This window comes from Pelotomaculum schinkii (assembly GCF_004369205.1).
GTDB classification, from domain to species: domain Bacteria; phylum Bacillota; class Desulfotomaculia; order Desulfotomaculales; family Pelotomaculaceae; genus Pelotomaculum_C; species Pelotomaculum_C schinkii.
On record NZ_QFGA01000001.1, the window covers coordinates 2,133,845 to 2,191,515 of the forward strand.

The window sequence follows — 57,671 nt, forward strand, 5'->3', positions numbered from 1 at the left end:
TGGCACGGCAGTAGAAATTTCAGCCGGGACAGTCCAATCAAAGACCGAGAGCCTAACGGGCGCCGCGCAGGGAGGACAGCGCAAGCATATTGTGCAGGCCGGGGAAAGCCTGTGGGAGATTGCGCAGAAATATGGCAAAAGCCTGGAATCACTCATTACTGTGAACCTGATCGCCAACCCGGATGTGATTTACCCGGGCCAGGTCCTGATTATACCGGCTTAAGAGACGTGTGAGTATGCGGCTTTTCGAGAACCAGTTAACTATGACCTTTACCATTGCGATACACTCGGATTTATAATGGGCTGCAAAACTGATTAGTACGTATGTTTTTGGTCTACTGTCCTGCACCGCCTAATATGATCGAACAGTACACTATTTGCAAAGGCTGGTGCAGTTTTGGGAGAGATTGTGTTACTGGGGCTAATTGCCGGGTTGGGAACCTGCCTGGGAGCCCTCCTTGTTGTTGCCTTCGGCCGCCTGGGACCCGCTTCTATTTCTCTAATGCTGGGATTTGCCTCCGGCATTATGACTGCCGTTATTATTTTTGACCTGCTGCCCTCGTCCTTACATTATGGCAGCCTTGCCGCCACCCTAACGGGTTTTGCCGGCGGCATCCTTCTCATGGCTTTCCTGGACCTGGGGCTCAATATTTTGGCCCCTTCTCTTTTTAGAGGCAGGGGCTATTTAAAAATGGGTTACCTCATTGCCGCAGGAATTGCCCTGCATGATCTCCCGGAGGGATTTGCTATTGCCGCAGGATTTGCCGCGGCGGAAAGATTGGGACCAATCCTGGTGTTGGCCATCGGACTCCACAACATCCCGGAGGGGATGGCCACGGCTGCTCCTTTGAGGTACGGGGGTATGGGGGCCGGCCGGGTACTGGCGCTCAACGCCATAATCAGCCTGGTGACACCGCTCGGCACCTTTGTTGGACTGGAGCTGGTAGCAGCCTCCTACACCTTTATCGGACTGCTCCTGGCCTTTGCCGCAGGGGCCATGACCTATATCGTCCTTGGAGAATTGGCTCCTGAGTCCCGCCGCAGCAATAAGCCATTGGCCTATACAGGCATGTTGGCGGGTTTAATCTTAATCATGGCCCTTAGCTTTATTGCCTAAGGATCAGCCAGGCGCCTCCGGCCATCATCAGAGTTCCGATCAGGTTATAAAGACTAAACGGTATTTTGTTCATGCCAAAAAGTCCGAAGTGGTCCACCAAACTCGCTGTCAGGACCTGCGCCAGGACGATGGCAGTGGTGGCTGGAGCCACCCCTATCTTGGGAATAGCCCTGACGACACAATATATAATTATGACGCCCAGAATACCACCAAGGTAGGTATACCAGGGAGCCTGGGGTATCTGGGCCAGGCAGCCGTCTCCCATACGGCAGACAAACAAGAGGACTGCAACCAGCAGGAGTCCGATGAGGTGAACAATAAAGGTGGTTTCCCATAAACCAACTACTTTACCGAGCGCAGAATTTAATGTGCCCTGGATAGCCATAGCCACCCCGGAAAGAGCAGCAATGATCAGAGGTAAGAACTTAGGCGCCATAATTGACTCCTCTACAACCTTTTTAACGTATTTTCTCCTTAAGTCCCTCCTTTATTCCCGGATAGTACCACACGCCGCTATCGCGGCGCCAGGTATCATGAAAACACCGTGCGATTTTAATCGCACACGGCGCGCCAGCGCCGGACCTGGGCATCTAACATAACTATTGTGCGAATGAATTCACACCTCGTATTCAGAGTAGGTCGCCATGCCGTTGGCACATGCACAGACATGTGGTGTAACAGAAATGATTTCGGCAACATAAAATAAACCAAACAGCATACCGCATCAAGAGATGAAAGGAGTTGTGTACATCTTGTACCGTTTATTGCCTATACTCATGATGCTGGCAGTAAGCCCCGACTCTGAGAAAAAGTTGGAAAACCTCAGTTCCTTCCTGACGGCAGCTAAAGATTCCGTAATGACCATTAGAAACGGCCTTGAGACATTTCAAGCCAATATGGCGCCGCTCATGATGAATCTGGCAGATAATAAATCAAACGCAGCAAGCCAATCCCAAACGGCCGAGGACAATGTGGCCCACCCCCCGGAATAATCGACCTGTACTTTTAACCGCAACGAGCAGTCCTGCGAGAGGGCTTACCGGCCGGGCTGCCGTTCTTGTCCGGCTTTTTATTTTTTTGTGGAGGTGTCAAAATGAAACAGGCAGTAAACCCGATCCTCTTTTTACTGGCAAACAACCCTGAGACCGAGCAGAATTTGGAAGTCATGATGTCCATACTCCAAGTCACAAACGAAGCGGTAAAAAGCATTAAAAACGGCCTTGATAATTTTCACGAAACCATACTTAAAATAAAAGACCAAACCCCTCACAACAGCAACCAGTAAAACGCTTAAAAGTACACCGTTATTAGATGTGCAAGTTGTTTATCATAATGACGTTCTTTGCCTCCGGCTGATCCAATATGGCGCTAACGCGCCGTAGCTCTATTGAATCAAATCAACACAACCTTAAAAATCATAAACTCTACCGGCTCGGCTCCCTGCATGGTAAACCATACTGAGGCAAAAACGTGGACTGGCTTTTAAAATGTAGTTGCGAATTTATTCGTAGATGACCTTACGACCTGCGATCAAAAAAGACGCCTGCTAAGGGCCTGTTGAAAAAGGGCTGAGCGTTCTTCACGCTCAGCCCTTTTGTCAACAGGCCCTTAGGCGCCCCCTTTTTTATTTAAGCTGGTCCCATTTCATGATCTTAGGTACTTCTCTCTTTTCACCTCCGTCTTCCCTGCTTTTATCAATTTCCTTGAAACCCGGCTTGGCAGGACCTAGTTCACTGCCGCAGGATGGACCTGCGGTATCTTGCTGCTGGCTTGCCGCCGTTTTACCGGGAGGGCACATCAAACCTGACAGCATTCCCATCATCTTGCCCAGGTCAACGTTTTGACTAAGGGCCGCCAGCATATTGAGCAATGTGGCCGGGTTTATTCCCTGCCCCGTGGAATCCCCATTACTTTGGGAACCCAGCATTTTTAGCAGCGCACCCAGCATGTTTTCCAGCGGCGGGCCTCCTGCCTGCGGCGTCCCGGCCATCAACGGAGGTAAAGGAAGCGTTGCCGGGGCAATGCCGGCGCTGCCGCCGTAACGCCGGTTAAGCAGATTCAATATACTCATTAAGTTTACAGAACTCAAATAAATCAGCATGGTATCCTGATCAATGCCGTATTTGGTCTGATGTTCAAGTATCCTGACCACAGAATCCTCAAGAGCGCCAGGACCGGCGCCGCCTTCCGTCATATCAATCCCTCCTAAGCGACAATCAAAACATTCCCGGAATATTGGGGAAATTCATTCCTCCGGTCATTTTGCTTACCTCGCTTTTAATAATATTTTTTGACTCCACAATAGCTTTGTTTACGGTTTTTAGGATTAAAGACTCCAATACGCCGGCCTGCTCCGGACGCAGCAGGGATGGTGCAATTTTAATGTCCTGCACTTCCTGATGCCCGTTGATAACAATCTTACAGGCTCCTCCCTCTTCGCTTATTTCTATGGTCATGTTTCTTAGTTCCTGCTGCATCTTTTGCACTTTTTCAATCAGTGCGCCCATGTTATTAATCAAACACGAAAGCCCCCTTTCAAAAACTAATTGCTGCAAAAAAAAAGCTGCTTTCCAACAGCTTCAACAGCTTGGAGACTGCTGATTTAGTGACAATTTAAAATTGCATGTCAAATAAGATGTGGAGTGTGGCTGCAATAGCTGGTGCGCCAGCCATTGCAGCGTACCTTGAAATCCCCGGCGTATACAGCCAAACCCCGGCGGCAGTATTAACACCGGGGGTCAGCCAGTTGTCCCAAAAGATTCTTATATCCTAACATAAGTCTTTTCGCAAGTTCCGTCCTTATATCTGGGCCTCGCCAAGTGTTAGCGGAACGCACTCCAGCATCACGTCGTCGATTTTGACCGTATTGGTATTGGTAGAACCCGGCGTAAAGGCAAAACGGATCATAGCGGAGGCCACGTTTGTACCGGTAACCGGGGTGACAAACTGGACCTGGCTGTAAGATGTTTCAGGAATTCCTGTACTGGCCACGGTCTGGGTTCCAATACCAACCTGGATACCATTGTGATCAAAGAACACAACCTCGGCAGTCAAGGAGAAATCGCTGACCCCCGCGCCGAAAACATCTTCTCTTACCCAGAAGGTGAGCCGGTACTGGCGCCCGCCCACGATGCCCCTGGTCACCATCTGGAACAGAGACCCCGGTAATAGTGGATTCAGACGACCAATCTCAGCTGCAAAGGCGCCGGCATGGGAAACGGTAGTCTGGGCTACATTGCTGGCGCCCCAGAAGACCGGGTGAGCAGCGTCCGCCCAGATTTCCAGGCCGGGATCCCTGGCCAGGTTCCCCCGCGGACACTCTCTCGGTCTGGGGCAGATCTGTACAAAGATTTGGCGGTCCTCCACTACCTTGGCGGTAAGCTGGACAACAGCAGTCTGGTGAAGCCGGCTGGCTCTCTGGAGTTCCCAGTTGATATCCACATCGATATTGTGGAACTGTATAAAGACATCGTTCCTGTTGGAAATTTTCCTGGGAGTCCGCAGTTCAACAAGCTTGGTGAAAGGAAGGTCTTCGGCTGTGTGTCTGACCTCATTATTCTTGTTGACAAAGAAAATCTGCTTGTGGATGGTGCCGCTGACAATCACCTTTTTGACCGTATATTCTCTCAAAACGCCGGGTATGCCTCCAAGTGGCACTAGAACGATATCACCAGATACGTTTTCATCAACGAATACCGCTGTTCCCCTAAGGTCACGTATAGAAGCAAGAATTTTGTCTACCTTAATTGCAAGTTCGGGAAGGGTCATTGTACTTTCTACAACTTGCTCAACGTCAACTGCCTCAATGACAACCGGAACTTTGATTTCGATGCACGTCGCCGGTTGGGTCTCGGTGAAAAGATACTGAAATGGCACAGACATTCTCGTTAAACCTCCTTATATTTGATTATTTTAAAAAACCAACTGACCTTCGCTATTTCAGCCCATGGCCGGGCAAGGGATCTTGATAACCTGACCCACCTCGATGACATCCGGGTTGGTTATTTGTGGATTTAGCTCCAGGATCATTGGAACAGTTACTCTATGAGCAGCCGCAATCTTTCCAAGGGTATCACCGGCCCTAACGACATAATCAATGGGCGGACAGGGGGTCTCGGTTGGAGTAACTGTTGGTACCACTTCCTCAGGCACATAGACATCTTGCTGGATCATTTCGGTAACGGTTGCCGATACGCTCAGCACGACCTCGGTATGGACATCCACGCCAACCTGGTCAGCGCTTACGAACTCCGGCTCAACTGTTACGTCGACATCCATGTCCGGCTTGGCGTCCTCAACGATGACAAAGGTACGGAAATTAAGTTGCTGGTGCAAGGCGTGCACAGCCTGGTCAGGCTCGGTGCTCACGTAAACAATCTCCACATTTACGTAGCCACGGATGATAACTTTGCCCTTAAGTATTTTGGTATCGGTTATTTCAGCATGGTCGACAATTGCATCAAGGACTTTCATTATGTCGGGCTTCGACTCAGGAACTGCAATACTTTCTCTCAACACCACCTGGGTGTCCCCGGCTCCGATTTCGCGGTCTACTTTCAGCTTTCTCTTGGTATAACCTTCCTCATTCTTTAATAGGGTTGGGACATCATGCAAAGTCCTTGTTTCAGAAACAAACACGGTTAGCTTGATGATAACGTCCGCCCTCAGCGCAGGGTCGATTACCGGTTCTACATCCGCTGCTTCAACCTCTGCCAGCACGTGGACATTCATACCTGGCTGCGCATCCGGGACCTCCACGAAAGCACTGAATCTGATGGTATGGTGCAGGTCGTGAACCGACTGCCGGGGTTCGAATGCGACATAAAGGATCTGGAGTCTGACCTCGCCGTCTACAATGACCTTGTTGGCCACCAGTCTCTTATCGGTTATTACAGCCTCCGCCTTGACCTTGAGGATTTTTTCAACTTCCGGCTTTTCTTCAGGTACTTCAAATACGTCACTGACAATAATCTGCTTGGTTTCTTTGTCCCCAATCAGGTGCTCAACCGTAAGATCCGCAGTCTCCAGGGCCACATTTCCTGCAGGCGTTTCGGTAAGTATCTCCATCTCATCGACTTGGGTTATTTTTGCAAATGTACTCAATACTGCTGCAACGTCAAATTTACGCGGGTTCCTTCTGCTGGTAGTCAGGCTCACATCCTCGACTGTAAATTGAACAAAGTAGTCATCTCCAGGTTCGGCGCCCGGCACATCCACATAGGTCGTGAAATTCAAGTCGTCATCGAATGAGTGGACAGACTGATCCGGCTTAAAAGCAACGTAGGTCACTTGTATAGAGAGTGTTCCTTCTACAATAACTTTGTTGGGGACAACACTAACGTTTCTAACTTTGGCGTCTGCTGTTTTTGACAGAATTTTTTCTACATCCGGCTTCGCTTCAGGAACTTCAATCTGTCCCTTGACTACGGTCTGGACTCTATTTTCACCCTGGACCAGATTGACTTTAAGCCGTTCGGTTCCAGCCATATTTACTCCTCCTTTCAAAACTTTTCTATACTAATATATGAGGGTGATTCAAAAAAGTGCTAAAAACGTAGCGTAAACGAAAAAACGAAAGAAAGAGGAACCAGGTCCTCTTTCTTTCGCTGCTAATTATTACTCTTTTTTGTAAAAAAAGGGTACGTTCATCTGAGCCCTAAGAAGGGGCGGCCGGATCTAGCCATTAAACATCTGCACAAACATCTTGCCGTAAGGGCCTCCGCTGACTACACCTATCCCTACTTTGGTGTAGTTGCTGTTTAAGATATTGGCCCGGTGCCCCGACGAGTTCATTAAATTTGCGTGAGCGCTGCTAACCGTGGAAGCTCCGGCCAGGTTCTCTCCGGCATAGCTGTACTGCACGCCATACTTCTTCATCATATCGAACGGCGAACCGTAGGTGGGCGAAGTGTGGCTGAAATATCCATTGTCAATCATATCCTGGGCCTTCATCCGGGCCAGTTTGACCAGGGTCGGGTCGCTTTGCAGGGGCTTCAGTCCCGCTTTTGCCCGCTCCTGGTTGACCAGATTAAGCATCTGCTGCTCGTCGGCGGTCAGACCGCTGTCCGTGGTAGGTGTTGTGGGTGTTGTGGGTGTTGTAGGTGTTGTGGGTGTTGTGGGTGTTGTGGGTGTTGTGGGTGTAGTTGGCGTAGTTGGGGTTGACTGAGAACCTGACACCGGCTTGATAAACATCTGTACAAACATCTTGCCGTAGGGCCCCCCGCTGACCACCCCAATACCCACTTTGGTGTAGTTGCTGTTTAAGATATTGGCCCGGTGCCCCGACGAGTTCATTAAATTTGCGTGAGCGCTGCTAACCGTGGAAGCTCCGGCCAGGTTCTCTCCGGCGTAGCTGTACTGCACCCCATACTTCTTCATCATATCAAACGGCGAACCGTAGGTGGGCGAAGTGTGGCTGAAATATCCATTGTCAATCATATCCTGGGCTTTCATCCGGGCCAGTTTGACCAGGGTCGGGTCGCTTTGCAGGGGCTTAAGTCCCGCTTTTGCCCGCTCCTGGTTGACCAGATTAAGCATCTGCTGCTCGTCGGCGGTCAGACCGCTGTCCGTTGGCGCCGGGGATTCTACCGGCGGCTGTGACGGAGTGGTAACTACCTTCTTCCCTCCGGCAAACATCTGCACGATAATCTTGTAATTACCGCTGGTGATCACCCCAACTCCAACCTGGTCAAAATTGCTGCTCAGCATTTTGGCCCGCGTTGTACTTGAATTCTGCAGCGCGCTAAAGGCTGAACCGATAGTTGGAGCTTTGGCAATGTTTTCTTCCGCGTAAACAAACTCGATCTGAGCGGCCTTCATCATATCCTGCTGAGACCCGTAGGTAGGCGAAGTGTGGCTGAAGTAACCGTTGGAGGCCATGTCCTGGGCTTTTATCCGGGCCAGGCCCGAAAGCGCCGGATTTACCGTGAGTTTCGCCAGACCGGCGTTCGTCCGGACCTGGTTGATCAGGTCAACCATCTGCGATTCATCGGTAGTCAGGGGGACATAGACGTCTGCCGCCAGGGCTGTTCCCGTTAAGCCCAGGGTCAGCAGCAAGGCAAAAAGGAACATAAACACTAAGGATCTCGGCCTTAGGCCTTTTGACTGGAAGCTCATGAGTTGATTTTCCCCTTTCTTTGTGCCTCCGGAGTTAGCTGACGGGTTCGGTAAAAAGAATAAACCTACCCTTTGAGAGGTGGGACGTGAGATCTGGGAAGCCGGGTGGTAATGCAGCCGTTGGGACATTTGCCGCAGACAGCGGAGCGCCTGTCATTTTCCCTCCAACACCCGCTTAATTGGCTGTTTGAATTTCCGCTTTCCGCAACTTTCGTCTAATGTCTCATTTCCTTTTTCTCATGTCTTGGCGCACGACTCAATGGGATTCACCCCTGAAATTGGTTCCTCCGTACCCAAATTTATTGAGATTCGGCCTTTATTCAGTCATCAAGCGCCAGTTAGCTGGTTATTTGGAAAGCTGCGCTATGCGCCCTTGCCAATTACAGCTGCCGGGCCTGCGACTAACATGGTAAAAAAAAATAGGCATGAACAAGATAATGCTTGTACAGCCTACTATACCTGCTAAAGGAACGCGATGGCAAAGCCGGTAATATTAGTTCAAGACCTAAAATATTAGCAACTAAGGTACTTAACTACTGACCTTTCAAATTAACACCTAATTAGAAATAGATGTTAAAATGTAGCAACCTGGCTTATAAAAGCTAAACAAATCTGATCTATACAGGATAATTCAGATTTTCAATGGTTTTTTTATTCTTCTCTCAACATATTCAGGTATTTTCATAGCAGTTCCAAACCTGCTTTTACTGGAAGCGGTTGACAACCGCAGCTTCAATATTCAGGATCTTTAATAAAGTTTCGGCATCTCTCGCAGAAGGACCTGTCAGGAACACTCTGGCCTGTCCGCCGGTGATCAGTTTCCGTATGGTTTCAAGGACCTGTATCTCAGGTGTCCTGTCGGTCTGGAGAGCGTCCTCCCCGTCTCCTCGCAGCGCCGCGACGAACCCATTGTTATAGCCAAGGTTGCTGCCTTCAGCATAACCCTTATCATAACCGGACTCAAAACCCTGGTTGTATCCAAGGTTATAGCCAAGGTTCTTGCCGGCCAGATATGCTTCTTCAGTTAATTTCTTTTTACCAAGCCGGTGGTTTTCCTGACAGCCACGAGCAAAGCTCTTTTCGAAACCACCGGATATGTTATTGCTCATGGTCACCGCCCTTTACCGATGCGCTTAATTCCTGTTCAAACCATAGCATCGGGATAACGCCTTTACGGGCGCCAGTTTTTGATTGCATTGGGGGTGTAAAAAACCGCTCCTAAACCCTCTGTGAGTACCAGACACTCCTGTCCATCCGCCCCATCGACAAAACAGGTCAGAATAAACAATTTTTTCTTCAGCCCTTTTCGAAACCTCTTTAATAACAGTTCATCGAGGTTGTTTAGTTTACCAATCACCTGCCTGGAACCCATAACCACCAGGGAATACCGGCCGTCAGCCTGCCTGTTGAGGGAAATCTGTACAGGTGTTTCACGGCCTTTACCAGACATCTGATGTATCCCTTCAAGATACTGCCGTGCTACCGCTATGGCCTCTTCTCTGTTATTAAATTTGGGACCAATCGCTGGAATGTTTTCTCCCAAAAAAGTCAAGGCAGCGTCGCCTGAGAAAACTGACCGGTAAACCATATGGTAAGCCTCCTCGGTTATTAATATATGGCCGGGATGGCCTAAAGGTGAGGCGGCTTAAATCAAAACTTTAATACTTGCCTGACCTTCACAAACACTAAAATTCAAATCCCAGGCGATCCATCACATTGCTAATCCGGTTAAAAATGGTCAACTTATCCGACCCTGCGAACAACAAGCCCACCGCTTTCCGTTCCTGGTCCAGGATCAAAGCTCCGCTGTCACCCGGTTGGGATATCAACTCGGTAACAACCTGATCGGAAAACCATACCTTCTCATCTTTGTCCATCTCGACCTGCAGCACTGTGCCGACCGATTTTATAGCTCCGTTGGTAAGGCCGGTAGTCCTGCCGCTTTTTTGCACCTTTTTGCCCGGCTTAGCCTCCGCCACTCCCGTGATATCGCCTATTTCAAGAATAGAAGGCGCTACCAGGTCTATTGAATCAATTTTAGCCAGCGCGCAGTCCACCGTGTTCTCAGTACTAAAGCGTTTATAAAACCGGATTTCATAGTCCCTTTTGACTATATTGAGCAGGAAGTTGCCCCCCCGCGCCACAGACGAGGCCACCGGACAATCCGACCTGGCAACACTTTTCTCCAGGGGAACGTAACGCAAAAGTGTACCTATGCGGTCTTTGAGCGTTCCTCCATCGTATGGACCTGGTTGCAGGATGGGGTCTCCGGGTTTGGCCCGGGCCTCCTGAATGCTGGAGCCATTGGCAAGGACATGGTTGTTGGACAACAACATCAGTTCCTTGGTTTGCTTGTCTTTAACCACCGCTCCAAAAGTACCGGCCGTTGACTTGTAGTGTCCTATGCTCACTCCCGGCTGAGCCGGTCTTTCCCTTGAAGTCCTGACTCCAAGCGCGCGGACAACTCCTATTTCAACCACATCGGTATTAAGCCCGCCTATTTTTTCAGGCACCACATGACCACGCATGAGGTTTTCAACAGGCAGCTTTTTTTCCACATAAACAATAAAGGCCGGTTCTCCGGTGTTTTCCGATCCAATCTCCTTATGCCCTATGCCAAGGCCGACAACATTCTGAAGGCGCAACAATTTATCGCGCGTTTTGTTTAGCGCCCTAAAATACCGTTCCATGCGCAAACCCCCTTTAATTGATAAAGGTTGTTCGAAAAGCCTTTCGAACTAGAATTTTTGCCCCTGCACCATCATATGCATGAGTCTTAAAAGGGGTACGCGGCCTAATATGGTGAAACAGGTATACCCAACCGAAATTTTCCTCGTGATTCCATCCCGCCGATGCCGTCAAACCCGGTAATGGTCCCCGCAATGATATCCTTAATAGAAATTGGATCATATATGGAGGTGTAGGCGATTTTCTCCATTACAAAAACCGGGTCGTAGGCGTGAATCATCACACGCTGCGGGGAACTGGCAAAGTTGGCGCCTGCTTTTAGCAGAGATTCATAATGAGATTGGCAGGCGCCGGCAAAAATAACCAGGTCATCCCTGCTTTTCTCATAGTTTCGAGCCACTTTGACCGCTTCCATAAAATATTTGGAGGAGTAGTAATTATCTATATCTTTAAAATTCTCACGTCCCTTTATAAAACCGTCATGCCCGGTAATTACCAGCATGTCGGGAGCATGCTTTTTTAGGAGGTCCTCCACCACCTCAGGCTGTTTCTCCTCAGGGATATTGTAGCCATCGGCGGGAATACTGAGCTGCTTGTAAGTAGTCATACACAAATCCAGGTAATCCCCGTCACCGTCGATATGGAGGACGGTACCAGGTATATCAAACCCTTCCACCTTGCTTTCTTTCTTGGGAGGCTCCTTGTCGCTGTGCACCGCTCTGCCCCAAAACAGTTCACGCTCCCTTTGCCGCCGGGCAAAAATACGGCCCATCTGCTCATTACTCTTCAAAGTAACATCCCGTAGACGGGACATCTGTGCGCCTGGGTCTATCCTGACCAGGTCCTCCATAGGGGCGCTGGCACAGAGTCTTGTATATACTCCCTTCAGCCTGGCGAATTTCTTCCCGTTACTGTATTCAAAAAAATCTATGATTTTAAAATAAATGTCTACACCATAAGACTTGCGCCCCACAACATCTCCCTTATGAAACTCCTCCATGACCAATACCCCTTTTAGGTTTTTCTAATATCATATGAAGGGAGTAATGGTATTGGGATAGTGCAAGGTCGGTAACTTTTCATTAATTTTTCCATATATTACACATTAAGAAACCGGTTTTTAAAAACACGGGAGTGATAAGATGCTGGCTGCTGTAGTGCCGATCAAAAATGAGGAAAAAAGGTTGGAACGGACAATTGAAACCCTTTTGTCCATTCCGGCTGAACTGATTATTACAGTCATTAACGGGAGCAACGATAATTCCTACAACATCGTCCGGCACATCCTGACAGGAAAAATTTTGCCCTTGCACTTCACAGAAACCCTTGGGTTTGATATCCCGCGGGCGATTGGGGCAAAAGCAGCGCTGGAAAGGGGGGCCACCACAGTATTGTTTATAGACGGCGATATGGACGGAAATATTTCTGAAAAAATAATGGAACTTGCCGACATAGTTGGCAAGGGCGCCGACATGGCCCTGACCGACTGTTACCCGGGGGAAAACATTAAAGACCTGTCCCACCTGGCCAACCATGTCCTCAAAGTCCGTTACCAACTGAACCAGACTCTGGGGCTGGAACAAAGCCTCGGCACAGCTTCACCCAGCCACGGCCCACACGCGGTCTCCCGCCGGCTCCTGCTGTCTGTTCCACTGCGTGAGCTGGCCATTCCACCGGTTTCCCTGGCTCTGGCCGCTAAAGGAGGCTTGAAGGTACATGTCGGCACCAGGGTGCCGCATAAAGAGCTGGGTTCACCCCGCAAAAATACCCGTCATGCCCAGCTTATTGCCGAAACAATCATCGGGGACTGCATGGAAGCCATAAACGTTTACCACGGCCAAGAACGCCGCCGCGCCTGCGGGCAGGTGGAGTACGACGGTTACCATTCACAGAGGCGCTGGGACATTTTAGACAATTATCTGGGTGGATAGTAATCAGGCTCCAGACAAAAGGGTGAAGCCGGCCAGAATACGCCGGCTTCACCCTTTTTAAATATAAATGGCAGCATTCGTTGAAATTGAACATAGTAGTTTGCATAAGAGCATTTCATATGGATCTATCCACTGCTCAAGGCTGCTTAGCTATCCACATCTTTAGGTCCGTAGTCGCTGGGTAGGAAACCTTGACCGTCAAGACTTCCTTCTGCACCGCTTTGATTAAAAAAGACCTCCAGGCTCCACCAGGAACATTTTAAGAAAACAAGGTAGAGCTGTTTTTTTATTTACAAAATGTTAACCGTATGACAAGGTAATTAAGTTTTGTCACGTACGGCCTAATGCTGTGGGTAGAACTTGCAATGCGAATCACGTTAAAATACTTTATGTTATATTTTATATTGTTATATTACGTTTAAGGTTGTATAATGAAATACACAATGTTTACTGAAAAAACCAATGTTAGAATTGATTGGTAAGGGCTAAAGCGAAGCTGTGCGCTCTTCAGACATTGGAAACAAGAGTGAGAGGCTCCATATAAATGGGGGCCATGGCAAATATTAACTCGTCACCAGAACAACACCGGACAATACCTATATATCTCAAAGTTATGATCTCAATGTTCTGATCGTTCGGCCCATTACAGCCGATGAAGGAAAAGCAATGGAACGACTTAGTGAATGAGCATCACTATCTGGGATTCCGACACTGACCGGCAAGACGCTCAAATACGTAGCCGTGTTAAACGATCGTTGCGCTGATTGGCTGGGGCGCTTCCCCCTTTAAAAGCAGCCACCGTGAAAAATGGATTGGCTGGTCACAAGCGCAAAAAGCAAAACGGTTAATCTTTGTTGTTAACAACCAGCGGTTTTAGCTCCGGATAAAGCAGACAGTGGATATCTGTTGGAAACTGGTCTATTGAAAATTCCCTGCACTGGTGCGTGATGTAACCTTTGATGAAGACCGCTCGCATATCCGGACCGGCTCTGCTCTCCGTGTTTTTGCTACTATACGTAACCTTGTTATCAGCTTATTACGATTAAAAGGTGTGAAATCCATTGCCTCCGGTTTGCGTAATCTCAGCTGGAATACTCAACGTGCTTTGGAGTTAAGTGGTGTTTAAACTGTTTGTTTGTGACTTTGACGTGGTCCTGGTAGGTAAAGCCAATTTTAGATGTCTTGGAAGCCTTATTTATCAAGGGCTTGGCGTTTTGGAATCGTCTCATACCTAGTAAGAATTTTGCCACGGGAAATAGCTAGTTATATATTTGTCGTCTACAGCAGGCTATTGAACCTAAATAAATAATGTTAATTAAAAAGCCTTGCAATGATGTAACATGGAGGTTTTTTAATCTCGCACCTAAGTATGGAATGGGGTGAATCCAATGGGCTAAACCTTAAATTAAGAATGCTTTACAAAAAAACTACAAATTTTGTAAACACAAAAACTAAATGAAAGGATGAAATATAGTGAACTGGAAAAAAATTTGCCTTACTTTGACCATAATAGGCTGTTTTATACTTGCTCCTATGAGCGCAACTAATGCCTCTGGAGCAACGCAACCTGATAATACAGATATAGAATTAACTTATTCAGAGATAGAATTACTGCCAGACGGTGGCAAAGCTTATATTTTTTACATTGATGGTGTAAAAAACAAATACCTCGTCCCACCGGAAGGATTTAATCCCCTTACAGCAACTGATGAACAACTTGAAGAATATTGCTTACCTCCTAGACCAAAGGATGAAAAAGGATTAACTGAATGGCAAAATAATATAATTTATTATAAAAGAACTTCTTCTGAACCAAAGCTTAAAATAATTAGACACATATCACAGAAATCAGATAACATGGCAGTTAATGAGATATCAACCAGCAATTTAACAGCTAGTAATTATCCATCTCAAAACTGGTCTGGTTATTACGGCACCGCAGCTTTATTTAAATTTACTTCAGTTCAAGGTATATTTATACAACCTACAGAACAACCCGATTCAGTTCTTAATTCATATGAGTGTTCTTGGGTTGGTATTGGTGGAATGTTCGGTAGCGGAAAGTTAGAGCAAGTAGGAACGATGATGCATAATTATGAATATTATGGATGGTATGATTATTTTGCTCCAGGTACTGATAAAAGATTGATTGCTCTACCAAGTCCCATACACCCCGGTGACCGAATTCAAGTATGTGTATGGCATCATGAAGATACAAATTTAGCTTGTTACTCTGTTGCAAATTTAACTACAGGAACTTGGGATCCTGTTGTGGTTGAATCAGCCAATCTCTACTATGATCCTTATTATGTGGAATGGATAGAAGAGCGTCCAGTGGTTAATGGGGCATACACAACACTTTCTGATTACGGTACTATCACCTGGACAAATGCTTATGCCGCTGATTCAAGAAGTACTAACATAAATAGTTTAGGTTCATATATTTATAACGCAATAACAATGTATGATGGACAAAAAATTATATCGCAGCCCGATCCACTTTTAACAAGTACTTCTTTTATTGATCGCTATATCCATAATCCTTAAACTTATAGATACCTATCAATATTTACCAAAGATCTTACGATGTCAGTAATGACTATACTATTCTTTAAATGTTACCACTCGCAAACTGGCAGTAATAAAACTAATCACAATGACGTTGTTTAGGGACTATTTGGATTTTAGCGGGAAAATTGTTAATCTATGCAGAAAAGACGTCTCATTACTAATTAAATTTAACATGAGACTAGGAGATCGTCAAAGTCGTGATTTTATCAGTATATTCTGCTGATGCTCCCTTAATGACACTATATACCATGTTAATAATCTACTTTGACGAATCCTGAACATGAGACGGCTGACGCTCCTCCGAAACTCCATAAAGAACACCAGTTTTTACGCGGTTTCTCCCATTCGCCGGGCTCCACTTATACCGGTGTGGTACTTGACGTTGGTTCGACTGACTTTCGCAGGGTCGAACTCAAAATGGTGTTTCAACTTAACATATCTTTGTAACTTGAGCGTTGATCAGTTGATATCAACGTCAAACCATCACCAAAGCAGGTTAGTGTAGTAATAAAAAAGGACCACGCCGCCCACACTTTCTCTTGTCTCGGAGCCGGGGTCGCTTACGGTGGGCACGTTCCGACCTGGGTATCTACCCCTATTCCGGGTGAAAAGCTGTTAGAAATCAAAACTTTTAGAATGATTTTATTGAGCGATATCATTACTTGGGTTCCTACTATCATAGAAGATATTTTATCAGACAGGAGATTGTTTCATGAAGTAAAATAAAATATAAGCATATAATATGCCCCCGCTTGCAACCTTTTGTGACTATACGGCCCAACATGACAAGATGTCCATGGAACTATGTACGCCTCCCAGTAGGAAAAGTATATTGCCTACTGGGAGTAAAGACCAAGTGCACGTTTCCAATCTCAGTTTTTTTAAAGGGTGGATGATATTCCCGTGTACTATAAATAGAAATAAAGGCTCTACATGCTCCCAGAGAGCAGATAAATAGGTTAAATGCGCAAAAGTCAGAGTAAGAAACTGAATTTCGCCATACTGCCTTGCAGGTAGTGAGTGAATACTATCAAGAAAGCGAGTGAAAATTCTTGCGCTTGAAAGCAACTGCCATTACCGTTTTAACTGTGGTTCTGTTCTGCGTGACGGCTTTCAGCTCGTTTGAACCCGCTGCGGCTGGAACCACTGCTCCCATACTGGAAACCGCAGCCCCACCTATCGCAAAAAATTGGGTTTTGCTAACCGGTACCCTGGTGACACTTACGACCACTACCCCGGAAGCAACTATTTACTACACACTGGACGGCAGTACACCATCAATGAACAGTACAAAGTATAAAGGGGTATTCTCTATCCCTGAGGACTGCATAACCACCATCAAAGCCATTGCCGTCAAAGCCGGCATGAACGACAGCCGCGTGATGACGGTGTCGTATCTTGCGCCTCATGGAAGTGGATTTCAGCCAATGGACATACCAATAACCACCCCAACAGTTATTATAGCTGACGAACTTCATAAAAACCTAGCCATAACCCAGGATACATTGAACCTGAACACCCCTGTTACGATTAGCGTTCAGAACATTGGTAATGACAACAAAATCAACGTAATTGCACTTATGAAAAAGCCCGTATCCGGCACCATCACTACCAGCGCCCTGCCGGCCATAAACATAGCAGTCCGTACAACAACAAACAGAACGCCGGTGCAAGTTGCGATACCTGCAGGAACAACCATAAACGCTCCTTCAGATTGGGGCGGCACAATTTACTTACCTGTAGTTGAACCCGACATTGCGGCCTCATATCTGTCTTCGTTAACGAATACCACAGTAAACACGGTCATTGAAGTGGGCTGCGGCAATGTGCCGCTAACTTTCAACAAAGCGGTAAGGCTTCTTATACCCGATCAGGCCGGCAAAAGCGTGGGGTATTACCGCAATGGGGTATTTACCCAAATAACCAGAATTTGCGACCTGGATAATCAAAACTGGGCGGATTTCAACATACCTGACGGTTCAGATGGCGTAATCAATGTCGGCAACGACTTGGTGATCTGGACCAAACACTTCACCGAGTTCTTTACCTATACCCAGACCATACCTGTTGATGGTGGCATTACTCCAGTACCCACGGGGGTAAATTCCATCAAGGACCCTGCCACAATTGCCCCCATGGACAATACGGCAGCAACTGGCAATAATATACAAAATAACCAAGTGACTTTAACAGACATCAACAGTCACTGGGCCCAGAACAACATCAATAAACTGATGGCAACCGGCTGCATAAGCGGTTATCCCGACCTCACCTTCAGGCCCAATAACCCCATTACCAAAGCTGAATTCGTCACCTTGCTGGTAAATGCCTTCAAATTGGCGCCCCGGAACAGCAATGAAACATTTACAAACGGTCATTGGGCTAGAGACTCTATTGCCACGGCAGCAGCCAACGGGATAGTCAACGGTTATGACACCGGTACATTCGGCCCAGATGATTTGATTACCCGTGAACAGATGGCCATGATGATTGTCAAGGCAACCAAGCTAGCCCCTGTACCAGGTGAAACCCAGTTTGCCGACAGCATCGATATTTCGGATTGGGCCAGGGAAGCAGTTGCCACCACTGTTACAAATGGGATAATCAAAGGATATCCCGATCACACTTTTAAGCCTCAAGATAAAGCTTCAAGAGCCGAGGCTGTAACAGTTATTGCGAATATGCTAAAGTAGTTGATGAAATAATATTCAGATAGATGCAGTTTCCTTAATTAAAAACGATCCGACACATATCCAGGTTTGTAAAACCATAAAATAGATAACAGTTGAAGCCTTGTTGCTAACTTTCGCAACAGGCTTCATTTGTTAAAGGAAGATTACCACTGCAAATCAGGTGAATATGGTTTCCTGCAAATACCATCTCTACATATTTCGAAGGAAAAGAACCTGCTCAACCGCAAAACCAAATAAGCCGGTGCGGAAATAAAAACCGGCGGTAAATACTGTTGCCCGGATTGCTGTTGTCAGAGGAATTTGTTATTATTACCGGAAGAAGGACATCCTGCCTTGAGTCACGGGAGGCGATGGGGAATGAACTGGGGAATGAACTTTTTAATAGGATTGGCAACAGGGCTTTTCGGAGGGCTTGTCGGAATCGGCGGCGGTGTGATCATGGTCCCTCTGATGGTAGGCGTCCTCAAAATGGGCCAGCTTAAAGCACATGGCACAAGCCTTGTGGCGCTTGTCTTTACCGGAATAGCAGGGGCTGTCACTTACGCCTTGGAGGGTTCGGTGGACATAATGGCCTCTGTGCTTCTGGCGTCAACCGCCATTTTCACAGCCAGGGCCGGAGCGCGTTATGCCGATGCGCTTCCTGAATGGAAGCTTAAGAAGTCCTTTGGCTTATTTTTACTCCTGATCACCCTGCTGCTGTTACTGAAACCTTATATACCACATATCGCCGAACCAGCCACGGGATGGTTTAAAATTATTATCCTCTTATTGACCGGGGCTTTTACCGGCTTTCTCTCAGGGATGATGGGGGTCGGAGGAGGTACGATAATGGTGCCTGCCATGGTCCTTTTGGCCGGTTTACCTCAGTATACGGCGCAGGGCAGTTCCCTGCTCGCCATGGTCCCTGCCGGAGGGGTTGGCGCGTTCACCCATTGGCGTCTCGGAAACGTCAATACGAGTATCTTAGCGGGATTGGTCCCCGGCATCATAATCGGCACATTTTTTGGCAGTTCCTTCGCCCATAACCTTTCGGAAGGTGTTTTGCGTATCATATTCGCGGCCGTGCTGACCTGGTCAGGGATTAAGTACTTAAGAACGCCCGTTACCGAAACTGTTGAGGAGAATCAGTAAGCGCCGGGACATCCGGCCCGGGAGGGCGCGATGCGGGGGCGAATGGTCATTTTCCGTGTACATTATTTGGTGTGTTTATCCGCCACGCTTGAGGCGCCGTATGCCTCAGGCTTAATTTTAGCCGTAAAGCCGCTCCCTGTGACCATGCCCACGACCTCGCGAATGAGGTCTTTGGTCTCGCCTTGCACACCTACATCAATATGTATTTCCACGTTTAAATCAACAAAGCCCTCGTCGGCAAAGTACTTATGGACCAGCCCGCCCACCTCCAGGCTGAGCGCTGTTTCGTAGAATATTTTTTGCCGCAGGCTTTTTATTTTGCGCTGAATTTTCTTACGATAGAAATAGCGGGCTCCTTTGCCCAGGCGATGCACGATAACAGCCGTAATGAAGCAGGTTTCTGTTTTTACCATGGAGTCGGAGCCGATAATGATTTTATAGGAAGAAGTGGGCAGGCCTTTGATGTAATTGACAATATCTGTCATCATCTCATTAAAGCCCATACGTCCCCTGGTAGGGCTTATGAAATTCATGATACCCCCTCCTTCCAGTAATACAACATTCCCGTTACAAACCCGCGCAAAAATCCAGGTAAGCCCCGGTCAGGCAAGCAAATTCAGCCAGGGCCAAGGTCTCACCTCTCCGGGAGGCGTCAATACCACAGCGCTGCAGAACCTTAAGCCAGGTTGCTTTGTCCGGACCGAGCCCGGAACCATCCAGAGAATTCAGCAGGGTCTTGCGGCGCCGGCCGAAAGCAGCCCTGACCAATTTAAAGAAAGTTTTCTCATCCCGTACGGAAACAGCCGGTAGGGCCCTTTGGGACAAACGGACCACCGCGGAATCTACTTCCGGGGCCGGGAAGAAGACGGTACGCGGCACTTTAAAGAGGATTTTAGACTCGGTAAAATACTGCACAGCCACACTCAGCGCTCCGTATTGCTTGGCGCCGGGCCCGGCTGCCAGGCGCTCAGCCACTTCCCGTTGGACCATGACTATGGCCACAGAAAAGTTAAAACGGTTCATCAGCAAATGCATTAAGAGCGGGCTGGTAATGTAATACGGCAGATTGGCAATCAGCTTATATTTTTTCCCGCCGCTGCCAAACAATCCACCGGTTTTTTCCCCTGCCAACCGGTCAAAGTCTGTCTTTAAGGCGTCGCCTTCGATAACCTCTACATTCCCGGCGCCCTCCAAGGTTTCCGCCAGTACCGGCAATAGGCCGCGGTCCACTTCCACAGCCAATACCTTGCCGGCGCTTTGGGCCGCCTGTGCGGTCAGCGCCCCCAGTCCGGGGCCTATCTCAAGGACCAGGTCGTCCAGCGTTAACTCAGCTGAATCCAGTATCTTTTGTATTATATTCAAATCCACCAGGAAATTTTGCCCCAGGCTTTTGCGGCAGGATATATTGTGGCGACGCATAATAGAACGTACGGCAGCCGGGGAAGCAACCTGAATCAAGGAGGAACCCCCTGTTTATACCAAATTTTAGTGATAATTCGACATCAGTCTGCCGGTTTCCTTTATTATTCCCTGTTTTCCCCAGAACAAATCAATATCAGGCGACCTGTGAACTATCTAATTCATTGCTTCTTATTTTTTCCCAAAACAAAAAGGACCTTGCGGTCCTTTTTCGCTTGCCCTTTTATTATTCGAAGAAATAAACCTTTACGGTCCGTAAACCCCATCTCCTGGCTTCACTTTCCGATTCAAAGAAGAGGTCAATCCGGTTGCCCCTGATAGCGCCCCCGCGGTCCCGGGCAGTTGCGTAACCGTATCCTTCCACATACACTCTGGTACCGAAAGGAATCACCGATGTGTCAACCGCCATTACCCCGTAATGGGGAGGTACTCCCGAGGCGGTGTTGTAGCCGGTGTAGGTATAACCCGAAGCCACCATCTGTCTAACATCAGAGTACCTGATGTTTTCACCGCCCCGCGACACCACCATCCCGCTTCCGACCAAAATCTGCCTGTCTACCGGAGGAGTTATTACCTCCCGTGAAACCAACTGGCGGCTGACCTCATTACCATCCCTGTACACCACCTGCCAGGTTTGGCGCTCGGTTCCGTCCTGTCCTTCCCGGACCACCCGGGTAGCGCCTTCTTCCAGCTTGACGGTATACTGCTTTTTCGTTTCATAATTGATTGGTACTTCGCTCTCCTCGGTAACAGTGCGTACCCTGGCCACCTGGACCTGCATGCCAGGGAGCACAGGCTCTTCTACGCCCGGGGAGACCTCGTCCTCGGGTCCAAGGTTGATGCCAAACTCAAAAAGAATATCTCCTACTGTCCGTCCCCTGGTTCTGGCAGGCGATGCGCTTCCGTCAACGACCAGGTTGAAATCAACCGCTCGGTTGACCGTAACCACCATACCTTCTTGCAAAGGTGTTTCGGGAGCTGGAATCACTTCATCCTTTTCGAGCAAAGAGATCTTCTGGGCTTTCAGAAGACTTCCCACTGTACCCGAAAAAGTCCGGACCGCTTTCTCATTCCCGTCAACCAGTACCACCACGGACTTTTGAGCCCAGGTGTAACCGCAGAACATAAGCGCGATAATAACGGCGCCAACAACAGCCCGGAGGAAAAAAGCGCCCCGCTTACCGGGGTCCCTGTCTTTGTTATTTTCCTTTTGACTTCCCAACCTCAGCCATCCGTACCAATTCATTAAATGCCTCCTTTACACAAGTCCGGCACTCATCTCGGGTAAAATTAACCATTCCTTCTTTCCAAATCACAGTTTTTTAGCGCACTTGCAAGAGAAATTATAGCAATACACATTTTCATTGGCTATGGTGCCGGTAATTTCCTAACACATTTACATCTTACTACGAGTTGGCGGTTTTGGATAGGGTGAATTTTTGTCGAGCTGTTGTAAATTTATGGCATTATATTGTTCTTTTAAATCTAGAAGGAAAATCTCTTATGATAACGAACTTTCTACATTTATAATATCTTTTGCTTGTTTGCATTTTAACAAATCTGAACTGGCGGAGGTGATGTCGCTTCCAGGTTAAGCCAGGCCGACCACACCGTGCCGGCAAAAAATTAAAGAGAAGTATGAGTACTTAACGCAAAACCAAGGAGGGAAATTTGGATGTTAACAAACAAGAGGATTCTGGTTTTAATGATTCTGGTACTGGGCCTGGCTCTGGTCCTCACGGGCTGCGGCGGCGACAATAAAGCTACCAGTACAGGCGAAAAGGTTATCAAAATCGGTTTCATCGGCCCCCTGACCGGTGACGTCAAAACTTTTGGCGAGTCAACCAAGAACGGCTTTTTATTGGCCCTGGAACAGGCCGGCAACAAGGCTGGCGATTATAAGATCGAATATGTGACCGCCGACGACCGCAACGATGCCACCGAGGCAGTTAACGTGGCAACCAAGCTGATTGCCGAGGACGGAGTCAAGGCTATTGTCGGCTCGGTTACCTCCAGGACCACCATCGCTGCCTCCGAACTGGCCAATGATAGCAAGATGGTCATGATTACCGGTACCGGCACAGCCCCCAAGGTTACTGTTGATGACAATGCCAAACGCAAAGACTTTATTTTCCGGGCCTGCTTTATCGACCCGTTCCAGGGTACCGTTGCAGCCAAGTTTGCTACTGAGACCCTTAAGGCCAAAACCGCGGCCATTTTATATGACCAGAGTAATGACTACACCATCGGGTTGGCCAAATTCTTTAACGAAACCTTCACCCAACACGGCGGTAAGGTTCTGTCCATGGAAGCTTATGGCAAGGACGATGTGGACTTTTCTGCAGTCCTGACCAATATAGCTCAGCAGAAGCCTGATATTCTCTACCTCCCCGATTACTACCAGAAAGTCAGTCTGATTGGCAAGCAAGCCCGGGAAAAGGGTATCAAAGCTATCTTCCTGGGCGGTGACGGCTGGGATTCCACGGAACTCGACTATGCCACCATGGAAGGCGGCTATTTCACCAGCCACTACTCCCCCGACGATCCCCGTCCGGAAGTCAAAACCTGGGTAGAGGCATACAAGGGCAAATACAACTCTGTACCTGATGCCTTTGCCACTCTCGGTTATGACGCGACCAACATGCTCATAAACGCCATTAAGACTGCCAACAGTGATGACCCTGCCAAAATCAGGGACGCACTGCAAGCAACCAAGGACTATGCCGCAGTAACCGGTAAGCTTAGTTTCGATAAGGACGGCAACCCCATTAAGCCGGCTGTAATTCTACAAATCAAAGATGGTAAGCAAGTCTATGTGACCACTGTAAACCCGTAGTATAGCAACATATATTCGTGCCGAAAACTACCAGAAGCCTCGGCACGGTTGCCCTGCAAATTAATAGGATTTTCGGGAGGGGGAGGGAAACCCCCTCCCGGTTTACAAACATGGGTACAAATTGTTTTTAAAAATATTCAACAACTAAAGGGATACCCCAAAAAAGTGGGTGCGAATTTATTCGCACAATGCTGTAATAGTCCCAATGTGCGATTAAAATTGCACCCACATCGTTTAGTCTCATCCTTTGCTGGTACCGTGATAGTAGCGGATAACTAATACTCGAAATAGATTTTTTCTCAATTTATTATTATAAAGCCTCTTAATTTATACTGGTCTCGGCAGAGGCCGGTAGTATAGCTTATCGGCCGTAGATATGGGGGTTGTAGTGTTGGAACATGTAATGGGGCAGATCATCAACGGTCTGCAACTCGGCTTTATGTACGCTTTGATTGCCCTGGGATACACCATGGTGTACGGGGTGGTTAAACTGATCAATTTTGCCCACGGCGACGTCTTCATGGTAGGCGCTTTTGTCGGTTATTTCGGCTTCAGCCAGTGGGGAATGCCGGTACCGGTGGCGGTCCTCACTGCTATGGCGGTTTGCGCCGTTCTCGGCGTGGTCATAGAAAAGATCGCGTACCGCCCACTCCGGTACGCTCCCAAAATCGCCGCACTAATCAGCGCCCTGGGCATGTCCCTTTTTTTAGAGTATTTTTGCAGTTTAAAATTCGTCTTTGGACCCAATTACCGGGTGGTCCAGCGCCCTATTGAAGAGGTCCACTGGCAATTGGGCGGCATCACCGTCTCGAATATCCAGGTTATGGTCATGGTCACGGTAATATTGATGCTGCTCCTGGTTCAGTACATGCTTTTCAAGACCAAAACCGGTATGGCCATGCGCACAGTGTCGCTTGACCACGACGCCGCCCGCCTGATGGGTGTTAATGTGGACAGCGTTATTTCTGCTACTTTTGCCATCGGTTCGGCCCTGGCCGCCGCCGGGGGTGTGCTTTACGCCATCGCCTATCCACAAATCCATCCGTTTATGGGCATTATGCCCGGCCTAAAGGCTTTTACCGCAGCGGTGCTGGGCGGGATCGGGATTGTCCCGGGTGCGGTTTTAGGCGCTTTAATCATGGGCCAGGTGGAAACCCTGACAGCCGCCTTTTTATCGTCCCAGTTGAGGGACGCTATCGCCTTCGGAATCCTGATTCTGGTATTACTGGTGCGGCCCTGCGGCATTCTGGGTAAAACCGAAACCGAGAAAGTTTAACCAGGGTAAAGGATGGTAAACAAAATGAAGCAGAAATATAATCAAACGTTATTACTTATTGCCGCGGTCGTAATCTTTTATGCTTTAGTTAAAACACTGATATATTTTGGTGTACTTTCATCCTACTGGCAACTCGTGCTTGACCAGTCCATGATTGTCACCATCGGCGCTCTGGGGTTATCCATTATTTACGGTTTTACCGGCCAGTTCTCTCTTGGACACGCTGCGTTTTATGGCATAGGCGCATATACCGCAGGGGCCATCGGCAAGACAATAGGGCACGGCGATATACTCTGGTTTATCATTGCCCTCATTGCAGGTTCCCTGGCAGCGGCTCTGGTTGCCTTATTAATAGGTTTACCTATTTTGCGGCTGCGCTCCGACTACCTGGGCATCGCTACTTTGGGCTTCGGGATTATCGTCAAGGTCGGCATGGACAATGCCAACAAAGTCATACCAGTCCTCGGCGGAGCCACCGGCATGAGCGGCTTACCCAGGGTAGCGAACTTCGAAATAATTTTTCTGTTTTTCCTTGCCGCTATTTTGCTGGTTAGAAACCTTATTTATTCTAAATACGGGCGTGCCTTCACCTCTATCCGGGAGGATGAAATAGCCGCTGACGCCATGGGTATTGACACCACCCGCTACAAAACCATGGCTTTTGTCCTGGGTTGCGCCCTGGCGGGACTGGCTGGTTCCCTCTATGCGCACCGCTATCCCTTCCTGCACCCGGCCAGCTTCGACTTCCTCAAATCTTTTGACTTTTTATTGATCGTCGTGCTGGGTGGGCTGGGCAGCTTAAGCGGTACCATTGTAACAGCCATAGGCTGGGCCTTTCTACTGGAGGGCTTAAGGTTTGTACTGGGCGAGCAGTTCATCGATTTCCGCGGAGTTATTTACGCACTGATCCTGGTTGTTACCATCTTGATGCGGCCGCAGGGCCTTTTCAACGGTAAAGAACTCCTCTTTATGAAACCACCCAGGCTAAAAACACCTGTAATAAAAGGAGAGGAGGGTCCTCATGCCGGTCTTGGAAATTGAAGGTTTAAGTAAAAGTTTTGGCGGCTTGCGGGCTGTCTCCAACTTTGATCTGACGCTTGAAGATAATGAAGTTGTAGGGTTAATCGGTCCTAACGGGGCAGGCAAAACAACCATATTCAACTTGATTACCGGAATTTATCCGGTTACCTCCGGCTCCATTAACTTCGTAAGCAAGAGCATATTGGGTATAAAGCCCTTTAAAATTACGCAACTGGGCATCGCGCGGACCTTCCAGAATATCCGTATTTTCAAGGAATGCACAGTCCTGGACAACGTTCGCACCGTCTTTCATCCCCGGGTGAAATATGGTGTGATAGACGCTTTTCTGCACACACCACGGTATGCAGCTGAAGAGGCACGCATCACCGAGCTGTCATATGAGCTTTTGAAGGCCATGAACCTGGACGGGAGGGCTGAATTAAAGGCAGCCAGCCTGCCCTACGGAGACCAGCGCCGCCTGGAAATCGCCCGCGCTCTGGCCGGAGAACCGAAAGTCCTGCTTTTGGATGAACCGGCAGCCGGTATGAACCCCTCCGAGGTCGGTACCCTGGTAGAACTGATAAGGTTCATTAGAAACCATTTCAAAATTACCATTCTTTTAATCGAACACCAGATGAACGTGGTCATGAACGTATGCGACCGGCTGGTAGTGCTCGACTTCGGAGAGATTATCGCCGAAGGACTGCCCGAAGAGATCCGCAATAACCCGAAAGTTTTGGAGGCTTATCTGGGCAAGGGGGTGACGGTAGCCTGATGCTGTCTGTAGATAATATTCAAGTCTTTTACGGAGCCATCCAGGCGCTGCACGGTATTTCCTTCGAAGTCAAGGAAGGAGAAATCGTGACCCTGATCGGCGCCAACGGCGCCGGTAAATCCACGACCTTAAGGACCATTTCCGGCCTCTTGCGGCCCAAGTCCGGCTCCGTTAAGTTTGGCGGTAACGACATTACCAAAGCTCCCGCGCATAAGATTGTCCAGATGGGCCTGGCCCACGTACCGGAGGGAAGAAAAATCTTTCCCGACCTGACTGTGTGCGAGAACCTGATCATGGGCGCTTATACCAGGACTGACCGCGCTGAAATTGCAGGCAGCCTCGATAATGTATTTCAACGTTTCCCGCGCCTTAAAGAACGGGAAAAGCAGTTAGCCGGCACCCTCTCGGGCGGCGAGCAGCAGATGCTGGCCATGGGACGCGGGTTGATGTGCCAACCCAAGCTTCTGATCCTGGACGAGCCTTCCATGGGGCTTTCCCCCATCCTGGCCGAGGATATTTTTAAAATAATCGTGGAGATTAACCAACTGGGGACAACTATCCTGCTGGTCGAGCAAAACGCATTCATGGCGCTTCAAATAGCCCACAGGGCCTATGTGCTGGAAACCGGAAGGGTCATGCTGGCCGGCCCTGCCGCCGAGCTGCGGGAGAACCCCAAGGTCCGCAGCGCCTACCTTGGCGATGTCATTGAGATAGCCTGACAAAAAAGCTGGGAGCATAAGAAAAACCCGGGGCGGATACTCCGGGTTTGCTTTATAAGATGTCGTAAGGCGTAGGGCGTAAGTATATACTGCATTCCTTATAGGTCATATTTAAATCGTAAAAGGTCAACGTTAAGAGTAATCTTTTTACGCCTTACGCCCTGCGACTGACCCAAAGGCATATCTATAATCGTTTGTTGACACCGCAGGGATCATTTTTGCCGGGGACTTCGGCCTCAACCAGCTCAATCCCTTTGGCCTTAAACCATTCTTTTAAAAAGACAGCATACCTGTCATTCTGATACTTATACCACTCTCTGCGTGTTTCCTCGTAATCATCCTCCATCAGGGCTTTTCTGAAATCCACATCCGCAGCCAGCGCCTTGGCCAGGATTTCCTTCACCAGGGGGGCATCAAGGGTATCAATGAAATCCTGTTTGATTTTTATGTCCAGTTCCTTATCCAGCTTGGGGAGCCTCGCAAAGTTTTCCGGCTGGCTGTCCATTTTCTTAACTTTTTCTTCGTGTTCAGGGAAGTCCATAGGCGCGTAAAAGTAATGTTTTCCTGTCTGCAGATCCAGGTAATACTCGGAATACTCGCTGCTGTTTTCAAAAGCGTTGACCAACCATGCCAAAACCACAGGTACCTGGCGCATCTCAACCGTTCCTTTCTTCAAGTACTGCCGTCAACAGCCAAGCAGCTCTCCATTAAAATTCTATCCCCTTCTGGGCGGGAATCCCCCGGGTAAAGGGATGTTTAATTTCCCGCATCTCAGTGACCAGGTCTGCCTTAGCGATAATTTCGGGAGAAGCATTGCGTCCGGTCAGGACCACGTGCAAACTTTCCGGCTTGGCGTCTAAAAGGGCCAGAACGTCACTCTGAGCTACCAGCCCGTAATGGATGGCGTACAGGATCTCATCCAGAATGATCAGGTCGTAATTTGCCTTTGAAAATTCAGCCCTGGCGGCCTCAAGCGCCTCCCCGGCGGCATGTCGGTGCTCGTCAAGCGACTGGTCGTCCGCTCCCTTGATGAACCCTTCTCCCATCTGCCTTATTTCAAAATTTGGGCCAAGCTTTTCTACCGCCTTCAGTTCCCCGTATTTCCAGCCACCCTTGATGAACTGGAGAACCAGCACCTTCATCCCCTGCCCCCAGGCTCTTAAGCCCATACCAAGAGCAGCTGTGGTTTTTCCCTTGCCGTTGCCCGTGTTGACCAGGATTAAACCTTGTTTCTTTTGCTCTTGCATAATAAGCTCCCGTTCCTTTCTTCACAGAAAAATCTTTCTATCCTGAACATAAGAGTCCGGCATACGAAGCGATACCCCAAAGATGTAGGTGCGAATTCATTCGCACAAAGGCAACATTGGCTGCCACAAATTCGGCGCTGGCGCGCCGTGTGCGATTGAAATGGCGCCTACATCGGCTGGTATTTTCATGCTATGCGGCGCCGCCGGCTTATTATTTATTCAAGCAATTCCGAACAATCTCCTGCCATTTTCTGTACATGTTTTCGCCAATTTTTCGACATCTATTCCCTTAAGCGTCGCAATCTCTGCCGCGGTAAAAGCAATGTAAGAGGGTTCGTTGCGTTTGCCCCGGTGCGGCGACGGCGTCAGGTAGGGCGCATCTGTTTCCAGCAGCAGGCGGTCCATGGGAACCCGGCCGGCTACATCTTTCAACCTGGACGCATTCTGGTAGGTTACCGGCCCGGCAATGGAAATATAAAAGCCCATGGACAGGCATTCCTGCGCCATCTCCCAACTGCCGGAGTAGCAATGCATGACACCTCCGGCGGCGCCCAGTCCCAACTCGCGCAAGATATCCATGAGATCACCGTGCGCGTCCCGGTCATGAATGATTACCGGCAAGCTCAGCTCGCGAGCCAGGATTAACTGCTCCCGGAAAACCTTGCGCTGCATTTCCCGGGGGGAAAGATCACGGTAGTAATCCAGCCCAATCTCGCCCAGCGCCACCACCCTGGGGTGGGCGGACATGTTCTTTAATTCCTCAAGGTAGCCGGGCCCGGCTTCCATCGCATTGTGCGGGTGAAACCCTACGGAAGCATATACCATGTCATTATTTTCGGCCAGTGTTATGGCTCGCCGGGAGGATTCCAGGTTGTAGCCCACGTTGTTGATATAGGCCACCCCTGCGCCGCGCGCCCGTTCCAATACCTCCTCCCGGTCGAGTTCGTACTCCTCTTCAGCAATGTGGGCATGTGTATCAAACAAAAGCATGGCAATCATCCTGTCCTTTTTATACTTCAATCCGCGGGAAAAGAGCCTGGGCCCGCTTAACTTTTACCCCGGCGGGGAATTTCCCCCAGGCCAGGGAATCCCAGGTTTGCACGTCCTCCCGGCCGGCCAGGCCCAACTGGGACCAGACCCGCGGGGGCAGTAGAGGCATGTAGGGCGCCGCTATGACGGTGATAAAACGAATGCACTCGGCCAGGTTGTACATGACCGTAGCCAGCCGCTGCCTCTGAGCCGGGTCTTTGGCCAGGCCCCAGGGCGCCGTCTCGTCCACGTACTTATTGGCGCGTCCCACCAGGCGCCATAAGGCGCTCAAGGCTCCGGAGAGGTCCAGCGCGTCCATTGCTTCTTCAACTTTTACCGGAGTCTGTTCGGCCAGGTCGATCAATTCCTGATCCGGACCTTCGGGGGCGCCGGGCGCTTCAACCACACCCTGAAAATATTTTTCAATCATGGCGATGGAGCGGCTGACCAGGTTGCCCAGGTCATTGGCCAGGTCCTTGTTGATCCGCTCTACCAGAGCGTCCTCGCTATAAGAACCGTCCGAGCCGGGGGGCAGTTCGCGCAGCAGGTAATAGCGGATGGCATCCACCCCGTACTTTTCGATTAAAACCAGCGGGTCCACCACATTTCCTTTGGATTTGGACATTTTACCGCTATCGAGCAACAGCCAGCCGTGGCCCACCACCCGCTTGGGCAGTTCGAGTCCAAGAGCCATCAGGAGACACGGCCAGATGATGCTGTGAAAACGCACAATGTCCTTGCCCATCAGGTGGACATCGGCCGGCCAGTATTTTTTAAAAAGGGTATCGTCGCCGGTTCCGTAACCCAGCGCGGAGATATAGTTGGTCAAAGCGTCCACCCAGACGTAGATGACATGCTTGGGGTCGAAGGGAACAGGAATACCCCAGTTAAAGGTGGTCCTTGAAACACAGAGGTCCTCCAGACCGCTCTTAATAAAACTCACCATTTCATTGCGCCGTGAAGTGGGCTGAATAAACTCCGGGTGCTCCTCTATGTGCTGCAGTAGGCGGTCGGCGTACTTGGAAATCTTAAAAAAATAACTTTCTTCCTGGAGCAGTTCCACCGGACGTCCGCAGTCGGGACAATTGCCCTCCTCCAGCCTGCTTTCCACCCAAAAAGCTTCACAGGGTGTACAGTACCAGCCTTCGTAGCTGGCCTTGTAGATATCCCCCTGGTCGTATAATCTCTGAAAGAATTCGGAGACCACCTTTTTGTGACGCGGTTCAGTTGTGCGAATAAAATCATCGTAACTCACTTCCAGGCTACCCCACAGGCTCTTAAAGCCGGCTACGATTTTATCAACGTATTCCTGAGGGGTCTCACCACGTGATTTGGCCGCCCGCTCAATCTTCTGGCCGTGTTCATCCGAGCCGGTAAGAAAATACGTATCCCACCCGGTGAGCTTCTTGAACCGGCTCATGGTGTCTGCAGCCACCGTGGTATAAGCATGCCCGATATGCAGGTTGTCGCTGGGGTAGTAAATCGGGGTAGTAATGTAAAACGTGCCCTTGCTCATAATCTTATTCCTCCTTTGTTTAAGCTATCGAAGTAGACATTATTTTTTTCTTATTTTGGTCGTAAGTCGTAAGGCGTAGGGCGTAAAAAGAATGCCTTCTTTTGTTTGATACTTGAATCTGAAAAATGTTGCAGCTAAAAAGACCCGAAAGAATGCAGTATATACCTACGCCCTCGACCCATTTAAGCATGAAGGGAAAATTTTTAGTTGTGGCAGAATAAATACAAGAGCTTGTACGACAAGTGCTTCTTTGGTTCACGCATACAAATCTTTGACACATAAGGAATACAGAATATACCCACGTCTCACGTCCCACGACCCAAGACTAACATATACCTACGCCCTACGACAGTTTGATAATACGCCACAACCTCCTCTTACCAGAAAAAGTTTCAGTAAACAAAAACACTCCCTCCTTGTTACCAAGGGGCGGAGTGTTAATTACCCGCGGTACCACCCTTTTTTACCGGCTTCTCACGAAGCGGCCTTTCAAGGTACGGGGAAGATCGTTCCCGATACCCAAGCCTGGTAACGGCGCTAATCCCGTCGCGACCTACTGTAAGTTCAGACGCGCAGCTCCAGGGCCATGTTCAGCCGTCCTTTCCCCGCGGGTTTCCACCCAACCCCGCTCTCTGTCGGGTACTAATACCAGCTTACTCTTCCCCTTCTCAGCCTTTTTGAAGCATTTAAGAAAGCCAACAAACTGATTTTAATCCAAGGGAATCTGATTTGTCAAGTTTTCGACAATCAGGAAAAAAAGTAGTTGATTAGTAAATAAATGTGTTGACTTTTACTGGAATCGTTGGTACCATTTAGTTGTAAGAAATTTAAACATTATGTCGAATTTTGTAGAGGAGGGATAGCATGAAATCGACAGGGATTGTCAGAAAGGTGGACGAGCTCGGCAGAGTGGTCATTCCCATTGAATTGCGGCGGACGCTGGGAATTGACGAAAAAGACCCTCTGGAAATCTACGTAGATAATGAGAAGATTATCTTGAAAAAGTACGAGCCGGCCTGCGTCTTCTGCGGCAACGCTTCGGATGTCCAACACTACCGCGGCAAAATGGTATGCCGTGAGTGTGCTCTGGCCATGATTGAAAACGCTCAAGCAATGTAATTTGCAGTAATAAGAGGGACGAAAGTCTCTCATTTTTTTACTCAAGTTTCTTTCTCAAGTACCGCCTGGTAGACCTCCCGCCTGGAAATACCACGCAAACGGGCAACTTCCCTGAGGGCATCCTTGCGGCCGGCTCCTTTTGCCTCGATTAGGGCTACATGATCGGCAGGACTCAAGTGAAGCCACTCCGGCTCATTTTTTGCCGGGCTTTCGGCGCCGGCGCCGTCAACAACCAGGGTAAACTCGCCTCGCGGTTCCTTTTCCCTGAAATGCTCCACTAGTTCGGCCAGCGAACCCCGGATAATTTCTTCATGCAGCTTGGTCAGTTCCCTGGCTGCCGCTGCCGCCCGGTGGCCAAGGACCTCATACAGGTCAGCCAATGTCGCCCGCAAGCGGTGCGGCGCCTCATAGAAAATAAGAGTACCCTGTTGGGGCTGAAGTTCCCTTAATTTTTCGCGCCTCGCTTTGGCGGAGCTTGGTAAAAATCCAATAAAAATAAAGCTTTCCGTAGGAAGGCCGGAGACCACCAGGGCTGTAATAGCGGCGCTTGGCCCTGGTATCGCAGTAACCCCACACCCTTCCCGCAGGGCTAACCCGACCAGTTCCGACCCCTGGTCCGACACTCCCGGCATACCGGCGTCGGAAACCAGGGCAATATTTTTGCCGGAGCGTAGCAGGTCCAATAGGACCGGCCCCTTGGCGCGCATATTATGGCGGTGGTAGCTGGTAAGCCCGGTATGAATATCATAGCGGCTCAAAAGTTTCCGGGTGTGACGCGTATCTTCCGCGGCAATCAGGTCGACCTCCCGCAACACCCGCAGGGCGCGCATCGTAATGTCCTCCAGGTTGCCGATAGGCGTCGCGCACAGGTAAAGCATCCCTTTTTGCCCTTCTGTCACAGTGTTTCACCTCACCGGCTGGTTTAAAAGCTCCTCAAAAGACATCCTGCGCACCCACATTATAAGGCCAGTGGAATTATATTTCCACGCTGTCTTTTAGAAAATTAAGAGTTGCTCTCTTCAACCTTTTTGCCGGTTGAGGGCTCCGCTTCCTTGCGCAAAAAGGCCATACAAAAAAGGCACTCTCCAGACCTCCTGCGGCCGAAATAAAGGTTGCAGATATGGAACGCCTGGTCGTACAGTTCAAGGAGGTTCGAAAAGGCTACGCCGGACTTGCCTTCAGCCTCACTTGCCGCGCCGTTTACCAGATCCGCGCGGTAAAAGGCGGCCAGTTCATTCCTGAGCCGGGAGTTTTCCTCATCCGCTTCCCGGATTTCATGTTTCAATTCCTGCATTTCAGCAAGCAGGGAATGTAGTTTTGCTTCCATTTCTTTAATGCGTTTGAACAGGCCCTGCACTAAACTGTCTCCTCGTTTGATTGCCGGGGGCATTCTTTCTTATAGCCTTTGCACATTTTGGCCTGGCCATCTTTACATACAATTTCTTCACAGGGATATTCTTTGATGATTTTACTTTCCTTCAGTTCCACACTGACGTACTTTTTAAATATATTTATACCGACTACCTTACCCTCCCCATCAGGGGTAGTAACCCAGCTGCCGGGATCAGGAAATTCTCCTCTGGCATGCTCGTAAGACTCGTTTTCGTATTTCAGGCAGCACATCAGCCTGCCGCAGATGCCGGAAATTTTGGTGGGATTAAGGGAAAGATTTTGCTCCTTGGCCATCCTGATGGAGACGGAAGCAAAATCGGAAAGCCAGGTGGCGCAGCAGAGCTCACGCCCGCAACAGCCAAGCCCGCCCACCAGTTTGGCTTCGTCCCGGACCCCAATCTGCCTTAGTTCAATCCTGGTCCGGAACACCGCAGCCAGGTCCTTTACCAGTTCACGAAAGTCAATACGCCCTTCCGCGGTAAAATAAAAAATGATTTTGTTACCGTCAAAGGTCTGCTCAACCCCCACCAGTTTCATAGGCAACTTATGGAATGCAATCTTCTCCAGACCCACCTGGAAAGCCCTGCATTCTTTTTCTTTGTTAGCGGCAAGTTGCTGGTAATCCTCAACGGTAGCTTTACGGATTACCTTTTTGAGCGGAGCCACCACTTCATCCTCATTAACTTGCAAAGGGCCCGCCACCACGTCCCCGTACTCGACACCTCTGGCAGTTTCCACAATTACCCCTTCTCCCATGGTCAGCGGGAGGTCACCGGGGTCAAAATAGTATATCTTACCGGCCTTTTTAAAGCGAATACCGACCACGATTAATTCCACTAAACGATTCCCTCCTCTACTCCGGTTGTTAAGCCCGGAGCCCTTCCTGCCAGATGCAAAAATAGTATATCCAGGGCCAACCGGGTATTGGCGTTGGCCTCAATTTTTTTTCTGGTAGTTTCTATCTCTTCTAGTATCTCCAAGAGACGCCCGGTTTCAAAGCTTCCCGCCTCCTTTTCCATGATATCAATATGGTCTAAATGATATAAAAGCCCTGTTTCTCCAGTTAATTTAAAGACCAGCAGGTCGCGGTACCAGCATTTTAGGATCTCCAGGATAGCGCTTACTTTCTCTTTTTGCTCTGCGATTTGTCCCGCCATCACCAGCGCCTCGTGGGGAGCGGCTCCGTCCAGGTCATGCGCCAGACGGATCGCGAGGCTTTGCTCCGCCTGGAATGTCCCGGCCGCGTAAGCCAGCGCTTTACCCATGCTGCCGCCGGCCATCGCAGCGGTCAGACCCGCTTTAACCGGGTCCAGACCGTGCAGGGCAACCAGCCCTCCGGTCAGCTCCGGCAGGGGTATGCTTTTGAATGAGCACATCTGGCAGCGGGACAAAATGGTCGGAAGCAGGGACTGCGGCTGGTCGGAAACCAGGATCATGACTGTACCGCCGGGCGGCTCCTCCAGCGTCTTCAGCAGGCAATTGGAGGCATCCGCGGTCATTAGCTCGGCCTGATTAATCAAAAACACCTTACGTCCGCCCTGGTAGGACCTGTAGGGGATCCGGCGCAGCATGCCGCGCACCTGTTCAATCTTGATGGACGCTCCTGAGGGCTGTAACGTATAAAGGTCGGGATGGTTATGGTTCGCCGCCTGCCGGCAGGTACGGCAGACCCCGCAGGCGTCCCCGGCCGCCGGTTGAGAACAGAGCAGCGCCCGCGCAAAAGCCCGGGCCGTTGTTTTCTTACCCACCCCCGCGGGGCCGGCAAAGAGGTAGGCATGGACAACATGGCCGCTGGAAACAGCGTTCATCAGAGTTTGGACTATCTGTTGATGGCCGGCTATCTCCCGCAGAAACCTCATCCCAAAATTTCCTCCACAACCCCAATGATATCGTGATGGACCTGCTCTATGGTACGGTTGGCGTCAATGACACGGTAACGGTCGGGGTCGCGCCCGGCCAGCGTCAGGTAACCGGCCCGGACTTTACGGTGAAAAACACGGTCCTCCTGTTCTATACGGTCCGCACCCCGGCCTGACCCCGTAATCCTCTCCATACCGGTATCACAAAGAAAATCCAAGAGCAGTACCAGGTCGGGCTTCAGTCCGGCCGTTGCCGTCTCGTTCAGCTTTTCTAACTGCCCGACGTCTAAACCCCTGCCAAACCCCTGGTAGGCCAGACTGGAGTCGAGAAAGCGGTCGCACAACACTATTTTTCCTTCCTGCAAGGCGGGCAAAATCACCTGCGCCACGTGCTGCGCCCGGGCGGCGGCATAAAGGAGGGCTTCGGCGACGGGGACCAGTTCGCTATGTTGCGGGTTGAGCAGCAACTCACGGACAGTCTCCCCAATTCTTGTCCCCCCCGGTTCCCTGGTGTACAGCACCGGGCAACCCCGGGCGGACAGTTTATCACCCAAAAGCTTTAGCTGGGTGGTCTTGCCGGAGCCGTCGATACCTTCAAAAACTAAAAACTTTCCCTTCATGCTAAAGCACCTCAAAATTTGGTCGTAGGTCGTAAGGCGTAGGTCGTAAGGTGTATACTGCATTCCTCTTAGTCGCATGTCGTGATACGTGGATGTATTCTGTATTCCTACAGTAAACAAAAACTGATTGTTAATCACAACAGTGAAAATATGCAATCATATAGTATTACCTGACTGGTGTAGTGTAGGTGCGATTTCAATCGCACAACGGGGCGTTAGCGCCGTACTTGGGCATCTAATGTAGCTTTTGTGCGAATGAATTCGCACCTACATCCGAGCAATATAGCAGAAGCCGAAATAATTTTTGGAGCAGCGAAACGCTAATTAAGCTATTAAGTCGCTCAATTTAAGCGCTTGTCGTACAGGCTCTTGTAGTTATTCTACCACAACACTGATTGTTTTCAGCGTTGGATCGGCCGGGCCGTGGCAGGGCAGTGCCATTTTTCTGACTGCCGTCAGGTAGTTGATAACATCCACGGTGATTTCCTCACCCGGGTTTACAGCCGGAATGCCGGGCGGGTACACAGCGATTGTCTCTGCTGAGATCCTTCCCCTGGCTTCATCAAGAGGCACCTGACGGAATTTTGCAAACCAGGCCTCGCGTGGTTTCATCAACACAATAAAACTGTCCGGCGGGGCAACGAACGGGATGGGTTCTGTCTTGCGCTCCCTGAAGGAGATGTCCTCCATGGCGCGGGCCAGTCCTTCACAGTCGGCCCGGACGGCGCCAATTGAGACAATAGCCACCACATGGGCGGAATCAGCCATTTCAACGTAAACACGGTAGCGTTCCGCCAGCATCTGCTGCACCTGGTAGCCGGACAACCCCAGCCTGCGCACTGAAATCACCAGCCTGGTCGGATCCAGGCTTGAGCCTTCGGGCAGGCGCTCCGGGGACAAAACACTCAAACCATCGATAATTGACAAGCGCTGGCGCAAGCCATAGGCCAGTTCCAGAGCCTGGTCCAGCAGTCCTTTCCCCCGCAGCGCCAGCTGCCGGCGGGCCAAATCAAGAGAAGCCATGAGCAGGTAGGACGGGCTGGTGGTTTGCAGCAGGCGCAGAGCTGCCGCGACACCCTGCTGCTCAATTCGTTGTCCTTGCAGGTGCAGAACTGAACTTTGGGTTAGTGAACCGCCCAGCTTGTGGGTACTCTGGACGGCAGCGTCCGCGCCGCAAGCCATGGCATCCTCCGGCAAGGCCGGGTGAAAGCGCAGGTGGGCGCCATGCGCTTCATCTACCAGGAGCGGCTTGTCCACCCTGTGAGCAGCTTCAGCATAACCCTGCAAATCTCCGGTGACTCCGTAATAGTTGGGACTTACCGCCAGGACGGCGGCGGCTGCCGGGTTATTTTCCAACGCCGCCCGGATTGCGGCGGGTGCAACGCCGCAATCCAGACCGAATTCAGGCATAAGCTCCGGTGTGACGTAAACCGGGTCGGCGCCGGCCAGAACCAGACCGCCCAGGACCGAGCGGTGGGCATTTCTCGGTACAACTACCTGTTTCTCACCCGCAGTTGCCACAAGCAGGGCATGAATGCCGGCGCTTGTACCGTTAACCAGGAAGAAACTGCGGTCTGCTCCGTAAAGGCCGGCAGCCAGTTCCTGGGCCAGGCGGATGGGCCCGCTCGGGCTGTGCAGGTCATCCAAACCAGGCAGCTCGGTCAAATCAAGGGAAAAAAGGGCTTTATTGTCCAGGGACATGAGACCTTCCGGAATGCATCGGCCCTGCCTGTGTCCAGGTATATGGAGATTGCACGTATTTTTTTCATTATGCCTGCAGAGCGCCTCAAAAAGAGGAGCCTGTCCTTGCCTTTCAGACAAAAAACTGCCTCCGGAACAAAATAAATAAAAACAAAAAAAAATTAAATACAAGTTTTACTAATCTTTAATTATATCATAGAAGTCACATTATTACCAACGCCATCCTGCAATTTTGCCATTAGTTTAACCTTATAGATAACAGAGCGCATGGTCACAATAAGAAAAACATTACTATACGTAAAGGAGTGATACCGGGTGGCAGAACAACAGTCCTGGAAGGTAGATGAAAAGACTCTGTCCAAAAAATACGGCACCGACGTTAAGAAACTGATCAGGGCCTGGAAAAGGGGCTTTACAGATCAGGATATTGCTGTAAAGACCGGTATCAGGCCCACCACCTTATATATGATCAAGCAAGACCTGGAATTGGCGCACAGGCGCATCCGCCTGGCCCAAAAAAAACAGGCGCTGACCCAAGCTCAGACATTGGTTGGCCAGCACCAGATTTTTTTCAATCCCCACTTGTAGTAGTCATAGTCCGGATCGCCCCTGTCAAGGACAATGATTCTACGCTCACACTCGTTGCAGATATAGCGACCCTTAACCATGAGTCCTTCGAATGCAGTCAACTGGGGACGCCGGCATAATATACATGTGGGAGATGCGACTGCCACTTTATTTCACCACCGCTTAAATCACCTTTTCATATTAAATATGAACGCCACGGCTAATGGGTGAAAGGCGGTTTTTTCCTTTTCTCAATACTTATAGCGCAATCCGGGCATACCTCCTGGCATATACCACAGGCGATACACGCATCACTCGACTCAATAGTCGGCGTCCCATAAACTCCTAACACATCGGACCAGTTCAGACACTTTTTTGGGCATTTTTCAATGCATAGCCCGCAACCCTTGCAAAGGCCCGGGAAAAGTGTAAAATTTCCTTTTGTTAATTCCTGTGTTTTTGGTTGGAATTGCAGTGTCATTTTTATGGTCCTCCTTAAGCATTGCTGACGGCCCGATTATTTTGATCAGATCGAACCAATTCCATGCCCCGTTCCAGGGCTCTGAAATTTAACTCCCTCAACTCAGGCTGTTTTTCAAACTTGTAACCAAGTTTTCTTTCAACAGCCTCTTTAATCCGTTCCAGTGAAATCACCCCGGTTGCTCCTACTACGGCGCCCATGATCAAAATGTTAAAAACACGGGGGTTCAGCTCCTGCTTGGCGACTTCTATAGCCGGAATGGGCAGCACCCTGGCGGCGTTGGCCGGCAGGTCTTCGTCTTTGACCTGGGTACTGCTTTCATAAACAAAAACGGTCTTAGGACCTACATATTGCCGGGTACGGTGTACCGCCCGGTCGCTTAAAGCCACTACGATATCCCCGGTTTGAAACTTGGGTGAACCAATCTGCTTGTCGCTAATCTGGACAAAGGCCACCGATACACCGCCCCGCTGCTCCACTCCGAAGTTTGGGATATAGAGAGCTTGTTTACCTTCCGCATTGGCAGCTTCCGCGATGATTTCCGCAACCGACTGGACCCCCTGGCCCCCCTCGCCTGCAAGTACCAATTTGGTTGTCCCGGTCATTAGCCCACCTCCCCCTGCACGGCGCCCGGCGCCTTGATTTCTCCCACTTTAAACTGCTTGGACATCTCGTTTTCGATAAAACTCCAGGTATCCTTGGCATTGGTACGCCAGTTGGTAGGACAGGAGGAAAGAGCCTCAACGAAGGAAAACCCGTTGCCGTTGATTTGGTTCTCCAGCGCTTTCTTTAACGCTGCCTTTAGCTGCCGTAGGTTGCCGATGCTGCTCCTGGCCACGTAAGCTCCGTCCGGTGTAATGGCGGATACCATCTCCGGCCCCTGCAGGGGATAACCGGTCACTTCGGGATCCCGCCCGTAAGGCGAGGTTTCGGTTTTCTGCCCCGGCAAGGTGGTGGGAGCCATCTGCCCCCCGGTCATGGCATATTGGGTGTTATTGGCCAGGATTGCCGTAATTTTTTCATTCCGGGCCGCCGCTGCGACCATATGCTGAGCGCCGATGGAATAACCGCCGCCGTCACCCATGTATGCGATGCAGATCAATTCCGGCCTGGCCCGTTTGATACCGGTCATAACCGGGATGGTCCGCCCGTGGTGGGTCTGGACCGAATCCAGGTTGAAGAAATCCCAGGATAAAAGTGAACAGCCAATATCACAGCCGAAGACCACTTTGTCGTGGATCTCCAGTTCATCAATAGCCTCTCCGAGAAATTTTAAAATAATACCGTGTCCGCATCCCGGGCAAAACTTATGGGGCTTGGTCTCCGCCCGCCAACTGCGGGGCATTTTTGGTTGTGGCGCCATGCAAGACTCTCCTTAAGGTGTCATATTAGTATGTTTTGAACTTTTTGTTTTCATCCTCTGCCGGGCCGCCTCAGAGGCTGTGGAACTAGCCAACTGAGGCCTTCCGCAACCTGGGTTTGCGCAGGCCGGTCTCCAGCAGTCCTTTAACCCTGACTTCAACTTCAGTAGCGGTAATACCGATCCCCGGCCGGAAAAGGTGAGTAATCTCAGCTGTGCCGCCGTAGGCAACCTCTTTAAAGAGCCTGGCCAACTGCCCGTAAGCTGACTCAACCACCAGAATTTTACTGACACCGGCTGAAAGCTCCTTGATTTGTTGCACCGGCAGGGGACGCAGGGTCACCGGCCGAAAATAACCCACCTTGTGTCCCTGCTCTCTCAGGTTGTTTACGGCCTCCCGTACCGCCCGGAAAACCACCCCGTGGCCGACCACCACAAGTTCCGCGTCATCCGTATTTTCAGCCTGGAATTCAGCAACCTCGGGCGCTATTCTTTCAAATTCAGCCATATCGTGGGATACCTTCTCGTAAAGCTCTTCTTCCAGGTTGTAGGTATTGCGGTGATGTGCCGGGGGCCGGTCACGCCCCGGTACACCCGCCAGCCCGACAAAGGCTTGCGGTTCGATAATTTGCACGCCTCGCTCTTCCGGCTTATACATGGTCAGGGGTTCACGCATTTTCGCCTGGTATCCATCACCAAGCACAAAAGTCGGAAAGCGGTATTTCCAGGCCGTGTTAAATGCTTTGATGGTGTAATCATACAGCTCCTGGTGGTTGGCTGTGGAATATACAATCCGCATCCCCTCACCGTTCCCGCCCAGGGTGGTGAGAGTTACCTCCTGCTGGGAATAAATCACCGTCGCCGTGGATGGACCGCCCCTCTGCTGGATTACCACCACGGTCGGCAAGCGCATCATCTCCGCCATCGACATGGGTTCCTGCATCAGCGTATTACCGGGCCCGGCTGTAGCCGTAAAAGCTTTGCGCCCTGCCATCACCCCGCCCACGGTGGTAAACCCTGCTGAAAGCTCGTCTTCAGTTTGCAGAAAGGTCTTATTATATTTTGGGGCCAGCCTGGTCCAGTAGTGCATGATTTCATTCTGGGGGGTGATCGGATAGCCGTACATAATGTCGGCTTTGGCCGCTATAGCCGCCCAGGCCACCACCTCGTTACCGGTCATAAAGACCCTTTTTTCTTCTTGAATTGTTTTCTCAGACATGTAAAAACCCCCTAGAGCATTGACAAGTTGAGCAAAGCGAGTTTTGCATTTTGCGTTTGTGTTAATGAATTCGCAAACACGTATCATATAGGCGTAAGGCGTAGGGCGTAAGGCGTTGGGCATAGGTATTATACTGCATTCCTTATGGGTCTTTATTATGGCCACATATCTCGAATCAATGTCAGAGTTATAACAAGGTTTCTCTTATTACGCCTTACGCCTTACGCCCTACGACGCTTTTTTTCACGGCCCATTACCAAAAGGCTTTTGACATCAGGCCGGCCAGCGGGCGAACGGGGTTACCCAGACAGTCCATGGAACCGATTTGCCCGGCGATCAAGGCCGGAGCCGTTGTAGCCACCACCGGCAGTCCGAGGGTTTTAGCAGCCCTGGTAATAAGACCGGCGCCTTCCTGGACTACCTCGACAGTGGTCTCATCGCCCAGGTGCGTATTGTTGATAAGGCCGTCCACCTTTCCCATTTCCCTCACGTGCTCGACAATTTGTTCCATCCCGGAGGTCATGGGACGTGAGGTATTTACAACACAGATTATGTTCAGAAACGGATCTTCGGCGGCCCCTTCCAAAAGCTTGAGCGTCTTACTGCCTTCCACCCCATAACCGATGTCCAGGATAATATCGCCTGGCCGCCGTAGCGCCCACCTGGCCGCAGGCTTAATCGTCACGCCGGCCTCACCCAAACCCAACGTCTCTTTGGCTTCCCAGGCGATCACTTCAACACCACGGGCCATAAGCTCTTTTTGAACAGGCCGCAAAGTATAGCAGGGCTCCACAAGATCGAGGTCGACCAGGGTTACCTTCCTGCCCAGGCCGGCCAGTTCCAGCGCCCGGCTTAAAGCTGCTTCGCTCTTTCCCGCGGCATACTCACCGATATACGCTTCGACTATGCGGTCTTTGTTTATTATGCTCAAAACTCCTTTTTTTAAGCTAAAATACCCATAAAAAAAGAACAGTATCAACTGTTCCCCAGGTTTCCGGCAAACCCGCGTTTATTATTTAACCATTCCCCAACTGAAATTCTTCTAAACTAAAAAATATTTTAAATTTTTAACCTATAAATAAAACATTTAACAAGACCAGGAGTACTACTCCAGGCAGCTGGAGTATACCGGCAGTCAGAATGGTCAAGGGATTAATGGCGATGTGAAAGCCCAAATAACCGAACACCGCGTTGATGGCCAAAAGCAATGCGACCCCCAGGACGGTCCAGGCTGTCAGCCGGATTAAAAATTTTAAAGGGCGGAACAGCGCGGTTCCCACCAGGTAGAGCCCGAATAACCCGGCCAGTCCGATAATCACATATTTCCATTCCAAACGGAGCACCCCCCTTGCTCCATTATATGGCCCGAAATGAAAATTATTCCTATTTCATCTCCTGCCTGCCTTCCAGCGCCCTGCCCAGAGTTACCTCATCGGCGTACTCCAAATCGGCTCCCACGGGCAGGCCGTGGGCGAGCCTGGTCACGCGGATGCCAAGCGGCCTGATCAGACCGGACAAATAGAGGGCCGTGGCGTCACCTTCCACATTGGGGTTGGTGGCCAGGATCACCTCCTTTACTTCCCCGCCCGACAGGCGTTTCAGCAGGTTCCTGATGTTCAGTTGTTCCGGTCCCACCCCTTCCATCGGGGAGATGGCCCCATGCAGCACGTGATAAAGCCCCCTGAACCCCCTGGCTTTCTCCATCGAGGCCACGTCTCTGGGGCGCTCCACCACACAGATACTATCACGCCTGCGACGTTCATCCCCGCAGATAAAACAGGGGTCCACATCGGTCAGGTTGCCGCACAGGCTACAGTGGTGAATGGCATTTCTGGCTTCCTGCATGGCCTTGGCCAGGTTGGCGGCTACTTCGGGCGGGGCATGCAGGAGATGAAAGGCCAGGCGCTGGGCTGTTTTCGGGCCGATCCCCGGAAGTTTCCCCAGTTCATCAATAAGACGGGCGACCGGCTTGGCGTAGTAGTTCATCTACTATAGGCCGGGTATTTTAAGACCGCCGGTAAGTCTGCCCATTTCCTGGGACGCCATATCCTGCGCCTTCTTAAGAGCCTCATTGACAGCAGCGAGGACCAGGTCCTGCAACATTTCCACGTCTTCCGGGTCTACCGCCTCAGGCTTGATTTCTATTGCTGTAATTTCATTTTTACCGTTGGCCGTCACCCTGACCACGCCCCCGCCGGCTGTGCTCTCCACCGTGCGGTTGGCCAGTTCTTCCTGCAGCCTCATCATATCCTGCTGCATCTTCTGGACCTGCTTCATCATCTTGTTCATATTGCCACCCATTATTCAATCGTCCCCCTTTTATTTTCGTTTTAAAAGAGCTTGTCTGAACCTTCTTCGAGCTCTATTTCCTCTCCGCCAAACTGCTTTTTGACGTCTACTATGGCTGGTTTGGGCGCCTGCCTTGGCTCAGGTATACTTATCTTGCCCTGATAGTGTTTAAACACCAGCTGCCATTCTCCCTTGAAAAACCTGGAAAGGAGCCCGGCCAGATAATTTTTGTTGTCTGGAAGCTCTGCAATCTCTCTGCCCAATTCATCCCCCTCGGGGAAACCGACCACCAACCCCCGTCCCTTAACGGCAAGGGGAACGGCCTTCAAGTAATTGTGGTAAAGCGGCAGGCGCTCCTTCCGGACTACCTCTAAAATTTCCGGCCATAACTTCTTGACCTCTTCCAGGCCGACAAGTCCGCCTGCTTCGGGTTCCGGTTGTGTTGGCATATTCTGAACCGCTTCCTGTGAAGAAGGCGCAGGCTGATACGCAACCTTCGCCGGGACCGAACCCGGCCTTCCCTTCCGTTCTGCATGCAGGGGTGTACTGGATACACCGGCGTCCTTCTCCAAACCGGACGGATCCCGTTTTTTCAGTCCTGGTTCCATGGCTTTGCTGTTTGGCGCAGGTTCCCGGACCGGCCGCTCTCCATAAACAACCCCGTCCGCACCCAGCTTGCTTAGCTTCTCTTCCAAAGCGTTGAGTCTTGCGGTAAGAGAAGCCAAATCTTCCCCGCCGGCTTGCCGGCAGGCCTTGATCAGCGCCAGTTCCAGGGCAATACCGGGCAGGGTGCTCCACTTCATTTCCTGTTCTGCGGCAGCCATGATTTCAACTGACTTTACCAGTCTTTCTTCATTGAACTGCGCCATACAGGCTCTGAGCCCTGTGGTATCCCAGGCCTCTTGCGCATTTGAACCCGGCGCTATTTTTTCTAATAGAAGAGCTCTCAAGTAGGCCGCCATTTCCCTGGCAAAAAGGCGCAAGTCCTTCCCCTCGGCTGTTAGCTGGCCAGCCAGGCGGAGCGCCGCGCCCGCTTCACCGGCAGCCAGGTAACCCGCCATCTTGTTTAGGGCATCCACCCGCACGGTCCCCAGGAGGTTGTGAACGTCCTCTGCTGTTATGGTCAATGACCCGAAAGCCGCGGCCTGGTCCAGCAGACTGAGGGCATCCCGCAGCCCGCCCTCGGCGGCCCTGGCAATGAGGCGAAGCGCCTCATCCTCCACCTCCAGTTGTGCGCCGGCAGCTACTTCCTTAAGCCTCCCGATTATGCCGGCGGGAGTGATCCGTTTAAAATCAAAGCGCTGGCAGCGGGACAAAATAGTCAGCGGTATTTTATGCGGCTCGGTTGTGGCCAGGATCAGCACCGCATGACGGGGAGGCTCCTCCAGCGTCTTTAAGAGCGCGTTGAAGGCCTCGTTGGTGAGCATATGCACTTCATCAATGATGTAAACTCTGAAACGTCCGGTGCTTGGGGTGAACTGAACCTTCTCACGCAAGTCCCGGATTTCGTCGATACCCCGGTTGGAAGCCGCATCTATTTCAATAACGTCAACGGAAAACCCCTCCGTGACAGCAATGCAGTTGTCACAGCGATTGCAGGGCTCGGGACCCACCGGCTGCAGGCAGTTCAAGGCCTTGGCCAGCACCTTGGCGGTGGTCGTTTTACCGGTGCCCCTGGCGCCGCAAAAAAGATAGGCGTGTCCCACCCGCCCGGCCTCCACCGCGTTCTTAAGCGTACGGGTTATGTGATCCTGACCGATTATCGCGCCGAAGGCCTGGGGCCTCCATTCCCGGTACAATGCCCGATATGCCATCATCAAATTCCTTTCCAGTCCATCCACCCTGAGAATAATGTTCTGGGCTGTCTTTAAATGTGAGTGCGGATTAACATGAACATAGTTTTGCATTCAATATAAATTTGAGTGTATCGCAATGGTAAAGGTCATTGTTAACTGGTTCTCGAAAAGCCTCATGCGTAGTGGGCTTGGGGTTATCCTCCGCTCTCTTCGCAATTCTACATTTGTAAAACAAGAGCGTATGCCGACCGCATCGACAGACAGCCATCCGGTAGCTACGCGCTATTTAAGCTTTGACTTTTAAGCTACGCACGCGCTAAGGAACGCACCCAGGTGCAGGCTTATACTGCATTTCTTACCGGTCAGTCGTAGGGCGTAGGCTTATACTGACTTGTATCTGGGTCAGGCGTAGGGTGTAAGGTTATTAAAAAAGGTAGGGGGATGAGCCCCTGCTATTATTTTTTACGCCTTACGCCTTACGCCTTACGACCTACGGCTATTTTTTACCCCAAGCCCGCAAGTCAAGCCTTTTCGAGCGATATTCTTGAGACAGGTGAGGCAAATGTCGAGACAGATGCCTCCCATTGTATTTATTCTGCCTATATACTTCGTCGCTCAAACCCATTTCCCTGTTCGGTAATAATTATGTTTAAGCCCGGCCAAGCTAAACCAGGAGGTGTTTAAGGTTAGTGAGCCCGCACTTCAAAACGAGGCTCCCAAATACTACGGCCACGGCGCCGTTTACGTGAACAACAAAAAACACCGGGAAGAAGAACAGGAAGAAAATTTAGGGTATTAAAAAACCGCCTGCCAAGTTGGAGGCGGTTAATAAATGAAGGCCATGCACCTGCCTTCGAATATTAGCTTCCGGGCGGTACACCCGCAGGTGGCTCGGACCAGGCACTCTCGCGGCACCCGGGGTATTTCCCTTAGTGCTGCTTCCGTCAGGACCTGACACGGTTCAAGAAGCCCCGTCGCACGAGACCCAATCTTCAACGCTCCTTACGGCTGCCGGACCCCACAAGCTAAACCCTGGGGCGGGAATTCAACCCCGCTGCAGCGGATTGCGGGTACAGGGCACCGCTACCTCCCCGTCTAGCACGGCCAACTCTGTAAAGTTTGGGGACAGGCCTGCCGTTTTGTAAGCAAACAGCAGCTGTACTAAGAAGGTAAATTTATGGCGGAGAGAGTGAGATTCGAACTCACGAGACAGTTACCCGTCCACACGCTCTCCAGGCGTGCGCCTTCATCCACTCGGCCATCTCTCCGTGCACTACGTCTGATGCCGGGCCAAGCCCGAAAAGCTAGCCGCGCTTGCGCCCAATGTATTCATCTAAACCGCAAGCAACACTGCGGCGTAGATTATTATACATGTAAATGCGATTAAATGCAAGCGTTTTGGGACATGAGACGTGGGACGTGGGTATATCTGTATTTCTTTGGGGTCCGAATGAATCAACCATTATTTTTCAATCGCAAGCCGCAAAAAATTAGCGCCTACATTTTCCCTCTCCTGAAAATGCAGGTGTAAATTCATTCGCACAAAAGTTGCATTAGATGCCCAAGTGCGGCGCTGACGCGCCGTGTGCGATTGAAATGGCGCCTACATCGGCTGGTATTTTCATGATACGTGGCGCCGCGATAGCGGCGTGAGCAACTACCCTGAAAACATGCACAAAGCGCTTCCCATATGTAAGGTACAAATTCGCGCGACCCAATAGAAAAGTACTATGAAAATGACTAAGTAGAAGTCCATTAAGACTGCTTGGCAGATTGTCTATTCTATTCAGGCAAAGGCTGCTGCCGGTCATACTGCAGGATATCATTGATTCGTTTCATGGCGGGTGGGTGGCTGTAGCTGAACCACTCCACAAATGGCGCCGGGGCCACGTCTGAAAGGTTCCTGCCAGCCAGGTCCACCTGCAGGTGTACTGCTCCGGCCGGGTCGCCGGTCAGTTCCACCGCCATGCGGTCGGCCTCTTTTTCCATTCCCCTTGAAAAATAATTCTGGAGGGGATTGCCGGCAAAACCAACCAGCAAAAAGAACAACAGTATTACCGCCCAGGTGTGCGGCGGATAACGCAAGTACGGCGGCAGGGTCGCTCTCAGTGTCAAAAAGAGGACACCCCAGAGTACGATATTGCCGAGAATACCCCAGGTTAAACCTCGCGTTATATGACCCAGCCGCCAGTGCGCCATCTCGTGGGCCACCACCGCCTTCACCTCATCAGGCGGATAATCAGCCAGCAGGGTATCGTAAAGTACAATACGCCTGGTTTGCCCCACCCCGGCAAAATAGGCGTTGGCACGGATGGTGCGCCGGCTGGCGTCCATAATCAGCACTTGGTCCACCGGCAGCCGGGCTTTTTGCGACAGTTCCTGGACCATGGTTACCAGCTCCGGGTCCCCGGCCGGGACAAAACGGTTGAAAAGCGGCGATACCACCACCGGCCAGATCAAGGATTGAACTATCAACCAGGCTGAGACAAACGCAGCTCCGGCGACCCACCAAGTCCCCGGCCACCTTCCCATTGCCAGAAACAGCAAGACCACTCCCACTGCGGAAAGAGCCAGGTCCAGCCCCGCTCCCTTCAAGTAATCGAACCACCAGGAGCCAAGGCTCTGGGTGGAAAATCCCCAGTGCTGCTGCCAAAAATAACTGCTGGAAAGAGTAAATGGCAGGTCTAACAGGCGCAACAGCAGCCATAACACCACAAAGAACAGCAAAACGCCCCCCCAGTAACTTCCACCGGCAACCTGTTGAGCCCACCGGGACAGTGAGACAGCCCGGCCGCCAAAGACCAGCCAGATCAGAAAGACCGCCTGTACCAGGAAGCTGCCGGCAGACAACAGGTTTGGTATCCTGTTGTACTGGCGGCCGCGGGCTACCTGATCCGGGCTGAAGTACTGCAAAACCTCCGGATTTATGCGTCCGGGGAAGAGGGAGAACCAGAGGTATAAGAGGCTGAAGACCCCAGCCAGTAATATCAGTATAAGCCAGATATGATTAAATCGAGGCAGACTTCCACACCCCCAATTGGGTCGTAAGGTCGTAAGGCGCAAAAAAATATCTCATGACATTGTTCAAAAAACATGGCTACTCAAAAAAATACCCACAGGGAATGAATTATATCCATACGGCGTACGACCTACGACTATATATGTCTACACCTTATACTTTAGACCATATTTACCTGGGTCCTGCAACTTGAGCTGCCTGTGCCCAACGACTTGCAGCTTACAGCCGCTATGTACTATTAACTTTCACCGCCTTACTTATGATTATCCCATATTAAATTTAAAAGGAGAAGGCTCAGGCCTTCTCCCTTAGTAAAGCAACCATCCTTACAGCTTACTGTTCCCGCTTCCCAGTCTGAATACCGATCTTTTGAAGACGCTCTTCAAACCTGACTCATCAACGGAACGACTGTGATAGGTTACGCTCTAAATCCTCCTTGGCGCTTAAATACACAAATAACCTTTCTTTGGAATCCCTAAAAGCACTGATTTGAGACTGAAAAAACACTACCCTATAGACTGGTCTACTTCTTGCAACAAACACTCGAAAATACTCCGACGTCTTGCAATACAGTGCAACCTGAGTCACTGTAAGGATGGTGCTTAAATAAAGAATAGCATAAAAATCAGTTTTCTTCAAGGCTACTTACGAAAATTATCCTGCTGAATATATAAAAAAATTTTTGACATTGCCATCCCCATATCGACACTTCTCATATTTTTTCTCCACTACCATGTTAAAAATACGACAACAAGAGCGTTGCAAAGGGCCCCGCACATTGAAAATACCTGTTTTTTAGGCCTTGGAAATAGCCAAAGAAAATTCCCGGGGGATGACAGATCCCGACATGCTTCACTTTACCTTGGTAGTATACTAGATTCATGACGAAAGTCCAAGCCCCTCAATTCCCTCCTTCCACACGGATAGGATGGAGCCAAAGACATATTTGACCTTAGGTCAAAATCGTATAACACCTCATTAGAACACAAACAATGAAATAAGTCACTTAATTATCATCTAAGGAGGTAGACCCAGTTATGGCCCGTGTTTTGATAATGGAGGATGAACCTAATATTGCTTTTGTACTTAAGATTGCCATGAGCGAAGAGGGACATGAGGTCAGAACCTGCCAGGACGGCTTGTGCGGATTACAGCAACTGGAAAAAGGCCCCCTCCCCGACATCGTGCTTGTTGATCTCTGCATGCCCCGGGTAAGCGGCCGCGCTGTGGTGGAGACCATGCATAAAAATCAAAAGTTTCAAGAAATCCCGGTGGTAATTATGTCCGGCTCTATTCCTGATTCAAGAAACTTCCCACCTGCCAACAGCTACCGTACGTTAATCACCAAGCCCTTCGACCTGTTTAAGGTGGTGGAAATCGTTAATGAACTGACCACTTCACAATGCCTGGCCGTTAGTTGAGCAGGACGCAATAAGCAGGCTGTCTGCAGTAATTTCTTAATCAGCGGTTACGGTTAGGCCCATATTTTCCAGACCTTCCACCAACTGCCGGCCGACAGACGTGGCCAGCCTTAATTTAATTTTAGCCTGCTTATTTTCTTTGACGTGATATATGGTTTCTTTGACCCGCACCCCGGCGCTGCTGAGCAGTTGGTGCACATCTGCCAGCAGGCCCGGCCGGTCCATGGTCTCTATAATCAGGATGGTACCCGTCAGGTCGTATTCCCGGCACTTGACCATGGCGTCAAAGATATTGGTAATAGAGATAATGCCCGCCAAACGGTCCCCATCCAACACCGGAACGCTCCCAAGTTTGTGCTCCCTTAAGTACACGGCGGCTTCCTCAATAGTCGTGTCCGGCGTCAAAGCAAGGGGAAACCCGGACATAATCTCTGATACCTTTAATTTTTCAAGAAAATACCTGGTTTCAAAAACATTAAGCGAACTGACCGGTGACGGAGAAACTTTTAGAATTTGCTTTTCTGTCACCATGCCAACCAGCTTGTCCCCGGAGACAACAGGCAACTGTCTAATTTTTTTTGTTTCCATAATCTCCAGCGCTTCGGCAACAGAGCTGTCCATGCCGATTGTAATAGGCGCCGCCAACATATAATCACGTACAAACAAAGTCTAACCCCCAAACTACAAAAAAATCTTTTTAATCAATGCTCTTTTTTCTATATGTGTTTTAAAAATACTCTATGGTGACTTTTTTACCAATACTCAACAGCATTTCGGCCACATCTCTGACCGTCTGGTTTTTCATAACACAGGACAGAGGAAAGCCTGGATAATGCATGGCCTGGTTTACTGCCAGTCCGACAATGAAATGCACTTCATCAGCCTGCAAAAATTCGGAGACCAGCTGACTGGCGCCGTCCAGGGCCTGATTTACATCTCTTAACTTGACCCCTTTCTTTAAAAATTGCAACGCACAATAAAGTGTGATGGCGCCCTCGGTAACCAGATCTATCCCTTGCATGAAACCGGTGGGAGGCACTTCTTCCGAGCTGCCGGCCAGGTTGACCTCCACTTTTTTACCCGTTATACGGCTGACTATCTTACTGGTGGTCCCGCCGCATACCACCTTTTTACCACCTGCTGCCAGAAGCTTCGCAATCGCTTTGCGATCATCGGCAGGATTGCGCGGAGGACCGACAAGCGCTGTAACAGTGCGCAATTTTCTATACTTGACAGCCACCACGCTTACGTCGTCACCCGGTTTGCCCCCATAGAGCTCATTGCACTTTTTTATAACCTCAAGGGCCAAATCAGCCGCGTCATAACCCTTCGCGGCCAGGTCCTTAATGTGCTTGCCGACCTCCAGTTCGCCCCAACCGAGGTTCAACACCCCCCCCAGGCCGGCGTGGAGCACGCCGTCGCTGATCAGGACCAGCCAGTTGCCTTCCTCCAGCTTAAAGCGGGCTTCAGCTATTTCTTTATCACCTATCCTGCGCCGGTCTCTGTTAAGGTAGTAAAGAGAACCTTTCTTTCCCAAGTAAGCGTGCGGGTTGTCAAACTCAGCCAGGTAAGCCTGCCCGTTATTGTCGATCTGCAGGATTGAAAAGGTGCTATAGGCCAGTTTCCTGACCTTGCACATCGGCAGGGTTACAGCAATTGTTTCCAAAACCTCATCTACACTGCACCCCATCTTCAGCATCGTGGCAGCAGTTTTTGCCGTAATCCTGGAAAGAATATTGGCTTTCACACCGCTTCCCAGGCCGTCGGCAAGTACAATAACCGTTACATCATCCGAGCGGAGTGTCTCAACGGAATCCCCGCAGAGCTCCTCCCCTTTTTTATTCAACTGGGAGTACCCTATATCCAGATAGAAGGACACTTGTTACTCCTTCCTTTCCTTTTCCTCAACGCCGTCTTCTTTCATGAGGTTAATTAACTGATTGAGTTGGACCTTGGTCTCGGCTGTGGTTTCACCTAAAAGACCGGCGATAACCTGGGCCACGGTCATTTGTTTTTTGATTACCTCCCGTGCCCTTTGGATCGTTTGGGTTTTTACCAACTGCAGTTCTTTCTGTTTCCTCAATTCAGCTGTAATATCTGTAAATATGCCTACGGCCCTGTTGCCCAGCGGGAAAATGATCTGCCTGGTAACCATTTTGTTGCTTAAATAGCAAATTGAAGATTTTACTATGGTCATTTCTTTAAAAACTCGTATGAATTCCGAAGGATCAATCAATTTATCGAGTTTCTGACCAATGACGCTGCCGGCGCAGTCAAATATTTTTTCAGCAGCAGGGTTGATCTCCTGGATGGTGAGGTCCTCACCAACAATAATCACCCCGTCGGAGAGGGCGTGTAAAACCATATTGGAAAGGGATTCCGCCCTTTTTCTCATAAAAGGTATGCACATCTGTGGTTCAGCCTTGCCCTGATATACTGCTATAGCCTTTTCCCGGCAGGTGTCAAAACCGCAGGCGCCGCAATTCAATTCATCCCCGGGCTCAAACTTATCTGACATGGCCAGAATATCTTTTATTTGTCCCTCGTCCGGAACGGGCAGGTTCACTTTTCTGTCCCGGTATTTCCGGTACAAGAGGTCCGCCGGCATGGAAAGTTTTTCCATCCTATGGTTTAGTGGCTGTTCCCACTGCACGTTATAGCTGTAGTAGTCCATCAGTTTTATTCTTTTCAAATAAATATCGTCGGCAGAAGCCGCACAGGGACCGCCCAGGCAGCCCCCGCTGCAGGCCAGAAGCTCAGTAAAACCAGGCCTTTGTTCTATTGTCGCGGGGGTAAAATTTTTAAAAAGAGTAGTGCAGTTGTCCAGACCGGACACAGCCTGAACGCCTCTATCTATAATGTCGGTGCTCATGTAGCTGGCCAGGAGCTGCCCGCCCTCAACGGGAAACAAGCGGGCGGGACCGGGTGTATACCCGTCGAAACCTGCTTTTGGGATTTCTTTCAAATCAACGTTTTCCTCTTTGATCCAGTCCCATACCTCATTAAAGCCCAGGACGTAATCAACCGCATCCCTGACTTCCTCAGACATTGCTTCCCCTATTTTAGCAATGCACGGCCCGATGAAAACCACAGTACAGCCGGGGAACCGGGTTTTCAGATACCGCCCGTGAGCAACCATGGGAGATACCAGCGGGGATAGATATGGAATAAGGTGCGGATAGTATTGCTCAACCAGGTTTACCACGACAGGGCAGGCACTGGAGATAACCGGGCCCGGAGCATTTAACTGCCGGTGCTCAAGCGCAATCAGCTCGGCTCCGACAGCTGTTTGCCCGACATAGGAAAACCCCAGACGTCTGAGCAGTGAAGGAAAAAGGCCGGGATCATCCAGCGGTATGGCAGATGGAAAGGAAGGAGCGACACTGGCAACGACCATGCCGGACTCACTGTTCAGCAGTTCCTTGACTTTCTCAAGTAAACTTACGACAACCTTGGCCTTTTGCGGACAAATTGATGTACACAGGCCGTCATGGATGCAGCTTTCATCTAAAACCTTGACATGTACCTGGGATTCATCCTGATTGCTTTTAATGGAAATAGCCTTAACCGGGCAGTGACGCACACATTTGTAACAGTCACGGCACTTGGCGTCGTTAGTTTTAATTAAGTTCATGTTTTCTCCACCCCGTATAATACTGCAAAAACTTCCTTTTCAAATAGTCCGGTAACATTATCGATTGATACCCCTGTGAAAATCTTATCACCAATCATTACGGTAGAGCCTTCATTGCAGCGTTCCAAACAGAAATTACCCTTGAGTGTAACCAGGTCTTCAAGCTTATAATGTTTAATTAACTGCTCTATTTCTGCTATAACTTTTTTTGAACCGCGCAGAAAACAGGAACTACCGACACAAACCTGTATGGTAAGCATCAAATCACCCCGCAATCTATTAAATCATCGTTAATCGACAGAAATTAATTGCTCATTACTTGCAGATGACTTAAAATTGTGCTTTTTTATCACTTGTATATTTTCAGGATAAAAACACTAGATTTTGATTAAATAAATACTGGTAAATACTATGGACTATAATATCAGTTTACCACAGTAAAGTTCATCCTTGTACAAAAAAGATCAAAAGATTTTGCCGTTAATTTTTGAGAAGGAAGGAACGGTTTGTGTTGCTTCAGGAGCTGGAAATAAATACTCCAGTTGGTTTCGTACCCCGCTTCAGGACAAGCTATTGTTCTTTGACAGGATCAAAATAAAGAATTTTTTTCTTTCAAGTTATTTGGGGCATAGAGCCCTTGCGGGCCGGCATACTGCTGATACCCTTTGCGGCAGCGATGATGATTATCGCTCCCGTGAGCGGTTTTTTATCCGACCGTTATGGTTCACGGGAACTCAGCTCACTTGGCCTGGCAGTGTCCGCCCTGGGTCTTTGGGGCCTCACCAGGCTTCAGGCAAACACCACCATGGGCGAGGTCATCATCTGGCTCATCGTTATGGGTTTGGGCTCGGGCTTCTTCTTTTCACCGAATACCAACGCGATTATGGGAGCTGTGGCCCCGGAAAGACGCGGCATCGCAGCAGGCACCCGTACCATGATGAATAACGCCGGAGCTGTAGTCAGTATCGCGCTGGGCCTGGCTATGACCGCCTCCAGCATGTCCCCGGAAGCTTTGCGCGGGCTTTTTGCCGGAACTCATGTTGATATGCAGGGGATAGTAACCGCTGAATTTATTCTCGGGCTGCACCGGACCTTCTGGGTATCCTTTATTATCAGCGTAATCGCAACCATAGTAGCACTCATGCGGGGCTCCCATAACCTCTATACGGAAAAGGCCGGTTCTTAAGCTCGAAAACAAAACTATAACCCTTTCGGCATACCATAAAAAAAAGAGAAGTCCTCCATATGGAGGATAATTAATAAATAATATAAGTAGGAACCGTTCTTTCATCCACTAGAGGTCATATTAAATAAGTCTTGGCATATTCCAGCCATTGAGCCCAAAGAAGATCTCCTCCGGCGGGATTTTAAGGTCGTCAAATACCAGAGGCTCGATATTTTGTCCCAGCAGTTTATCATTATCATCCGCCTGCTGCAGCAAAGCACACCATTGGTATTCAACTCCATCAGGTGACACCAAATCAAAAGATCTGCCATACCAATAAGTGTCTGCGAAAATATTATCATTATGATCCAAACCTATCCAAGCTATTTTAGGCATAAAAGCCTGTAAGTACGCAATACAACATTTATTATAATATCCCATCATGTTGTCTGGTACGGGAGCATTGGGATCACTATTGTCGCCATCTTTAATAATTTCACTTACATCCCACACACCGGAACGTGTAAGCATACCGCTTAAAGCAAGCGCTCCCAGTTCAGACGTGGACTGGTATTGATACTGACTGATCAGGTCAAGTGTAGACGCAAAAACAGGACCTAAAGTCTTCTCTAAATCAGCATATACAATGGAAATGGTAAAGTGCTGGTCATTTATTTTCACATCCCAGCCTTGTTCCATTGACGCAAAGAGAGACAGTAAAATTCCCACACCACCGGCTGCTGCGGCAATTACACCTGCCGGCAAGGCGACAGCGCTCAGCACGGCAGCTACACCCGTAGCCACAGAGCCCACCTCTCCGAAAACTGCGCCTGCTATGGTTAACCCGTTTACCAGGCCCGCCTGCTTTTGAATTGGGGTGGCCGTGCTGGGAATCTGCAAATAGTTGCTGACATAGTTTAAAGCATGCTGGCTTACTCCGTCTCTAAGATCGGTAAGGTCTGTCATACCTTGCCACAGGCTTATATTGCTCACAAGGTTATATAGCTCAAACCATATCTCATCCTGAACAGCATCCCAGGCTGCTTGATTAAACCCTTCAGGCATTGCAACTTCCATAACCGCGCTAAGATAGGCTGCTGCCTGCGCGGCAGAAGTATTTGGGTACCTTGCGCGTATGTCATAAACTTCTGATGGGGCAGGATTACCATAGCCTTCAATCAATTGTTTACTTATGATATTGTAAGCCGACAACTCATCACCCGTATATGACGGGAACGGCAAGGACGGTTGGTCAAGTACCCCTATGCCCAGTCTCCTGTAAAAAAATTTCCCGGAGCTCTCATGAAACTGAAATAATATATTTGTCGCAGTTAGCGGAAGAGCAATCCTATCTTCATAGGCCGGCACCTCATCATTTCCTGACGGATTGACACTGAAAGGATCATACCACTTTATTTCACCTGTCGGGGTGCCGTCAGGTCCGTCAAGCAATAACAACTTTCCGTCTTTTTTTATCCATAATGCGCCGTCAGGAGTAGCATAAGCTTTATCATAATAATTAAATCCAGTCTCATAAATTATGGTAGTATCTTGTGGGGTTTCAACATTAGCCCGGTAAAGCGTTCCCTGCTTATCATAGGTAATATAATAGTATTGAGGATTATCGTTATCACCATTCCATGTAACTGCAGCAAGGGTGTTAACCGTCTGAAAACACTTGTTCCAGTTTTTAATATCAGCTACATCGGCGCAATATATATAGTTTTCCAGGGTACTAATCCACACCTTGCCATTTTGCGTCCAAACCCCCAAAATATTATCCGAGGGAGTTTTAACATTTACAAAACTCCCCGTATTGAAATCCACTTGGACCAAAGGACCCGGTTCACGGATCACATTGTTTATAAAAAATACTCCGGATGTCGAATATGCAGACATTAAACCGACAGATATTCCATCAGGTATCTTAAGACTTCTTTTTTTCTGCAAACTGTAATCAAGCATGTACAACTCTGGATAATAAATCATAAAGATTGAAATATTACCGTTTGAAGGGTCCTGGGGAGATACGCATGCGTTGTTAAAGAATCCGTCAACAGGTATACTTACCTCTACTAAAGCCGACTTAATAATACGATCCCGTGTCAGTTTGAGCCAAGGCCTACACTTAAAACTATCCGGCAACGAAGGGATAGCTTTCACCCTATTGCTTTCTTCCGTACATTCGCTAACCATTGAATCACCTCCTGAAGATTAGTATGCAAATTCCACATGAATAGCCTAAACCGTCATTGCAATCAACAACTTTAGTCCTTGAGATTAATATTTTTCCATTGTTTAAATTAAATTCTTTGTGCATCATTAATTCCCTTTTGGGGTTATTCAATAACTTTTCGACAATATTTAATATTATCAGACATAAAAGCCTGGGCTTTAACTCTCCCCAACCATTTCTGAAAAATGGCAAAACAAGGCCTTTCAACTTTACAAAACCCTGATAGACTATGATCATTTCTAAAATACAAACGGGACTTCGTCAAAATCGATCTTTCTCACAATTAATTTAATCCCAGTTAGAATGCTATTAAATATTCAGCGGTTTCATTGTTCCCGTTCAGCCCCCCCGCTGTTAACATTCCATACCACCCTCAGCCTTGACCGTTATATAACCAAGCGCCAATGGATTTTTAATTACTACGAGGCAGTTGCAAAATAAGGAGACGGTAGTGTCGGATAAACTCTGAAAACATGGTGATAAACTGCTTCCGTTTTTTCGTTAACATCATCTTCACTAAAGCTTTCCACCGGCAGTCCAGTTTCTTCGTTCCAGAGAAAGTCTTGAATTGTGATGCGAATGGCGTCGCGAGTGGCCTCTTTCTCCCGCCAGCGCTCAACCTTCAACTTCTCCGCCTTTAGGGTTTGTAGAAGCTCCATTGCTACCTGCTTAATCCGCTTAATATCACCAGGAGAAAGCTCCGGTTTTT

At 49.6% G+C, this 57,671-nt stretch carries 60 protein-coding genes, 1 tRNA gene, 1 other RNA gene, 1 riboswitch and 1 other annotated feature (2 of these 64 running past the window's edge); of the genes, 18 read left to right on the forward strand and 44 right to left on the reverse strand.

Annotation, left to right across the window (positions count from 1 at the left end):
• Both Psch_RS09910 and Psch_RS09915 read left to right on the forward strand, forming a co-directional pair.
• Window positions 1–223, forward strand: the end of a protein-coding gene (locus Psch_RS09910) for a L,D-transpeptidase family protein (RefSeq protein ID WP_134217137.1). 338 nt of this gene lie to the left of the window's left edge; only the last 223 of its 561 coding nucleotides appear in the window; its start codon lies off the left edge, out of view; its stop codon occupies window positions 221–223.
• A 174-nt stretch (window positions 224–397) separates the two neighbouring features.
• Window positions 398–1,117 carry a ZIP family metal transporter gene (locus Psch_RS09915; protein WP_190240062.1) on the forward strand — a complete coding sequence of 240 codons (720 nt, stop codon included), beginning with the start codon at window positions 398–400 and terminating at the stop codon, window positions 1,115–1,117.
• On the opposite strand, the gene Psch_RS09920 is transcribed toward Psch_RS09915, so the two are convergent.
• Window positions 1,107–1,553 (reverse strand): DMT family transporter, encoded by a 447-nt coding sequence (locus Psch_RS09920; protein ID WP_134217135.1) that lies wholly within the window; start codon window positions 1,551–1,553, stop codon window positions 1,107–1,109. The genes Psch_RS09915 and Psch_RS09920 overlap by 11 nt on opposite strands.
• Before the next feature lie 316 nt (window positions 1,554–1,869).
• Between Psch_RS09920 and Psch_RS09925 the strand changes: the two genes are divergently transcribed.
• Entirely contained in the window at window positions 1,870–2,109 is a 240-nt protein-coding gene (locus Psch_RS09925) for a hypothetical protein (RefSeq protein WP_134217134.1), read from the forward strand.
• A gap of 101 nt (window positions 2,110–2,210) precedes the next feature.
• Complete coding sequence (locus Psch_RS09930) at window positions 2,211–2,402, forward strand: hypothetical protein (RefSeq protein ID WP_134217133.1); 192 nt, start codon at window positions 2,211–2,213, stop codon at window positions 2,400–2,402.
• Between the two features lie 339 nt (window positions 2,403–2,741).
• On the opposite strand, the gene Psch_RS09935 is transcribed toward Psch_RS09930, so the two are convergent.
• The 9 genes from Psch_RS09935 to yabG all read right to left on the reverse strand — a co-directional run bounded on the left by Psch_RS09935 (window position 2,742) and on the right by yabG (window position 11,921).
• On the reverse strand, window positions 2,742–3,311 hold the full coding sequence (locus Psch_RS09935; protein WP_134217132.1) for a hypothetical protein: 570 nt from the start codon (window positions 3,309–3,311) through the stop codon (window positions 2,742–2,744).
• 22 nt (window positions 3,312–3,333) lie between these two features.
• On the reverse strand, window positions 3,334–3,672 hold the full coding sequence (locus Psch_RS09940; RefSeq protein ID WP_282432442.1) for a YbaB/EbfC family nucleoid-associated protein: 339 nt from the start codon (window positions 3,670–3,672) through the stop codon (window positions 3,334–3,336).
• A 244-nt stretch (window positions 3,673–3,916) separates the two neighbouring features.
• Entirely contained in the window at window positions 3,917–4,999 is a 1,083-nt protein-coding gene (locus tag Psch_RS09945) for an SPOCS domain-containing protein (RefSeq protein ID WP_134217130.1), read from the reverse strand.
• Window positions 5,000–5,056: 57 nt separating this feature from the next.
• Window positions 5,057–6,604, reverse strand: a complete 1,548-nt coding sequence (locus tag Psch_RS09950; protein ID WP_190240063.1) for a DUF3794 and LysM peptidoglycan-binding domain-containing protein — start codon at window positions 6,602–6,604, stop codon at window positions 5,057–5,059.
• Window positions 6,605–6,793: 189 nt separating this feature from the next.
• Complete coding sequence (locus tag Psch_RS21130) at window positions 6,794–8,188, reverse strand: CAP domain-containing protein (RefSeq protein WP_243124050.1); 1,395 nt, start codon at window positions 8,186–8,188, stop codon at window positions 6,794–6,796.
• A gap of 52 nt (window positions 8,189–8,240) precedes the next feature.
• Window positions 8,241–8,558: riboswitch (cyclic di-AMP (ydaO/yuaA leader) on the reverse strand.
• A gap of 379 nt (window positions 8,559–8,937) precedes the next feature.
• Window positions 8,938–9,342 (reverse strand): FliH/SctL family protein, encoded by a 405-nt coding sequence (locus tag Psch_RS09960; protein ID WP_134217128.1) that lies wholly within the window; start codon window positions 9,340–9,342, stop codon window positions 8,938–8,940.
• 62 nt (window positions 9,343–9,404) lie between these two features.
• Window positions 9,405–9,821: a hypothetical protein gene (locus tag Psch_RS09965; RefSeq protein ID WP_134217127.1), complete on the reverse strand. Its 417-nt coding sequence runs from the start codon at window positions 9,819–9,821 to the stop codon at window positions 9,405–9,407.
• A gap of 97 nt (window positions 9,822–9,918) precedes the next feature.
• Entirely contained in the window at window positions 9,919–10,923 is a 1,005-nt protein-coding gene (locus Psch_RS09970; RefSeq protein ID WP_134217126.1) for a chymotrypsin family serine protease, read from the reverse strand.
• A 104-nt stretch (window positions 10,924–11,027) separates the two neighbouring features.
• Window positions 11,028–11,921, reverse strand: coding sequence for a sporulation peptidase YabG (gene yabG, locus Psch_RS09975; RefSeq protein WP_134217125.1), 894 nt, complete (start codon window positions 11,919–11,921; stop codon window positions 11,028–11,030).
• A gap of 142 nt (window positions 11,922–12,063) precedes the next feature.
• Between yabG and Psch_RS09980 the strand changes: the two genes are divergently transcribed.
• From Psch_RS09980 to Psch_RS10000, 5 genes are all read left to right on the forward strand, one after another.
• On the forward strand, window positions 12,064–12,852 hold the full coding sequence (locus Psch_RS09980) for a glycosyltransferase family 2 protein (RefSeq protein WP_134217124.1): 789 nt from the start codon (window positions 12,064–12,066) through the stop codon (window positions 12,850–12,852).
• A 763-nt stretch (window positions 12,853–13,615) separates the two neighbouring features.
• Window positions 13,616–13,729, forward strand: a complete 114-nt coding sequence (locus Psch_RS21660) for a hypothetical protein (protein ID WP_427910094.1) — start codon at window positions 13,616–13,618, stop codon at window positions 13,727–13,729.
• 596 nt (window positions 13,730–14,325) lie between these two features.
• A complete protein-coding gene (locus tag Psch_RS09990; RefSeq protein ID WP_134217123.1) occupies window positions 14,326–15,399 on the forward strand; it encodes a G1 family glutamic endopeptidase in 1,074 nt (357 codons plus the stop codon).
• A gap of 1,076 nt (window positions 15,400–16,475) precedes the next feature.
• Window positions 16,476–18,116, forward strand: a complete 1,641-nt coding sequence (locus Psch_RS09995) for an S-layer homology domain-containing protein (protein WP_134217122.1) — start codon at window positions 16,476–16,478, stop codon at window positions 18,114–18,116.
• Between the two features lie 357 nt (window positions 18,117–18,473).
• Entirely contained in the window at window positions 18,474–19,247 is a 774-nt protein-coding gene (locus Psch_RS10000) for a sulfite exporter TauE/SafE family protein (RefSeq protein ID WP_427910080.1), read from the forward strand.
• Window positions 19,248–19,309: 62 nt separating this feature from the next.
• Here Psch_RS10000 and Psch_RS10005 read toward each other — a convergent pair whose 3' ends face one another.
• The 3 genes from Psch_RS10005 to Psch_RS10015 all read right to left on the reverse strand — a co-directional run bounded on the left by Psch_RS10005 (window position 19,310) and on the right by Psch_RS10015 (window position 21,912).
• The gene (locus Psch_RS10005) at window positions 19,310–19,780 is read right to left on the reverse strand and encodes a ribonuclease H-like YkuK family protein (protein ID WP_134217121.1); all 471 of its coding nucleotides are present in this window, start codon (window positions 19,778–19,780) and stop codon (window positions 19,310–19,312) included.
• 34 nt (window positions 19,781–19,814) lie between these two features.
• Window positions 19,815–20,705, reverse strand: coding sequence for a 16S rRNA (adenine(1518)-N(6)/adenine(1519)-N(6))-dimethyltransferase RsmA (gene rsmA, locus Psch_RS10010; RefSeq protein WP_190240064.1), 891 nt, complete (start codon window positions 20,703–20,705; stop codon window positions 19,815–19,817).
• A gap of 187 nt (window positions 20,706–20,892) precedes the next feature.
• Window positions 20,893–21,912: a resuscitation-promoting factor gene (locus Psch_RS10015; RefSeq protein WP_190240065.1), complete on the reverse strand. Its 1,020-nt coding sequence runs from the start codon at window positions 21,910–21,912 to the stop codon at window positions 20,893–20,895.
• 429 nt (window positions 21,913–22,341) lie between these two features.
• Between Psch_RS10015 and Psch_RS10020 the strand changes: the two genes are divergently transcribed.
• From Psch_RS10020 to Psch_RS10040, 5 genes are all read left to right on the forward strand, one after another.
• Entirely contained in the window at window positions 22,342–23,502 is a 1,161-nt protein-coding gene (locus Psch_RS10020; RefSeq protein ID WP_190240066.1) for an ABC transporter substrate-binding protein, read from the forward strand.
• A gap of 391 nt (window positions 23,503–23,893) precedes the next feature.
• Window positions 23,894–24,778 carry a branched-chain amino acid ABC transporter permease gene (locus Psch_RS10025; protein WP_190240067.1) on the forward strand — a complete coding sequence of 295 codons (885 nt, stop codon included), beginning with the start codon at window positions 23,894–23,896 and terminating at the stop codon, window positions 24,776–24,778.
• Window positions 24,779–24,802: 24 nt separating this feature from the next.
• The gene (locus Psch_RS10030; protein ID WP_190240068.1) at window positions 24,803–25,819 is read left to right on the forward strand and encodes a branched-chain amino acid ABC transporter permease; all 1,017 of its coding nucleotides are present in this window, start codon (window positions 24,803–24,805) and stop codon (window positions 25,817–25,819) included.
• Entirely contained in the window at window positions 25,800–26,573 is a 774-nt protein-coding gene (locus Psch_RS10035; RefSeq protein WP_190240069.1) for an ABC transporter ATP-binding protein, read from the forward strand. The genes Psch_RS10030 and Psch_RS10035 overlap by 20 nt, the downstream gene beginning before the upstream one ends.
• Window positions 26,573–27,292, forward strand: coding sequence for an ABC transporter ATP-binding protein (locus tag Psch_RS10040; protein WP_190240070.1), 720 nt, complete (start codon window positions 26,573–26,575; stop codon window positions 27,290–27,292). Before Psch_RS10035 ends, Psch_RS10040 begins: the two co-directional genes overlap by 1 nt.
• Before the next feature lie 184 nt (window positions 27,293–27,476).
• On the opposite strand, the gene Psch_RS10045 is transcribed toward Psch_RS10040, so the two are convergent.
• The 4 genes from Psch_RS10045 to metG form a co-directional block, all read right to left on the reverse strand.
• A complete protein-coding gene (locus tag Psch_RS10045) occupies window positions 27,477–27,947 on the reverse strand; it encodes a UPF0158 family protein (RefSeq protein WP_190240071.1) in 471 nt (156 codons plus the stop codon).
• Between the two features lie 52 nt (window positions 27,948–27,999).
• A complete protein-coding gene (gene cobO, locus Psch_RS10050) occupies window positions 28,000–28,542 on the reverse strand; it encodes a cob(I)yrinic acid a,c-diamide adenosyltransferase (protein ID WP_345789074.1) in 543 nt (180 codons plus the stop codon).
• A gap of 216 nt (window positions 28,543–28,758) precedes the next feature.
• Window positions 28,759–29,529, reverse strand: a complete 771-nt coding sequence (locus Psch_RS10055) for a TatD family hydrolase (RefSeq protein ID WP_190240073.1) — start codon at window positions 29,527–29,529, stop codon at window positions 28,759–28,761.
• Window positions 29,530–29,548: 19 nt separating this feature from the next.
• Window positions 29,549–31,084 (reverse strand): methionine--tRNA ligase, encoded by a 1,536-nt coding sequence (gene metG / locus Psch_RS10060; protein ID WP_190240074.1) that lies wholly within the window; start codon window positions 31,082–31,084, stop codon window positions 29,549–29,551.
• Between the two features lie 422 nt (window positions 31,085–31,506).
• Window positions 31,507–31,763: a binding site (T-box leader), on the reverse strand.
• Window positions 31,764–31,948: 185 nt separating this feature from the next.
• Between metG and Psch_RS10065 the strand changes: the two genes are divergently transcribed.
• Window positions 31,949–32,203, forward strand: coding sequence for an AbrB/MazE/SpoVT family DNA-binding domain-containing protein (locus Psch_RS10065; RefSeq protein WP_134220095.1), 255 nt, complete (start codon window positions 31,949–31,951; stop codon window positions 32,201–32,203).
• Window positions 32,204–32,244: 41 nt separating this feature from the next.
• Here Psch_RS10065 and rsmI read toward each other — a convergent pair whose 3' ends face one another.
• From rsmI to Psch_RS10095, 6 genes are all read right to left on the reverse strand, one after another.
• The gene (gene rsmI / locus Psch_RS10070) at window positions 32,245–33,081 is read right to left on the reverse strand and encodes a 16S rRNA (cytidine(1402)-2'-O)-methyltransferase (RefSeq protein ID WP_190240290.1); all 837 of its coding nucleotides are present in this window, start codon (window positions 33,079–33,081) and stop codon (window positions 32,245–32,247) included.
• A gap of 125 nt (window positions 33,082–33,206) precedes the next feature.
• On the reverse strand, window positions 33,207–33,560 hold the full coding sequence (locus Psch_RS10075) for an initiation-control protein YabA (RefSeq protein WP_243124002.1): 354 nt from the start codon (window positions 33,558–33,560) through the stop codon (window positions 33,207–33,209).
• Window positions 33,560–34,432, reverse strand: coding sequence for a PSP1 domain-containing protein (locus Psch_RS10080; protein WP_243124003.1), 873 nt, complete (start codon window positions 34,430–34,432; stop codon window positions 33,560–33,562). The genes Psch_RS10075 and Psch_RS10080 overlap by 1 nt, the downstream gene beginning before the upstream one ends.
• Complete coding sequence (holB, locus tag Psch_RS10085; RefSeq protein WP_190240076.1) at window positions 34,432–35,454, reverse strand: DNA polymerase III subunit delta'; 1,023 nt, start codon at window positions 35,452–35,454, stop codon at window positions 34,432–34,434. Before holB ends, Psch_RS10080 begins: the two co-directional genes overlap by 1 nt.
• Window positions 35,451–36,074 carry a dTMP kinase gene (gene tmk / locus Psch_RS10090; protein ID WP_134220090.1) on the reverse strand — a complete coding sequence of 208 codons (624 nt, stop codon included), beginning with the start codon at window positions 36,072–36,074 and terminating at the stop codon, window positions 35,451–35,453. Before tmk ends, holB begins: the two co-directional genes overlap by 4 nt.
• A gap of 375 nt (window positions 36,075–36,449) precedes the next feature.
• Entirely contained in the window at window positions 36,450–37,895 is a 1,446-nt protein-coding gene (locus Psch_RS10095; protein ID WP_190240077.1) for an aminotransferase class I/II-fold pyridoxal phosphate-dependent enzyme, read from the reverse strand.
• Window positions 37,896–38,090: 195 nt separating this feature from the next.
• On the opposite strand from Psch_RS10095, the gene Psch_RS10100 reads away from it, so the two are divergent.
• Window positions 38,091–38,363: a hypothetical protein gene (locus Psch_RS10100; RefSeq protein ID WP_190240078.1), complete on the forward strand. Its 273-nt coding sequence runs from the start codon at window positions 38,091–38,093 to the stop codon at window positions 38,361–38,363.
• Here Psch_RS10100 and Psch_RS10105 read toward each other — a convergent pair.
• The 14 genes from Psch_RS10105 to Psch_RS10165 all read right to left on the reverse strand — a co-directional run bounded on the left by Psch_RS10105 (window position 38,315) and on the right by Psch_RS10165 (window position 48,478).
• Window positions 38,315–38,443, reverse strand: coding sequence for a sigma factor G inhibitor Gin (locus tag Psch_RS10105; protein ID WP_134220104.1), 129 nt, complete (start codon window positions 38,441–38,443; stop codon window positions 38,315–38,317). The two genes, Psch_RS10100 and Psch_RS10105, sit on opposite strands and share 49 nt — an antisense overlap.
• 119 nt (window positions 38,444–38,562) lie before the next feature.
• On the reverse strand, window positions 38,563–38,823 hold the full coding sequence (locus tag Psch_RS10110) for a 4Fe-4S binding protein (protein ID WP_190240079.1): 261 nt from the start codon (window positions 38,821–38,823) through the stop codon (window positions 38,563–38,565).
• 14 nt (window positions 38,824–38,837) lie between these two features.
• Window positions 38,838–39,428, reverse strand: a complete 591-nt coding sequence (locus Psch_RS10115) for a 2-oxoacid:ferredoxin oxidoreductase subunit gamma family protein (protein ID WP_134220087.1) — start codon at window positions 39,426–39,428, stop codon at window positions 38,838–38,840.
• Window positions 39,428–40,186, reverse strand: a complete 759-nt coding sequence (locus Psch_RS10120; protein ID WP_134220086.1) for a thiamine pyrophosphate-dependent enzyme — start codon at window positions 40,184–40,186, stop codon at window positions 39,428–39,430. Before Psch_RS10120 ends, Psch_RS10115 begins: the two co-directional genes overlap by 1 nt.
• 85 nt (window positions 40,187–40,271) lie before the next feature.
• Window positions 40,272–41,402, reverse strand: coding sequence for a ferredoxin oxidoreductase (locus Psch_RS10125; protein ID WP_190240080.1), 1,131 nt, complete (start codon window positions 41,400–41,402; stop codon window positions 40,272–40,274).
• Between the two features lie 253 nt (window positions 41,403–41,655).
• Complete coding sequence (locus Psch_RS10130; protein ID WP_243124004.1) at window positions 41,656–42,333, reverse strand: hypothetical protein; 678 nt, start codon at window positions 42,331–42,333, stop codon at window positions 41,656–41,658.
• Between the two features lie 136 nt (window positions 42,334–42,469).
• Window positions 42,470–42,736, reverse strand: a complete 267-nt coding sequence (locus Psch_RS10135) for a pro-sigmaK processing inhibitor BofA family protein (protein ID WP_190240081.1) — start codon at window positions 42,734–42,736, stop codon at window positions 42,470–42,472.
• 49 nt (window positions 42,737–42,785) lie between these two features.
• Window positions 42,786–43,388, reverse strand: a complete 603-nt coding sequence (gene recR / locus Psch_RS10140) for a recombination mediator RecR (RefSeq protein ID WP_190240082.1) — start codon at window positions 43,386–43,388, stop codon at window positions 42,786–42,788.
• 3 nt (window positions 43,389–43,391) lie between these two features.
• Entirely contained in the window at window positions 43,392–43,706 is a 315-nt protein-coding gene (locus tag Psch_RS10145; protein WP_134219527.1) for a YbaB/EbfC family nucleoid-associated protein, read from the reverse strand.
• A 26-nt stretch (window positions 43,707–43,732) separates the two neighbouring features.
• The gene (gene dnaX, locus Psch_RS10150; RefSeq protein WP_243124005.1) at window positions 43,733–45,508 is read right to left on the reverse strand and encodes a DNA polymerase III subunit gamma/tau; all 1,776 of its coding nucleotides are present in this window, start codon (window positions 45,506–45,508) and stop codon (window positions 43,733–43,735) included.
• An 818-nt stretch (window positions 45,509–46,326) separates the two neighbouring features.
• Window positions 46,327–46,591: signal recognition particle sRNA large type (gene ffs, locus Psch_RS10155), an RNA gene on the reverse strand.
• Window positions 46,592–46,665: 74 nt separating this feature from the next.
• Window positions 46,666–46,755, reverse strand: a tRNA-Ser gene (locus Psch_RS10160).
• A gap of 285 nt (window positions 46,756–47,040) precedes the next feature.
• Window positions 47,041–47,163: a hypothetical protein gene (locus Psch_RS21390; protein ID WP_282432443.1), complete on the reverse strand. Its 123-nt coding sequence runs from the start codon at window positions 47,161–47,163 to the stop codon at window positions 47,041–47,043.
• Between the two features lie 106 nt (window positions 47,164–47,269).
• Window positions 47,270–48,478 carry a M48 family metallopeptidase gene (locus tag Psch_RS10165; protein ID WP_190240294.1) on the reverse strand — a complete coding sequence of 403 codons (1,209 nt, stop codon included), beginning with the start codon at window positions 48,476–48,478 and terminating at the stop codon, window positions 47,270–47,272.
• Between the two features lie 1,065 nt (window positions 48,479–49,543).
• Between Psch_RS10165 and Psch_RS10170 the strand changes: the two genes are divergently transcribed.
• The gene (locus Psch_RS10170) at window positions 49,544–49,927 is read left to right on the forward strand and encodes a response regulator (protein ID WP_190240084.1); all 384 of its coding nucleotides are present in this window, start codon (window positions 49,544–49,546) and stop codon (window positions 49,925–49,927) included.
• Between the two features lie 36 nt (window positions 49,928–49,963).
• On the opposite strand, the gene Psch_RS10175 is transcribed toward Psch_RS10170, so the two are convergent.
• The 4 genes from Psch_RS10175 to Psch_RS10190 all read right to left on the reverse strand — a co-directional run bounded on the left by Psch_RS10175 (window position 49,964) and on the right by Psch_RS10190 (window position 53,821).
• Window positions 49,964–50,593: a CBS domain-containing protein gene (locus tag Psch_RS10175; RefSeq protein ID WP_134219524.1), complete on the reverse strand. Its 630-nt coding sequence runs from the start codon at window positions 50,591–50,593 to the stop codon at window positions 49,964–49,966.
• Between the two features lie 61 nt (window positions 50,594–50,654).
• Window positions 50,655–51,806, reverse strand: coding sequence for a SpoIIE family protein phosphatase (locus Psch_RS10180; RefSeq protein ID WP_190240085.1), 1,152 nt, complete (start codon window positions 51,804–51,806; stop codon window positions 50,655–50,657).
• 3 nt (window positions 51,807–51,809) lie between these two features.
• Window positions 51,810–53,561, reverse strand: coding sequence for a [Fe-Fe] hydrogenase large subunit C-terminal domain-containing protein (locus Psch_RS10185; RefSeq protein ID WP_190240086.1), 1,752 nt, complete (start codon window positions 53,559–53,561; stop codon window positions 51,810–51,812).
• Window positions 53,558–53,821, reverse strand: coding sequence for a (2Fe-2S) ferredoxin domain-containing protein (locus tag Psch_RS10190; RefSeq protein ID WP_190240087.1), 264 nt, complete (start codon window positions 53,819–53,821; stop codon window positions 53,558–53,560). The genes Psch_RS10185 and Psch_RS10190 overlap by 4 nt, the downstream gene beginning before the upstream one ends.
• A 368-nt stretch (window positions 53,822–54,189) precedes the next feature.
• Between Psch_RS10190 and Psch_RS10195 the strand changes: the two genes are divergently transcribed.
• Window positions 54,190–54,747, forward strand: a complete 558-nt coding sequence (locus tag Psch_RS10195; RefSeq protein WP_345789075.1) for an MFS transporter — start codon at window positions 54,190–54,192, stop codon at window positions 54,745–54,747.
• A 120-nt stretch (window positions 54,748–54,867) separates the two neighbouring features.
• Here Psch_RS10195 and Psch_RS10200 read toward each other — a convergent pair whose 3' ends face one another.
• From Psch_RS10200 to Psch_RS10210, 3 genes are all read right to left on the reverse strand, one after another.
• Window positions 54,868–56,922 (reverse strand): hypothetical protein, encoded by a 2,055-nt coding sequence (locus tag Psch_RS10200; protein ID WP_190240088.1) that lies wholly within the window; start codon window positions 56,920–56,922, stop codon window positions 54,868–54,870.
• A 4-nt stretch (window positions 56,923–56,926) separates the two neighbouring features.
• Complete coding sequence (locus tag Psch_RS10205) at window positions 56,927–57,169, reverse strand: hypothetical protein (protein ID WP_190240089.1); 243 nt, start codon at window positions 57,167–57,169, stop codon at window positions 56,927–56,929.
• Between the two features lie 212 nt (window positions 57,170–57,381).
• On the reverse strand, window positions 57,382–57,671 hold the 3' portion of the coding sequence (locus Psch_RS10210) for a type I restriction endonuclease subunit R (protein WP_190240090.1). Its footprint extends 2,923 nt past the window's final position; only the last 290 of its 3,213 coding nucleotides appear in the window; the start codon falls outside the window, past its right edge; the stop codon is at window positions 57,382–57,384.

Excerpts from the sequence above, each read along its gene's own strand:
- Psch_RS09920 (WP_134217135.1), bottom strand. The coding sequence starts at position 1,553 with ATGGCGCCTAAGTTCTTACCTCTGATCATTGCTGCTCTTTCCGGGGTG.
- Psch_RS09930 (WP_134217133.1), top strand. The coding sequence starts at position 2,211 with ATGAAACAGGCAGTAAACCCGATCCTCTTTTTACTGGCAAACAACCCT.
- Psch_RS09935 (WP_134217132.1), bottom strand. The coding sequence starts at position 3,311 with ATGACGGAAGGCGGCGCCGGTCCTGGCGCTCTTGAGGATTCTGTGGTC.
- Psch_RS09945 (WP_134217130.1), bottom strand. The coding sequence starts at position 4,999 with ATGTCTGTGCCATTTCAGTATCTTTTCACCGAGACCCAACCGGCGACG.
- Psch_RS09950 (WP_190240063.1), bottom strand. The coding sequence starts at position 6,604 with ATGGCTGGAACCGAACGGCTTAAAGTCAATCTGGTCCAGGGTGAAAAT.
- Psch_RS21130 (WP_243124050.1), bottom strand. The coding sequence starts at position 8,188 with ATGTTCCTTTTTGCCTTGCTGCTGACCCTGGGCTTAACGGGAACAGCC.
- Psch_RS09960 (WP_134217128.1), bottom strand. The coding sequence starts at position 9,342 with ATGAGCAATAACATATCCGGTGGTTTCGAAAAGAGCTTTGCTCGTGGC.
- Psch_RS09965 (WP_134217127.1), bottom strand. The coding sequence starts at position 9,821 with ATGGTTTACCGGTCAGTTTTCTCAGGCGACGCTGCCTTGACTTTTTTG.
- Psch_RS09970 (WP_134217126.1), bottom strand. The coding sequence starts at position 10,923 with ATGGAACGGTATTTTAGGGCGCTAAACAAAACGCGCGATAAATTGTTG.
- yabG (WP_134217125.1), bottom strand. The coding sequence starts at position 11,921 with ATGGAGGAGTTTCATAAGGGAGATGTTGTGGGGCGCAAGTCTTATGGT.
- Psch_RS09980 (WP_134217124.1), top strand. The coding sequence starts at position 12,064 with ATGCTGGCTGCTGTAGTGCCGATCAAAAATGAGGAAAAAAGGTTGGAA.
- Psch_RS10000 (WP_427910080.1), top strand. The coding sequence starts at position 18,474 with ATGAACTGGGGAATGAACTTTTTAATAGGATTGGCAACAGGGCTTTTC.
- Psch_RS10005 (WP_134217121.1), bottom strand. The coding sequence starts at position 19,780 with ATGAATTTCATAAGCCCTACCAGGGGACGTATGGGCTTTAATGAGATG.
- Psch_RS10015 (WP_190240065.1), bottom strand. The coding sequence starts at position 21,912 with ATGAATTGGTACGGATGGCTGAGGTTGGGAAGTCAAAAGGAAAATAAC.
- Psch_RS10020 (WP_190240066.1), top strand. The coding sequence starts at position 22,342 with ATGTTAACAAACAAGAGGATTCTGGTTTTAATGATTCTGGTACTGGGC.
- Psch_RS10030 (WP_190240068.1), top strand. The coding sequence starts at position 24,803 with ATGAAGCAGAAATATAATCAAACGTTATTACTTATTGCCGCGGTCGTA.
- Psch_RS10035 (WP_190240069.1), top strand. The coding sequence starts at position 25,800 with ATGCCGGTCTTGGAAATTGAAGGTTTAAGTAAAAGTTTTGGCGGCTTG.
- Psch_RS10040 (WP_190240070.1), top strand. The coding sequence starts at position 26,573 with ATGCTGTCTGTAGATAATATTCAAGTCTTTTACGGAGCCATCCAGGCG.
- Psch_RS10045 (WP_190240071.1), bottom strand. The coding sequence starts at position 27,947 with ATGCGCCAGGTACCTGTGGTTTTGGCATGGTTGGTCAACGCTTTTGAA.
- Psch_RS10055 (WP_190240073.1), bottom strand. The coding sequence starts at position 29,529 with ATGCTTTTGTTTGATACACATGCCCACATTGCTGAAGAGGAGTACGAA.
- metG (WP_190240074.1), bottom strand. The coding sequence starts at position 31,084 with ATGAGCAAGGGCACGTTTTACATTACTACCCCGATTTACTACCCCAGC.
- Psch_RS10065 (WP_134220095.1), top strand. The coding sequence starts at position 31,949 with ATGAAATCGACAGGGATTGTCAGAAAGGTGGACGAGCTCGGCAGAGTG.
- rsmI (WP_190240290.1), bottom strand. The coding sequence starts at position 33,081 with ATGCTTTACCTGTGCGCGACGCCTATCGGCAACCTGGAGGACATTACG.
- holB (WP_190240076.1), bottom strand. The coding sequence starts at position 35,454 with ATGAGGTTTCTGCGGGAGATAGCCGGCCATCAACAGATAGTCCAAACT.
- tmk (WP_134220090.1), bottom strand. The coding sequence starts at position 36,074 with ATGAAGGGAAAGTTTTTAGTTTTTGAAGGTATCGACGGCTCCGGCAAG.
- Psch_RS10105 (WP_134220104.1), bottom strand. The coding sequence starts at position 38,443 with ATGGTTAAGGGTCGCTATATCTGCAACGAGTGTGAGCGTAGAATCATT.
- Psch_RS10110 (WP_190240079.1), bottom strand. The coding sequence starts at position 38,823 with ATGACACTGCAATTCCAACCAAAAACACAGGAATTAACAAAAGGAAAT.
- Psch_RS10115 (WP_134220087.1), bottom strand. The coding sequence starts at position 39,428 with ATGACCGGGACAACCAAATTGGTACTTGCAGGCGAGGGGGGCCAGGGG.
- Psch_RS10120 (WP_134220086.1), bottom strand. The coding sequence starts at position 40,186 with ATGGCGCCACAACCAAAAATGCCCCGCAGTTGGCGGGCGGAGACCAAG.
- Psch_RS10125 (WP_190240080.1), bottom strand. The coding sequence starts at position 41,402 with ATGTCTGAGAAAACAATTCAAGAAGAAAAAAGGGTCTTTATGACCGGT.
- recR (WP_190240082.1), bottom strand. The coding sequence starts at position 43,388 with ATGAACTACTACGCCAAGCCGGTCGCCCGTCTTATTGATGAACTGGGG.
- dnaX (WP_243124005.1), bottom strand. The coding sequence starts at position 45,508 with ATGATGGCATATCGGGCATTGTACCGGGAATGGAGGCCCCAGGCCTTC.
- Psch_RS10170 (WP_190240084.1), top strand. The coding sequence starts at position 49,544 with ATGGCCCGTGTTTTGATAATGGAGGATGAACCTAATATTGCTTTTGTA.
- Psch_RS10185 (WP_190240086.1), bottom strand. The coding sequence starts at position 53,561 with ATGAACTTAATTAAAACTAACGACGCCAAGTGCCGTGACTGTTACAAA.
- Psch_RS10190 (WP_190240087.1), bottom strand. The coding sequence starts at position 53,821 with ATGCTTACCATACAGGTTTGTGTCGGTAGTTCCTGTTTTCTGCGCGGT.
- Psch_RS10200 (WP_190240088.1), bottom strand. The coding sequence starts at position 56,922 with ATGGTTAGCGAATGTACGGAAGAAAGCAATAGGGTGAAAGCTATCCCT.